Here is a 57,671-nt window from a genome sequence, read left to right as displayed (position 1 = left end):
ATTGATACTTGAGTGAATGATGCTTTACCAAAAGTTTTCGACTAACATTGGTATTATCAAAAAATCTATAAAAGCTGTAAATTTACAAAATTAATTGAGTAATTGAATAACAGAATAACAAGTGTTAATAAAATAATCATAATTGCTAATAGATAAATAAACATTAAACGTCTTAATAAGATTGAAACGTTTTTTACTTACTTTTTGATTTATCTCCAGGATTAGCCATTTTTCTTATCTATTTATTTATAGTTTATTGTATATTTAGAGAAAAATAGAAAGGGATTTAAGAATGTTTAAAGTTAATAAAGATGAAAAGCAGCTAGTTAAAGCAGTAGTTCAATTACTTAATATAGCTTCTGAAAATTTAGAATTTAACGAAGAAATATTCATTAGCTCAAACCAAATGCTAAGTGCGCCATTTATCACTAATAAAATAAGCATTGAAATAAAAGATGATTTCAAACATGTTATCAATCAATATGGCGCACACGCTGGTTCTGTCTTAATACTTAACCGATTATTCGACGCTTTATATAAATTTTTGAAATATAGTTACGATCAAGAAATGCTAGATGAACAATTCGAACAGGTAAAAGAAGAAATCGTATCATATTTTATTGATAAAGAAAGCGTTACTCGTTACTTATAATATTTCTTACTACAAGATAACTTAATTGATTTAATTGATAAAGAAATAAAAAATATAAAGATAGCCATTACTTTCGGTGGATCAAAGGAATCTTTAAACTATCGATTTCATTTAACTCCTATTGTAAATAATATTGAATCTGTTGTTGCAAGATTAAAACAACTCCCCCAATCTAATATGAAGAATGCAAAAACTTACAGCCAATATGAAAAGATTCGATTAAGCAAATTAACTAAATCCTTAGCTGATACCAGTGAATTCAATCCAAATGGCCATTTCTATAGCGGTATTCAGTTTAAAAGAAAAGATATTCAAATAAGCTATTATGCGACGATGAAAAGTTATATTAGCTCAACCTCATCAATAGAAATGCCTACTAAGAAAGACCTGGATAAGGATATTGATAATTTAATGAAGCATGTTGCTAAAGAACAAGATAATGACTTTACTAAAGCATTTTATACATTTAATGATACTTTACTAATAATAACCAATTGTACGGTCAATAGGTTATTACTGTCTAACACGTATTGGCAATTATTAAATCACAATAAAAAGCTTTTATCTAAGTATGAAAATTCTAAAGCAACACTCACTCATACTTTATCAGAGACATTTATTGACACATTACTTACTTCTAATAATTCTAAAGAACTACTCAATGAAGATTTTTCTAAAGTAGTTGAACTACTCTCAAATATAATACCTAAGCATTTAATTATTTTGAGAAATAGCACTACTTATAGTTTAGAGGACCTTTTAGATGCGGATTTTCTCGATAATTATAATTTAATATTTCATTTTAAAAAGAGGGCATCTTACTACCCTTTACATCAAGTGTTTAAAGATTTTTATATTTATTACTTTAAAGGTTTCAATGATTTAAGAACATTAGCAAATTACACTCGAATTTTAATAAAGGAGGAAATGTACAACAGTTATACTAGAAACAAGTGCTTTGATATATTTGAATTTAATGATTATTTACATACTAAAATTAACAACTTTAATTTCAAAGATATAAAGTCTAATAGTAGTAAAGATAATACTTCTCAATCTCTAAGTATTTATCAGGATAAGCTATTTACGAGTTTAAATCATATACATTCTAAGAGCACATTTTCATTATTTGATGACGTTAATTTCTTAAACATCTATAAATCAAAACTAATAAGTAGTCGTAAATAAAAAATTTATATATTTTTTATTAATAGGCTGATAACTGATTTATTAGTAAACATTCATTAAAGTTGCACATTAATCAATTAGTGATTCTAAAGCGCAAACACTCATTCAACACTGTGTTTGTGCTGTTTTTTTAGGTTATTTACTAAAATTTCGAATGTGAAAAATTAAATAGGAAGATCAGTACTTTCTTTATATACTCTGAACATAAACAACAAGAACTAGTCATAGAAATAAAGGGCATATTAAGAAAGGATGTTTAATCAATGAAAGAAAAAAGAAACGAACAAGAATTACTATATGAAGGTGTAAAGATAGTTACTAAGAAGTTATCTCCAAATACAGATTATTCTTTTAATGAGTTAAAAAATATGGCAATAAAAATGCCACAATTTAATAATATGGATCTTTCAATTAATGAACAAAGAGAGGTTGGACGTCGTTATAGTTCATGGGTAAAAAATGTCCTCAAGCAAACGTTATTATAATCAACCGTAAATCAAATCGTAATTTAATTTACCGTAAGGTCAGTACAAATAATATTAGCAACCCTTCGAAAGGGGGTGTTCGCTAATGAGTCATCATGACTTTTTTAAACGATTTCCATACCATATAGATTCAATGGGATGTCATAAAACTATTCTACCTAAAAAAGATGGAGATGAGAAAAAAGTGGTGACTATGTCTAGTTGTATCACTGTTGAAGCTAAATTTTGGCATACCTCAGAAAATACAGAAAAGATAATTATTTCTAACGGTAAAGATAAAGAACATACATTTGAATCTGATATTTTAACAACTCGAAAGTTACCTTCCTTGGTTAAATATGGTCACAGTATCAATGAAAATTATATAAGAGATTTGAGCTATGCACTACAATTAATGCGCGATGAACTGCCCACTTCTGATTTATATGATGGCTCGGGCATCATAGAAACACCCCACGGTTATATTGTAATGATAAATACAATTTATACATCTAAACAATATGATCAATTATCATCTTTAGATCCTATTGTCGATAGTGCTTATCTATTAGAGTCTAAAGGTACATTTAAAGATTGGTTAAATAGGTATATTAACGAAGTCAAAGGTCATCTTCTTCTAGATTTAGCGGTCGTATTTGGAATTTCTGCCTTAGTGACAAGCTTTCTGAAGTACAAACGTGAAATCGAATTTGCAGGAATTATTTTTAGTTTTACAGGCCAGTCATCAACTGGTAAATCAACAGCGGCAGCTTTAGCAGTATCCGTCGCTGGAAATCCAACTAAAGGTAATCAAATACTTTTTCAAAGTTGGAATGCCACACGTAATGCACTTGAAGGTTACTTGAGTAACAATTTTGGTGTACCTATTGTATTTGATGAACTCTCATCAGCAACTTTTAAAGATACAACAGGGTTATTGTACTCTATCACTGAAGGTCAAGGGCGTCAAAGTTCCAATGTACATGGAGAAGTTAAAACGCCTAAGAATTGGGGCACTTCTATGATTTCAACCTCTGAATACAGTATCTTTACTGATTCTGCCCAAAATGATGGTTTACGCGTGAGAACTATTGAAATTAATGAACGGTTTACTAAAGATGCAACAAATTCTGATAATATTAAAAATCTGTGGCACTAAACTATGGTTATCTTTTACCGTTAGTAGCTAAATATCTTATAAACCGTGAAGATGAAGTCATTCAATGGTTTCAAGAGGAGCATCATTGGTTTAATGAAACATTGAAAGATGAAACAAATAATACTGGTGTTCGTATGTTTAAGCGATATGCGACTATCACTACTTCTGCCAAGATTCTAAGTCGTGTTTTAGCTACTGATATTGATATTGCTAAAATAAGAGACTACTTTATTGATTATCATGCTCATACAGTATCTGAACGATCACTGGCAGATAAAGCGATTGAAGTCATTACGTAATCTGTAGCTCAAAACCGTGGTAAATTTTCTGATGACAAAGCGTTAAAGAATATGACTGAGAACCATGGACTAATTGCCTTAAAAGATGAGTATATCGAAGTCAAAATCATTGCGTTTGTATTTAAAAATATGTTGGCAGAACATCACTTCCAAGATGTCAACAATGTCGTGAATGCACTAAGGGATAAAAGATTTATCGAATCTGACCATGATCGAATTATAACAAAAAGAACAGTCAAAGATGACAATGGCAAAAAACAGTCACTTGTCTTTTACCATTTAAAGCTAGATTCAAAATATGCGTCTATTTTTGATCTAACTAAAGATGCTGAACCTATTAAAGCTGAAATTAACTTGGATAACAAAAAGATGCTTGAATCATTGAAAAAACAGAATGATGATTTAATTGATTTTTAATAACTTAAAGATGAAATTGTGCAGGAGTGAATAAAATGGATGAGTTAATTGAAGTATTAGCTGACTTAGTCGTTGAAAAGTTACAGAACGATAACTAATCATGACGGGGCTGGGACATAATTCCTAGCCCCTTTATATTCTTGTATTCTACTTCCGATTTCATCTCTAACACGTTGAAATTCTGACCATTCTTTTCCTGCTGGATCATCAAAGCCCCAGTGTTCTTTTTTGACGTTAGGTGGTATGATGGTACAATTATCATCTGCATTGCTACATAATGTTATGACTAAATCTGATTGTCTTAAGATATCATTATCAATCAAGTCTGATGTATAATTTGAGATATCAATACCTACTTCTTTCATAGCTTCTACTGCTTTTGGATTAAAACCATGTGTTTCAATTCCAGCAGAATAGACATAAAAACTGTCACCTAAAATTTTCTTTTCCCAACCTTCTGCCATTTGGCTACGACAAGAGTTGCCAGTACATAAAAAATAAATTGTTTTCTTATCCATAGTTAAAGCCTCTTTTCTTAAAATATAATTAGTGTGAGATATAAACCTAAGAGTGTGACAAATAGTACCGGAATAGTAATAATGATTCCAGTTTTAAAATATATTCTCCACGAAATCTTTACACCTTTTTGTGTTAACACATGTAGCCACAATAATGTTGCTAAAGACCCAATCGGTGTGATTTTCGGTCCTAAATCAGAACCTATTATATTGGCATAAACCATACCTTCTTTAATGGTTCCTACTACATTAGATTGTCCAATCGCTATAGCATCGATTAAGACAGTAGGCATATTATTCATAATGGATGATAAAAATGCTGATATAAAGCCCATGCCCATAACACTACTGAATAATCCATGACTTGAAATATTAGATAATACTTCAGCTAAAATTGATGTGATGCCAACGTTTTTTAATCCAAATACAACTAAGTACATACCTATAGAAAATAGAACAATATTCCATGGTGCACCTTTAATCACTTGTTTAGTATGAACTGAAGGAGAATTACGAGCTAAGATCACAAAGATAAGTGCAATCGTACAAGCAATGATCGATACAGGGATTTGAATAAACTCACTAACAAGATAGCCTACAAGTAATATTGCTAATACTAGCCAAGAAATCTTAAATAATTTTAAGTCTTTAATTGCATCATTTGGGTTCATAAGATTCTTTTATCGAAAGTTTTTGGTATAGACGTTCTGAAATAAAGCCATAATACAAATATGCTAGCGATCAGAGAGAATATATTTGGAATAATCATTCGACTAAGGTACTCAATAAATCCAATATTGAAGTAATCAGCAGAAACGACATTTACTAAATTCCTCACAATTAATGGAAGTGATGTAGTATCAGCAATAAATCCACATGCAATAATAAAAGGGAATAACGTTTTTTTACTGAAACCCAAATTTCTTACCATCGCTAATACAATTGGCGTTAAGATTAAAGCTGCACCATCATTTGCGAAAAATGCAGCTACTATTGATCCTAATAGCATAATATATACAAACATTTTTAAGACGTTACCGTTTGAAGCTTTGACCATATGTATTGCAGACCATTCAAAAAATCCAATCTCGTCTAATATTAATGAAATAAGAATAACAGCTACAAATGTTAAAGTGGCATTCCAAACGATACTTGTTACCTCTAGTACATCAGAAAAGCTAACAACGCCTGTAATAATAGAGATGACCGCCCCAATTAAAGCTGTAATACCAATATCTAAACCTTTAGGTTGCCATATCACAAAGATTAAAGTTAAAAGAAAAATTACAATTCCTAAAGTCATCATCATCAACATTCACCTGATTTTATATTTTTACATACACAACGTTGGTTAGATGTGTCAATAATGTTTATATTTTGATTGATATCATCTAAAATAACATGATTAAGTTGGTACATATGTTTGTTACCATCTTTACGTGTATAAACTAATTCGTTATCTACTAATAACTTCATATGATGACTGAGTGTTGGTTGTGAGAATTGAAAGTGCTCCAACAAATCACAAGCACATAATTCACCACAAGAAAGCAAGTCTAATATTTCCAATATACTTGGATCTGATAACACTTTTAATATTGTTGAGAGTTCTTTATAAGACACATATCTACCTCCTAGATATTAAATAGATTAACAACTATATAGTTGTTTAACTGTATTATAATTACAAGTATTAAAATCGGGATGAAGAGTAGTTAATGTCGTTTCAATAAAAAAAGGCACATCCACATTATTGAACAATTCGTCAATATGTGTTGTGCCTTTATTACATTTATATATAATTAAATATTAAATAAATCATTAAATGATTCTATCATAGTAGGATGTGTATATATATTGTCACGTAAAACTGTATAGTCAATATTTTGGTCAATTGTCAGTTTTACTAAATTTATGATTTCCTCGGATTGTAAACCATATAAAGTAGCCCCAAGTACTTTATTTGTTGTTGCGTCTATCACAACTTTAAACAAACCTCTAGGATCATTATTAATTTTGTGACGAGGTATATTACTTACTGGTAGTTTACCTTCTTTAATTTCATACCCTTGTTCTTTTGCTTCTTTAGCAGTCAATCCCACACGAGATAATGGAGGATCTATAAATACCGTATAAGGTACCGCACCTCTATTTTCTGTAGTGCGAGCAACTGAACCGAATAATTTGTCTTTAACAATTCTAAAGTCATCTAAAGAAATATAAGTGAATTGCATGCCACCTTTTACATCACCTATTGCATAGATATGTTTTACAGCTGTTTCCAACTGATTATTGACTTCTATTTCGCCACGTTCACCTAGTTTAATATCAGTGTTTTCTAAATTTAAGTCAGTATTTGGCTTTCTACCAATTGCGAGTAATACCGCTTCTGCTTCAAAATCACCTTTATTCGTTTTAGCGATTGTATATCCATCTTTATCTTCAAATTCTGAAGTTTGAGCACCTAACTCGAATTTTACACCTTTATCTTCTAAATCTTTAATCGCATGTGAAACGATTTCTTCATCTTCTCTTGCCATTAATTTATCATTCGCTTCTAATACAGTCACTTGTGTACCAAAGTTTGAAAACATAGATGCGAATTCTAAAGAAATATATCCTCCGCCAACAATAACTAACCGTTTAGGTTGTTCGCTTAAATTCATTATTCCTGTAGAATCATATAAATGTTTAGATTCTTTAATGCCTTTGATATCAGGAATAACAGGTGTTGCACCAGTATTTATCACAATGTCATCTGCTGTTAAAGTATCTACAACTTTGCCTTGTTCATCTAATAAGTCTACTTCCGTATTGGATTTAAAGCTAGCCTTGTAATCTAATACTGTTATATTTTCATCGTCTGCTAAGTTATGATAATTCTTTTTATTAAGGGCCGTTACGACTTCTTCTTTACGCTCAAATGCTTGATTGAACGATCCACTTTCTAATCCTTCGTGCACTAATGTTTTAGATGGAATACAGCCGATATTGATACATGTACCACCATACATTTTTTTGGATTGTTCAACAACTGCTACTTGTTTCCCTTGAGCTGAAGCTGTTTTTGCTAGTGTTTTTCCACCTTTACCAAACCCTAAAATTAATAAATCATACTTTTTCATTGTAACCCTCCATTAATATATCGTTTAATATATCTCCAATAGAAATATTTTGATAATATTTTTCAATTATTTCAAATTCTTTTCGATGATAGTTGGACATTACTCGACTCATTTCATTTGAGATTTTACAGTCACTTTCTTTTGTACCTGTATAAATTCTGCCAAATGATTGACTAGAAGCGAATAATTTAAATAAATTGGATAATGGCGTATCTAACACATTACCATTTATACGATACCCTCCATATTTGCCCTTTTGTGTTGTAATGTAACCTTCTTCTAATAGTTTGCTCATAACTCTTCTTAATTGCACAGGATTAACACAAACTTTTCATGACAATTCGACACTACTAAATCTTTCAGATGAATGTTTACTTAAGAAAGTTAATACGTGAACCGCGATATTAAATTCTAAATTCAATGAATCATCTCCTTTTAAATGTAACTATAATAATTACATTTAAACATATCTACTTCTTAAGTTCAAATAAAAAAATCACGCCTATAATAAGACGTGATTTTTTCTTATAAAATTATTGATTGTTGTTGATATAAGAATCTGGATTAACTGAATATTCATTACCTACGCCACCTTGCATACGTTGGAAATGTAAATGTGGTGCCGTTGAATTACCAGTATTACCTGATTGTCCAATTTGTTGACCTGCTTTCACTTCGTCACCTTTATTTACATTTAATTTATTCATATGCATGTACCATTGATAATAATCACTATTTTTCTCTTTTATTGTTACTTGGTTACCACCACCGTAGTTACTCCAACCACTTTGAATCACAGTTCCATCTGCTAAAGCGTATACAGGGGTATTTTCTTCCATAGCATAATCTACACCGTAATGTGCACCTCCGCCGTGATATTGACCATATTCTTGTAACTTTTTATTTTTAGTAAGCCAATTTGATGAAGCTTCTGCATTACCTTTCGCTTCCTTAGTGCTAGTTGCATCGTTGTTATGAGTAGATTGTTCTTTAGAAGCAGTATTGTTATATTGAGCTGTTTCTTGATTATCATTTGTTTCATTAGAAATCGCTACATGTCCATTACTTCCTGTTTCATTATGCTTAGCTGTTTGATTATCATTTGCTATCGTTTCTTTATTTGTTTCAGATGTTTGATTCTCTTCTCCATTATTTACTTGATAACCTTTATCCTTAATTGATTGATTTGATTGAGATGGTGAATAATCATTATCATCTTTTTCAAAATAGTAATAATGCGTAACACCATTTTGATCTACTTCATACGATTTATATTCTTTATGTTCAAACATAGATTGATTCCAATTGCCATCTAATGTGTGATGATAATTCCCTTTACTATCTATTGTATAATAAACATCATTTTCAATTCCCGTATAGTTGTGAGTATTTTGCGTAGATACACTACTTTGTTCTTCAGCTTGTGCGTCTTGTTGAGCAATACTCATAGTTAGAATTCCAATAGTCGCTATTGAAGTTGTTAGTATTTTTTTCATTTTAATAAACCTTCCTTTTCTTAAACTATAGAACTCAATCTATCACGTGCTTAAATGAAAATAAATACTTGTAATCGATTTGTGTATAGTAAATAAAAAGTTGTAATATTTTCAAAATAATATTACTGATTTCTGAATTTTTGATATTAGTGTCATTCCTTATTACACATAGGATGTATACATTCAATGGGCTATTTTCAAAAAATTCATTACGCAAATTTCAAGTTTAAGTTAGCCACCTTTTCCGACTACATAACTTAGGTGTGTTCCTTTATGATTTGTCATGTTAGAATAAGTATGCGTCATGTAAATTCATTCCTTTATTGTTTGTGTGGTAACTTCAATAATAACATGAAATTCACGTGGCGTTTTTTGTCTAAAGGTAGCTAAGTTGATTATAAAATCCACCATTATTTAAAATAAAATCTTTTTGCAATTTAATTATAAAAAAATTGCAAATTATAAACTAATACTTTTACTAAAATAATAGTTTGGTTTAGAATGAATGTTTGTAAACAATTGTTGGTGATTGTTTTAAGGGGAGAAAAACAAATAGAGAGAGAGTGAGTAAAAGTATGGATTTATTAATTGCTTTATTACCCGCGTTATTCTGGGGTAGTGTAGTTTTAATTAATGTTCTTGTAGGTGGAGGTCCTTATAATCAAATTAGAGGGACAACTTTTGGTGCGTTAATCATCGGTATTATCTTATTACTTACAGGTAATGCTAAATTTGATGACCTTACGATTATTATCGTTGGTTTAATTTCTGGTGCTTTCTGGGCATTAGGACAAGGTTATCAATTAAAATCTGTCAGCCTTATAGGTGTTTCAAAAACAATGCCTATTTCTACAGGTTTACAATTAGTTGGTACAACGTTATTTAGTGCTATTTTCTTAGGTGAATGGAGTACTGGTGTGCAAGTTACATTAGGACTTGTTGCTATGGTATTACTTGTTATCGGTATTGCTTTAACATCTATTAAAGGTAAAAATGAAGAATCAGAAAGTACCAAAAACTTTGGTAAAGCGATGCCTATCCTTTTAATTTCTACTGTTGGTTATGTTGTCTACGTAGTAGTAGCACAAATATTCGGCGTAGATGGAATGAATGCTTTATTCTTCCAATCTATAGGTATGGCTATTGGTGGTTTAATACTATCAGCTAAACATGAAACATCAGTTAAAAGTACACTATGGAATTTAATCCCAGGTGTTGTGTGGGGTATCGGTAACTTATTTATGTTCTACTCACAACCAAAAGTTGGTGTAGCAACTAGTTTCTCATTTTCACAGTTATTAGTTATTGTATCTACACTCGGCGGTATTTTCCTATTAGGCGAGAAAAAAGACAAACGTCAAATGATTGGTATTTGGGCTGGTATTGTACTTATCGTTATTGCAGCCTTTGTACTCGGATATATTAAAGCATAATTATAATTAAGAGATATGACCATGCTTTAGATTGTTACTAATTAAGGAGGAGTTTGAATATGTTCAAAGATTTAGAAGGCAAAGTAGTAGTTATCACAGGTGGTAGTAGCGGCATTGGTAAAGCAATGGTAGAACAATTTGGTAAAGAAAAAGCTAAAGTTGTTATTAACTATCTTTCAGAAAGTTCATTAGACGATGTTGCTGAATCTATCAAATTAATTGAAGATGCAGGCGGACAAGCAATTAAAGTACATGCAGATGTATCAAAAGAAGAAGATGTAAACAATTTAATTAAAGCAGCAGTTGATACATTCGGTACATTAGATATTCTTATTAATAATGCTGGTTTCGAAAAACCAATTCCAACTCATGAAATGCCTCTAGAAGAATGGCAAAAAGTTATTGATATCAACTTAACTGGTGCATTTATCGGTTCAAAAGCCGCTGTTAATCAATTTCTTAAAGAAGATAAAAAAGGTATTATTCTTAATACATCAAGTGTTCACGATAGAATTCCTTGGCCAAACTATGTAAACTACGCTGCTAGTAAAGGTGGTTTGAAATTAATGATGGAAACAATGTCTATGGAATATGCTCAACACGGCATCCGCATTAACAATATCTCACCTGGGGCTATCGTAACAGAACATACAAGAGAAAAATTCTCTGACCCAGAAACACGCGCTGAAACATTAGAAATGATTCCAGCCAAAGAAATTGGTGAAGCTGATCAAGTTGCAAATGTTGCACGTTTCTTATGTTCAGATCTAGCTGACTACATTCATGGTACTACAATCTATGTAGATGGTGGTATGACAAACTACCCAGCATTTAAGGGCGGTAAAGGCTAACTTATATTTGTCAATTAGACTTAATCTTGTCTAGCGACAAATCGTTTGCTAAGACCATTTAAACTGAAATGTCTTATTATTCTTGTTTTTCAATTAATAAAGCTAATAAATAGAGGAGAGTTTAAGCTACTGCCCATATAACGATTAAGGTTGCGGCAATTAATTGCCGCAACCTTAACATGTGTTTGATAAATAAAGTATTCATTAAAAACGTTTTATACAAATAAAGCTTGATAAATATATAAAATGACAATGCTAATGACAATCGTTAAATTAGTGACCATACCTACCAGTGGTAAAGTTTTATATTTAAATTGTATGGAGTAAGGTATGATAGCTACGCCAACTGGTAATAACCAGGCAACTTGTAGAGTTGTTTTGATCATCTCATCATCAACTGGTAAAAAGAAATGTACTAATAAGCCAGCAATAATACCTAAGCCATAGTGTATAGCTAAATATTTAAGAGCAATTGGTAAGAATCTCTTATCAATACTGAAGTTTAACATCAGACCTAGTAAAATCATTGATAATGGCATATTCGCACCTGATAGCACAGAGAAGAAATCAATTACTGGCTCTGGAAAATGAATATCAAGCATATTTAAGATAAACATTATAATATATGTCATAAGTGGCACCGATTTAAGCAAGTTTTTCCCTAAATATTTAAAGTCGAAACTATCCCCTTCACTACTAAAATAGCTACCGACAAAGTAAGTTACACCAAACATGATAATAGCCCCACCTATATCAGCCATACCAAAGTATATCATCCCTGTTTGTGGCCATATCGCTTCAACGAGTGGATACGCAAATAACCCTATATTTAACGAAGCTATCATCATGCCAGTGGCACCACGAATCTGATTATCATAATTTATAAATAACCAGACCACAATAATTTTGGCAAGAATACCATAAATAATCATCATTATTGGTAAAATTGAAAGTGATAAATCTAATTCTGCACCGTTCAAATTAACTATTACTAGCGAAGGCAATGTGACATTTAATACTAAGGTAGAGAATACTTGACTATCATTCGCCTTAAAGTAATTAATCCTCTTTAATGTATAACCCAATGCAATCAGTATAATAATTATGATAAATTGTTGAGTCACAACAATCCTTCTTTCATTACATTTTTTCGTTTTCAATCCATTTTCATACTTTAACATAAATGTTGGTTATTTTAGAAGCTTTCGATTTCATGTTATAATTCTAGTCAAACTCGTGTAGTCCAATGTCCTTGTCTATACCTATAAAGTTACGTCCTTCTAATAGTGCAGAAACTAAAAATGAACCACTACCACAAGTATTATCTAAAATGGTATCACCCAAATTAGAATAAGTTTTTACTAAATATCTGCCTAAATCTATGGGTTTTTGAGTCGGATGGTAAACTTTACCTTCAGATTCTGCCGTTTTAAAATAAGTTAAATCAATTGGATATCTCGTTCCCTCGCTTTTTACTTCACTAGGGGAAAATAGTCCATAACTACCTGTTAACTGATTTTTACGTGTACCCTTATTATAAGGATTACCTTCTGACAGGTTCTGTTGCAAAGTTGAATTTATAGTATAATTTTAACAAAAAGGAGTCTTCTGTATGAACTATTTCAGATATAAACAATTTAACAAGGACGTCATCACTTTAGCCGTTGGCTACTATCTAAGATATGCATTGAGTTATCGTGATATATCTGAAATATTAAGGGAACGTGGTGTAAATGTTCATCATTCAACGGTCTACCGTTGGGTTCAAGAATATGCCCCGATTTTATATCAAATTTGGAAGAAAAAGCATAAAAAAGCTTATTACAAATGGCGTATTGATGAGACGTACATCAAAATAAAAGGAAAATGGAACTATTTATATCGTGCCATTGATGCAGAGGGACATACATTAGATATTTGGTTGCGTAAGCAACGTGATAATCATGCAGCATATGCGTTTATCAAACGTCTCATTAAACAATTTGGTAAACCTCAAAAAGTGATTACAGATCAGGCACCTTCAACGAAGGTAGCCATGACTAAAGTTATTAAAACGTTTAAACTGAATCCCGACTGTCATTGTACATCGAAATATCTGAATAATCTCATTGAGCAAGATCACCGTCATATTAAAGTAAGAAAGACAAGATATCAAAGTATCAATACGGCAAAGAATACTTTAAAAGGTATTCAATATATTTACGCTCTATATAAAAAGAACCGCAGGTCTCTTCAGATCTGCGGATTTTCGCCATGCCACGAAATTAGCATCATGCTAGCAAGTTAAACGAACACTGACATGACATATTAGTGGTTAGCTATATTTTTTTACTTTGCAACAGAACCTTACATATAATAAAAAAAGAGATGATTATAATCCTCATTTTCATGTGTTAATTGCAGTAAATAAATCGTATTTCACAGATAAAAGATATTATATTAGCCAACAAGAATGGTTAGATTTATGGCGTGATGTAACGGGCATTTCAGAAATCACACAAGTTCAAGTTCAAAAAATAAGACAAAATAACAATAAAGAGTTATATGAAATGGCTAAGTATTCTGGTAAAGATAGTGATTATTTAATAAATCAAAAAGTATTTGATGCATTCTATAAATCACTTAAAGGTAAACAGGTTTTAGTTTATTCAGGATTATTTAAAGAGGCTAAAAAGAAATTAAAAAATGGGGATTTAGATTATTTAAAAGAAATTGATCCAACCGAATATATCTATCAAATTTTTTATATTTGGAAACAAAAAGAGTATTTGGCTAGTGAACTTTATGATTTAACAGAACAAGAAAAAAGAGAAATTAATCATAAAATGATAGACGAAATCGAGGAAGAACAATAACAAAATATAAGTGTTAACAGCTGACCTCCCGATAACATCATGTAGTTATTGGGAGGTCAGCTGTTGAATTATGCACGAGTATTTTAAAAGTTATTGTGATGACGGCGATAAACGATTATCAAAAGTATAATGTTAAAATGTTTTATTATACTAACGTTATATAAACATTATACTTTTGTTATACAAATTTTAACCCTGTTAGGAACTATAAAAAATCATGAAAATTTTAATTTGCATGTAACTGGGCAGTGTTTTAAAAAATCGACACTGGATTTTTTAAAAATTGATATCTGGATTATCTGCAAAATAAACGAGAATTTCAAGTTTAAGTTAGCCACCTATAATGACTGAGGTGTACACAAGGGTTAACCGTATTCGAACCTGTTGAGGATTGATTGGTTTTAATCAATTAATACTCAACAGGTAACCAAAGCTAAGACTTTAGCTTTGGAAAGATCCATACAGATTGAGGTGCTTTAAACATTCTGTCATTTGATGATGAGCTGTGTTGTAATTTAAAGTCTTTCTAGGATAGTCATTCATATATTGTTGTATGGCTTTTATGAAGCGTTTTTGAACATTGGATAAATCATGTACTTTTGGAATAAAACGACGAATCATTTTATGTTGGTTTTCACTTGTCCCACGTTCATATGATGAGAATGGATGTGTGAAGTATATTTCTATCATATGGCCAAATTCTTCATACAGCAATGCAAATTCTGAACCATTGTCAGATGTGATAGATTTAAAGATTTTTGGTGCTTTTTCGCCTAAGGAGTCAAATAAGTTTTTCAATGCGTGAGACACCGCATCAGCACTTTTACTTTCTATTATTTCTAGTATTTCAAAACGCGTTTGTCTCTCAACAAGTGTTAAGATAACTGGCTTTGACTTGTCTTTAGTTCCTATTACGGTATCTATTTCCCAGTGACCAAAAGACTGACGTGATTCAATTTCACTAGGACGTGTCTCAATACTTGGACCGAGCACTCGACTGTGTGGATGATTATGGTAGCTATTCTGAGTAGAGTGACGTCTTTTTAATTTTTCTAGTAGATCAATATTCTTAGTTTCCATGATTTGTTGATCTATCCAAGCATATACTGTCGTTGTTGAAGGGATTTCTTCTCTTTCAAAACATTGTTCCTTGTGAGCATATGCCACGACTGCTTCAGGTGACCAGCGTTTCTTTTTCATGAGGTGATCTGCCCATGGCATAAATAATGGGTTCTTCTTCCATAAGGGCTGAGCACCACATTGTTGTCTGTTTTGTCGATAACGTTGTTGACCTAGTGAAGAAAAATAAATTTGCGTCTCATATTCATAGACTTTATGTTGTTGTTTTTGTCGTTTAATTTGACGTGTTGTTCCTCGATGAATTTCGTTATTGATTGTTTGAGGTGCACGTCCTAATTCACGCGCTATTGCACGATTTGAAAAACCTAAATTTTTAAGTGTTTCTATTTGAACACGTTCTTCATAACTTAAGTGTGTTCCTTTATGGTTTGTCATGTTAGAATAAGTATGCGTCATGTGAATTCATTCCTTTATTGATTTGGTCTGGTAGCCTCAATAATAACATGAAATTCACCTGGCGTTTTTTTGTCTAAAGGTGGCTAAGTTGATTATAAAATCCACCTTCCAATTTCCTTTTGGTGTGAACCAACAGCGAAACAAAAAATAAAAAAGCTGTCAAATGGCAAAATTGATACCTAACGGTATCCAGCCATTCGGCTTTTTAGTATGTTTCCGTTTCGCTTTTCCCACCAAAAATTTTCTCGGCATAAATGCGTCAACTCTTTTATTCTTCAGAAATACTTTTAGTTAATAAAGTTGCTCCACCAATTAACATTCCAATGCCCAAAATAAAGAAACCACTAAAGGTTGCAAAAAGACTTCCTAAAGATAAGAAAATAGAAAATAAATTACGTTCTGTTTTTTTTCAACTTCAAAACTCCTTTTTAGCAAACTTTATCACAATAGTTATTGTTTTGCAGGTCTATTTTTCATGGTTTTTTCTTATCTTGAATTTAAGTGAAAAAAAGCGGTTCTGTTGCAAAGTAAAAAAATATAGCTAACCACTAATATGTCAGTGTTCGTTTAACTTGCTAGCATGATGCTAATTTCGTGGCATGGCGAAAATCCGTAGATCTGAAGAGACCTGCGGTTCTTTTTATATAGAGCGTAAATACATTCAATACCTTTTAAAGTATTCTTTGCCGTATTCATACTTTGATATCTTGTCTTTCTTACTTTAATATGACGGTGATCTTGCTCAATGAGATTATTCAGATATTTCGATGTACAATAACAGTCGGGATTCAGTTTAAACGTTTTAATAACTTTAGCCATGGCTACCTTCGTTGAAGGTACCTGATCTGTAATCACTTTTTGAGGTTTACCAAATTGTTTAATGAGACGTTTGATAAACGCATATGCTGCATGATTATCACGTTGCTTACGCAACCAAATATCTAATGTATGCCCCTCTGCATCAATAGCACGATATAAATAGCTCCATTTCCCTTTTATTTTGACGTACGTCTCATCAATACGCCATTTGTAATAGGCTTTTTTATGTTTTTTCTTCCAAATTTGATACAAAATCGGAGCATATTCTTGAACCCAACGGTAGACCGTTGAATGATGAACGTTGACACCACGTTCTCTTAGAATTTCAGATATATCACGATAACTCAGTGCGTATCTTAGATAGTAGCCAACGGCTACAGTGATGACGTCCTTGTTAAATTGTTTATATCTGAAATAGTTCATATAGCATACTCCTTTTTGTTAAAATTATACTATAAACTCAACTTTGCAACAGAACCTTCTAATTCATCACTCATTACATTAGGTGTAGTCAAAGTTAAAAAGATAAACTCCTTTTTCTCTTGCTGCTTAATATATTTCATCATCAAAGATAAACCCAACGCATCTTTTCTAGCTTTTCTCCAAGCACAGACAGGACAAAATCGATTTTTACAAGAATTAGCTTTATATAATTTCTGTTTTTCTAAAGTTTTATCAGCTACAAAAGACAGAAATGTATTGCAATCTTCAACTAAATCCATTTGATTCTCTCCAATATGACGTTTAATAAATTTTTGAAATACTTGATTTCTTTGTTTTTTCTCAGTATACTTTTCCATGTTATAATCGTCAAATTTTGTTTTCCACCTAGAAAATCAACAAAAACGTTGATATATCAACGTTAAACGCACATTCTTAAAAAGAACGTTATTTCTATATAGTATCAAGACAAGAAGAAACTCGTTTTCAACTCGTTTCAAAACCTCTAATAAAGTTTTATCAATTTTACTTGGGGTAAAATTTAATAAAGGAGGATATCATGATGAAAAAATTATATTTAACAAAAGTTTTTTATTAACTTTAAGTCTTATTATTACTTTTTTCGGTATATTCAATAATCCAACCCAAGCAGAAAGTAGTTCAATCAGTGAAAAAGAAATCAATACAATACAAAAGTCTCTAAAATACGATATTCAAAATAAAAAATATGTTTTCAATACAGAATACGCTACAAATAATGGATTGACACAAAAACAAGCAGAAAATCTTAAAACATATTTCGAAAGTATGAATAAAGACCAAATAGAGAAATTTAACCAAAAAATAGGGTTCAAACCCGATCTAGATTCAAATAATAATGAAGGTACATCTACACGTATAGCCCCAGCATTAGCAGCAGTACTCGGTGTAATAGGATGAGCAGTAGCAACTAAATTGCTTGATGAAATAATGAATTATGGAATTAAAAAAACTTGTCAGTCTAACAAAGGAAAATGGGCAGCTTTTGATGATTATTGCTCTACTAATGGTCATTTATAAAAAATAACTCTAGTAAGGTGATTTTATGAAAATAACAGAAATAGTAACTAGTTATTGGTTTAGTTTATTTGTAGCTTTAATGTTTGCAACGTTTAGCACTTCTACTGCATCATTTACTAACATACAAAGTATCGGCGAAGTAATAATATTTGCAATTATATTTATAGTTAAAGTAAGTATTTTATTTTTAGCTTATAAAATCATCTCAACCCTCATTGTAAAAGTATTAAGTTAATCTTTATTGCTTTATTCCAATTGCTTTATTGACAATGAGCCTCGGAACCCTTAACAAACCCAAAACTTGTCGAATGGTCGGCTTAATAGCTCACGCTATGCCGACATTCGTCTACAAGTTTAGTTAAGGGTTCTTCTCATTGATCAATAAATTTTCTCGGCATAAATGCGTGCTTATTTTATGTGCTTTTTTACCCCTACATTATGTATTAGTTTATACGTTGATTCATGGGTTAATTTAACGTCATACCATAAACCACCCCATAAATCAGGTACATCTGAAGAAACTCAGAATTAAAGGCTATTCAATTCCTCGTGACTATCTTAGTTAAACTCTGTTTAATTAAGAGTTTTATTTTTCCATTGTCCAAGGGCGCACTTACACACCTGAAAAGGTGTCGTGCTAAAAACAAAATTTGCGTGTGATAATCCAATACCCTTATTTTGCATTTTAAGGGGGTATTTAGAGCAAACTTTAAAAATATATAGTTTTCACCTGTATAATTATATTTGTTTCTTAAAACGCAAATATGAGCCAAATAAGAGGTGTTCTTTATGACAATAAACTTTGAATTTACATTTTCCGTATTTGATAAAACATCAAAAGAAATTTCTGAACTATGTAATATCCCTAACGACCAACGAATTCAAAATGTAATTAAAATCATGAAAGAACAAAACATATCAGATACTGATTTTGAATTTCTTAAGATTTATGATTTTTATTTTTCAGATAATCCAGACATCAATTTTTAACAATTCCAGTGTCGATTTTTTAAGACACTGCCCAGTTACATGCAAATTTAAAAATTAGCATACAAACTGGTCAACCATGCCGGTTGAACACTATAGTTCCTACGGAGGTAAAAAAGCATAAAAAAACGCTAGCTTTTAAGCTAACGCTACAAATTTTTCAAAAAATAATTTTGTTTTTCAAAATTCCAGATTGCCGTAATTGAATGTGCTTTTTCTTCTTCATCTGTCGTTTGTTCTTCATCACTTGTATTAATTAAATTACCGTCCTCTGAGTCATCTAAATTTAAAATTTTATGCTTTTGTTTAAGCAAACCACCATAACTCAACATACGTTTTCGATACAAGCCGTATTCTAAATCTCTCACAATTTCTTGATTTCTTTCATCATCATCAGTTAAATAATCTGATGATTTAACCGAATATTTTGAGGTCTCTTTGATTGCTGCTTGAATATCTTTATCCCCCTTTTTATTCGGTTTGATCGCTTTGATATTTGCAACTGGACGATAATCAACTTGTAATGCTTTTTGCCACAAATCAATCCATTCTTCTTGAGTTATATAATTAGCTTTATTCTTAAAATAACTATTTTCGACACACATCAACACATGCATATGTTGATTATAACTACCGTCATTTTTATTAACTGTCACTTCTGTTGACCTAATAAAACCAATTAAATTTTTACTAATTTTTTTATACTTAAACAATCTTCTAAATGATTCTGTTAAATGTTTTAAACTTTGATCTAACGTATCCCCATCTATCGCATTTCGTGTCGAAAGTGTTAAAAATAACCAACGCCCTTTCGGTTTTTCTTTTATCACCTCTTCAATCACTTTTCGAGCGTGATAACTATTTTTCATCGCACGCCTCCAATTACAAACCGGACATAACTTCGATTTACAAAACCACGTTTTATATAATTTCAAATAACCTTCATCGGTCGGTTTGAATTCTAAGACATTGCCGCATTGTTTAACATTATGCGCTTTTTTGATTTTTAAAATTTCCAGAATATCCGCGTAACTCACATTGTCTATTTTTTGGTTCTGTTGCAAAGTAAAAAAATATAGCTAACCACTAATATGTCATGTCAGTGTTCGTTTAACTTGCTAGCATGATGCTAATTTCGTGGCATGGCGAAAATCCGTAGATCTGAAGAGACCTGCGGTTCTTTTTATATAGAGCGTAAATACATTCAATACCTTTTAAAGTATTCTTTGCCGTATTCATACTTTGATATCTTGTCTTTCTTACTTTAATATGACGGTGATCTTGCTCAATGAGATTATTCAGATATTTCGATGTACAATGACAGTCGGGATTCAGTTTAAACGTTTTAATAACTTTAGCCATGGCTACCTTCGTTGAAGGTACCTGATCTGTAATCACTTTTTGAGGTTTACCAAATTGTTTAATAAGACGTTTGATAAACGCATATGCTGCATGATTATCACGTTGCTTACGCAACCAAATATCTAATGTATGCCCCTCTGCATCAATAGCACGATATAAATAGCTCCATTTCCCTTTTATTTTGACGTACGTCTCATCAATACGCCATTTGTAATAGGCTTTTTTATGTTTTTTCTTCCAAATTTGATACAAAATCGGAGCATATTCTTGAACCCAACGGTAGACCGTTGAATGATGAACGTTGACACCACGTTCTCTTAGAATTTCAGATATATCACGATAACTCAGTGCGTATCTTAGATAGTAGCCAACGGCTACAGTGATGACGTCCTTGTTAAATTGTTTATATCTGAAATAGTTCATATAGCATACTCCTTTTTGTTAAAATTATACTATAAACTCAACTTTGCAACAGAACCATAAAGCGTTTTGCAATATGTCTGATAGGTATATATCTTTATATATAATAAATCCACCTATAAAAAATGTCACAAAAACAACAACAGACTTCACTTTTTTTATATAATCATTCTTATTTTTTCCTATGAATTTTTTATAATAGTACAAGTAAATAAAGGTAACAACACCAGACAATAAAAATGCCAAGCTGTATCGTAAAAGTAAACCTAATTGTCCAATTCCAATATGAAATAGCCCGAAAAAATCTTCACTATAACCAGTGAAACCTGCTACTTGAATAAGTATAAAAACAACAAATATAAGAGCCAAAAACCATGGCTTTAAAAATTGAACTATATCTTTAGGTTTAATCAATTTAATTTCTCCTCCTAAGATTTACTCAAAAAATTCATAATGAATATTATTGTTCAACCTCGTTTTTTTAGTTTTATTTGTGATATGCTTCTGAGTATCGGTTAATGATGCGGTTTTTAATTATATAATTTCAATTAATAAGGTAATGAATAGTTTTTTTTATAAATTTTATTCTTCTAAAATTCTTTTTAATTTACACGCTAAAAAATATCCTCCTTAAAAATAATAAGTTATTTAAATTATTGATCAAGTGGGATATTTTTATATCTATTTATTTCTCAATTTAGAACTAGATTTTTATCGTGCTTTCAGCTCATTTCCTGTCATCCATTTATGATTTTTAATGATTTTACCATTATCTTTGGATTTGTAATCAACTACGTAAACAGTAGTCTTTTTCACGTTATCTATATTGGCTGTAGCACCTTTCATACCAGACATATGACTTGCTTCTAATTTAACAGTATCGCCCTTACTAAATCCATCTTTAGGTGCATCTTTAATCTCTTCGTTTACGACCCATTTATGATTGTTTACTTTTTCATTTCCATTTGTGGGTTTATAACTTACAACATAGGCATATGTTTTATACGCACCTTTTACAGTAGCTTCTGCACCTTTCATACCTGGCATATGCCCTGCTGTAATCGTTACTTTATCTCCCACTTTAAATTCACCCTCATTAGTCGATTTCATATCTTCTGGAACTTTACTTTCATCATTATGTTTCATATGGCTCTCACTTTTTTGGTCATTAGTGTCTTTATCTTTTTCATCATTATTGGAGCAAGCTGATAATATTAGTAATGATCCTAATATCATAAAAAATAATTTTTTAATCATAATAAAACTCCTATCTTTTATTTTAATTTTAATGTAAAGGCATTAATTGCAACAATAACCGTACTTAGTGACATTAAAATAGCACCTATTGCAGGTGATAAAATCAAGCCGATAAATGCTAAAATACCAGCTGCTAAAGGTACAGCAACAATATTATAACCTGCACCCCACCATAAGTTTTGCACCATTTTTCTCATAGTATTATTTGAAAGGGTCAAGAAATGAATAATATCTGATGGATTACTTTTAACAAGTATGATATCACCTGAATCCACTGCAACATCTGTGCCTGCACCAATTGCTATACCAATATCGGCTCTTATAAGACTCGGCGCATCGTTGATACCGTCTCCGACCATCATGACTTTATTACCGTTACTTTGATAATCTTTTATAATGCTTTCCTTATCTTCTGGCATGAGTTGTGCGTGGACATCACTAATACCTAATTCTTTTGCGACAGCGTGTGCCACTTCATTATTGTCACCTGTAAGCATGACTGGTGTAATATTTCTTGATAGTAACTCAGCTACCATTTGTTTTGAGCTTTCTTTAATTTGATCTCCTTGAGCAATCATGCCAATGACTTGTTGTTCCTCAATTAAATAGCTGATTGAATTACCTTGTTGAGCTAATTTAGTAAACAAGTCATCGTCATAATTAAGTTTATGTTTATCAAGATAAGAGACATTTGTTATTTTATATGTTTTATTATCAATTAGACCTTCTAATCCGACACCTGGAATATTATTAACGTCTTGTGGATTAGTAAATGAAACATTTTTACTTTTCGCAAAATCAACAATACTTATAGCTAATGGGTGATTAGATTGACTTTCTAATGAGGCGAAAAGGCTTAATATTGTATCATTACTCAAATCATTTTTAAAGCTCTCATAATGATTCACAGAAAAGTTACCCTCAGTTAAAGTACCAGTTTTATCCATCATTACATAATCGATATGTTGAGCTATTTCTACAGACTCTCTATTTTTAATAATTAAACCATTATGTGCACCAATTGAAGTAGAACGTGCAGTGACTAAAGGTATTGCCAAGCCTAAAGCATGTGGACAAGCAATGACTAATACAGTTACGAGACGTTCTAATGCAAAATCAACATCATTTTGAATGAGCATCCAGACAATAAACGAAATCACGCCGACACTTACAGCAAAGTAGAATAAATAACCCGCTACTTTATCAGATAACAATTCAGCACTAGATTTATCATTTTGTGCTTGATTAACAAGTCCCATAACTTGAGAAAGATATCCATCTTCTCCAACAGCTGTAACCTTGACTTGTATTGTTCCAGATCCATTAATAGAACCCCCAATAACGTTGTCATTTTGATTTTTTTGTACTTTTTTTGATTCTCCAGTGACTAGGGATTCATCTATGGATGTTTGTCCTTGAACAATAATACCATCTGTTGGAATGCTTTCTCCGGCTTTTACTTCGACGATATCATCAGTCATGATCTCTGATATTTTAACTTCTTCGCGTTGACCATTGTCCATAACTTTAATAGCACTATTAGGTAAAAGTTCTGCCATTTTCTTTAAGGCATCTCCAGCATTTCCGACAGCATTCATTTCTATCCAATGTCCTAATAACATAATTAAAATTAAGGTAGCTAATTCCCAAAAAAAGTCCATTGTATGACCAGTTGCACTACTAAAGTTATTCATATAAAAAGCATACAAGCTATAAATATAAGCTACCGAAATGCCTAGGGCAACTAAGGTCATCATGCCTGGTTTTTTTGCAGCAATTTCATCTTTACCACCAGACAAGAACGGTTTACCACCATAAAAGAATAAAATTGTACTTAATATTAACACTACCCATTCAGAACCTGGAAATGTGAATTGAAAAGGTAAGTTAACACCCATCAGTGGCGATAAAAGAATGATAGGTATTGCAAAAATTAATGAAACAAAAAACTTAGCTTTAAAATTCCCATGATGATGTGCATGGCCACTATGATGATTATGTGATTCATGGTTATCATGATGCATTTGATTGGAATGATTCATGTGATTTTGATGATTATGCGCTTCACCATTATTCTTCAAATTAACTCCTCCTATTTATGAAAATATTATATTAGCTATACTTATACTATAACACATACCCATTAGGGGTATAAAGGATTTCGATTTATCTACTTTTATGAATTTATATAATTCCGAAACTTATGTCTACACGTCCTACATTAGACCTTGTCATCGATATTTAAAACAATGTTTTAATTAAAAGATCTAATCTTAACTATCGCATGACAATACACTCTGACCAAGGTTATCATTACCAAAACAAGTCATATATTAATATCCTTAAAGAAAATAACGCATTTCAGAGTATGTCTAGAAAAGCAAATTGTCTAGATAATTATTTAAAGAAGCCAGTAAATGAATTTATAATAAACTCATTTACTGGCCATTTTTCTAGTATTTATGCTCAGTCTCTTCAAACTATATTAATCCTTTTTTGATTCTCAAATTCTACGCCACAATAGCTGCATTTTATTAAAGATACTATATATTCAATCAATTTCAAAGTGAGTTACATACAACTTATTTTTTAGTTTTATTTGTGATACGCTTCGCCACGCATGATCTTAAACGCACGATACACTTGCTCCAGTAAAATCACACGCATCATTTGATGAGGGAAAGTCATTTTACTGAATGATAGTGCATAGTCACTACGGTTCAATACATCCTGATGTAAACCATTAGACCCACCAATGACAAAGATAAAGTCACTTGTCCCACGTGTCATACGCTGTTGAATTTCCTGTGCTAATGCTTCTGAACTTAACATCTTACCTTGTATTTCTAGTGTGATGACTGTAGATTGTGGTTTGATTTTAGCAAGAATACGTTGTCCTTCTTTATATTTCACTTGTTCTACTTCTTTATCACTCATTGTTTCAGGTGCTTTTTCATCAGGGACTTCAATGATCTCAATTTTCGTATAGGCACCGAGTCGTTTTTCATATTCTGATATGGCTTGTTTCCAATATTTTTCTTTTAATTTCCCAACTGCAATGACTGTAATTTTCATATAATGCTCCTTATGTGTATATTTTAATAAGTTATCCACATGTTATTAACTTATTCACATAAGAGTCTTTGATTATACAACTTATGTATATAAAAAATAATAGAAATACCAATGAAAACACAAATTTTTGTGCATAACTCTGTGGATATGTGTATAACCTTATTGATAAACCGTTTATTAACATGTGGATATTAACAATTGTTGATTAATTTGTGCACAGTTATGGGGATAAATGACTGTATATCCTGTGCATTTATTCATTTTATACTATACAACAAAAAAGGCCATGACGTACACATGCTTCAATAACAGCATTGTATCTCATGACCTTTCTTCATTATATCGTTTTATAGTGTATAAATTGGTGTTGCCTGTTCTTTATCCGTATCACACAATTTCACTTCATTATTCGTATCAATATCGTGTTCTTGTAATATTTGTCCAACACTCATTCGTGCCAGGTCTTTCATATTGTTGTCTTGAGACAGATGCGACAAATAGATACGTTTCGTCTGACCTGTGATGACATCTCTCATCGCATAAGCAGCATCTTCATTAGATACATGCCCCATATCACTTAAAATACGTTGTTTCGTCTTCCATGGGTAACGACCCATACGCAACATGTCTACATCGTGATTGCTTTCAAATACAAAGGCATCACTACCACGGATCATACCTTTCATACGATCGGACACATATCCTGTATCTGTAATCAGCGTCAATTTTTTATAATCGTTATGGAAAATATAAAATTGTGGATCAATCGCATCATGTGAGACGTTGAATGATTCAATATCAAATCCTGCAATTGATTTCGTTTCATATGGATTAAAAATAAATTTCTGATCAGTGGGAATTTTGCTGTCTTTCTTATCGATACATGACCATGTTTTTTCATTCGCATAAATAGGCAATCCATATTTACGCGCGATAACGCCTAGTCCTTTAATATGATCGACATGTTCATGTGTCACAAGAATTCCGTTTAAATTTTCAATTTTGCGGTCTATTTGTTCAAATAAACCTTCCATCTTTTTACCTGTCAGACCGACATCCACAAGTAGACTACCCTTATCATTCTCTATATAAGTGGCATTTCCCGTACTACCACTTGCAAGTACACTCATACGTATCAAGTGACCACCCTTTCTACTGTTCTATAATTTTCGGATTCGATGAGACAGCTTCTACATAATACGTTTTTGTCTCTTTACCATGTTTCACACGAATCTCCCAGTTTGCTTGAAGCACTTGAAGATTTGTTTCTTTAACCACTGTATAATAACCTAATCGTAAGTTTATCACTTCATCGCCATCTTGAAGGTACTGATTGTAATACAGAGCCTCTAATGCTTTATGAGCACTGATAACTTGATGACGTTTATTATTTGTCCCTTTAGACGGACGGATGTCTTCCATCGCTGCTTGTTTATATGATTTCACCCGATCATTTTCTGTCATAAATGTTAACGCTGCACGCTGATTATTCATGATCGGGAATCCTTCATATGTCTGCTCATAGCTAATAGATCCATCTTCTGTATCATGGAATTGATACTCATTCCCTTTATAGACATGATCGTTAATATATGGTTTTAAATGGGAGATTGGGTCTAATTTGACATTAACCGTCTCATTGACTTGTTTCGTTAAAACATAGCCTTCATCACTTTGACTCTCATCACTCTGTTCTTCTGCATTGCTTTCAAATTGATGTGAGCGTGCTGTAATCAATTGCATCTTAACTTTGCTTACTTCTGGTATATTTTTTGGTAATTTAATATTTTCTTGTGTGAAGTTCACACCATTGTCGCCATCAGACGGATTTACTTTTGACTTGTTATACTTATCAACATACATGATGCCTAAACTGATATTGATGAGAAAGAAGACGATAATGAATAATGTTTTGGTACGTTTCCAATTCATTGTTCAATCAACTCCCCATCATCAAATTTATACCATTTTCCTTCGTATTTCACAAACCACGTCGGTACAAACTGACTATTTTCTTGAATTTCCATTCGATCGTCAGGACCTTTTTGAGATACCATTTTGTAACCAACAACTAATTGCTCGACCTTTCTGAAGTCGACTTGATTACTGCTTGCCAATTTACCTCTAACATCTTCAAGCGTCGGTAACGCCTTAGGTTTTTTACCATTATCAATTGTCACATTCGTTTTCAATAAGCCTCTACTATATTCAAAAATACCACGTTCTCCCCAACTAACTAGAATTTGATTCAGTTGGTTCTGATAAAAGATAGGGCGCCCATTCAAGAACATTTGATACGTAATTAAGCCTTGATCTTTATTTGCATCAAAGAGACGAAAATCATCTGTAAAACCACCATGTTCATTAATATAATCAAAAGTTCTTGGAATACTGATATTCATATCACGCGTACTATATTCATCTTCTGACAAGTTCGTATAATGATATGTTTTCTTATCCGGATCATAGTTCACTACACCCGTATTATTGTTATAAATCGTATTTCCACTCTCCGTCGTACGTACAATAGGTGTGTCATCAAATAAAATACTGTTCAAATCTTCAGCACTAATGTGATTAAAAATAGTACGATACGTTTTTAAATTTTCAGGGGCTTTCGGCGCATAAAGATATGTTGCCTTATTAATTGTATCTTCATTCATTGATAAATTCGTATAAGGGCGCAATGCCACTTTAAGCTCTGATAAATGATTTTTAATAGCACTTGTCTTAATAGATGTTGTCATTTTAACTGCGCGATGACGTGTACTATCAATTGCGTACACAACTAAGTTATCTGTTGGATCAATATCATAAATCAGACGATCAAACTTAAATTGATTCGGTACTTTGGCCTGCAAATCTAGGACTTCACTCAAATACATAGAGAGCGGGACGTCTGTCGGGTAGTCTAAAACAAGAAAATGATCACTCAGTTCTCTCAATAAAAGTGATTGGTCATTCTCAATATAGACGACCTTATGAATATGTTGTTTCGTAAATGCATTTGCCAGTTCATTGACTTCGCTTGTTGCTGGCATTCCTTCAACATGCACACCATTAACATGTACCAATTGAAAAGGAGACACCACTTGGTTGATATCTGCATTGAATCGGGGACCAATCGCTTTTGTATTTTCTTTTGTTGGTTCGTTGTCCACATCTGCCGTATCAGGAGAAAAGTTCCAAATTAATAATGTGAGTACCATGCTCGATATGACTAGTATGATGAGTGTAATGGACTTTATGAGTTCCTTAACTTGCATCCCAATCACCATCTTCTATGATTTCACAAGGTAGTGTAATGAAGATCGATGTCCCTTGACCCTCTACACTATTGGCCCATATACGTCCTTTATGTGCTTCTACAATCTCCTTAGAAATCGCTAAGCCGAGACCTGTACCACCCATTTTTCGCGTACGTGCCTTATCTACACGGAAAAAGCGATCAAATATTTTATCGACTTTATTCACAGGAATACCAATCCCATTATCTTTAATACGCACTGTGAGACGTCGATGTGACGGATTATGTTTCACATGAAACTCTACCCGCTTCTGACCACGCGAATATTTCAATGCATTGGTAATGACATTATCAAATACTTGTGTCATCTTATCTGGATCAATTTCTGTGAAAATCGTCTGACTTGGTATATCTCGTACAAATGTCGTATCTTTCGCTGACATTTCATGGCGATTAATAACCTTATTGATAAACAGATTAAAATCGACAATCTCTTTCGTAATTTCTTCTGTCTCATTATCCATTTTAGAGAGATGTAAGAGATCATTCACCAGTCGAATCATTCGTTCTGTTTCTTCACGTGTAACTGACAAGAATTGTGGTGCAATCTGTTCATCTTTCCACGCACCTTGTTCTAATGCTTCAATATAGCTATTCATAGATGTGAGTGGTGTACGCAATTCATGTGATACGTTAGCAACGAATTCTCGACGTTCACGCTCGATTTGTTGTTGTTCTGTTACATCATGCAACATCGCGATATAACCATTGACAAATCCCGTATTTTGAACAATGGTACTAAAGTTCAGACGTACGATAATACCATCTTCCTCGTTAATATCTATCAATAAACTCTCATTATTCTCATTCAACTCGTCTAAGCTAAGCTCATCATTCAAGTCAAGAACATCTAAAATAAATGCACCTTCAATATCTTCTTTTGATTCACCCAGCATTTTCAACGCCATATCATTAATAATTTTAATACGTCCACGTCTGTCTGTCGCAATAACACCATCACTCATATGACGGATAACCGAGTCCAGACGTCGCTTCTCACTCTCCGTATTGGCCTGTGCTTCTTGTACACGTTTAGAGAGATTATTAAATGCGAGGGCAAGTTCACCAATCTCGTCATTCCCATAGATTTTCACACGTTGCGTATAATTACCTTTTGACATTTCAACAGTTTGGTTACGCATGTCCGTAATTGGTTTTGTAATCGTGCGTGCAATAAAGAAACCGAGGATAATCGTAATAATCAGTGAAATACCTGTCCCAACGATAAAGGTTTGGTTAATATCACTCAATTGGTCATATACTTGGTTAATGTTTGATTCAATATAAATATTACCGATGAGCCCTTTGCTCGTTGTCACCGGCATATTTTTAACCCATACACGTTGTTTACCTTCACCATAATCTTTTAAGACCACTTCAGAATTTGATTGACGGAGTGATAATGCCTTTTGAATTGCACTGTCATTCGCTTTCTGATTGATGAGATGACGGTTCGATTGTTTCGATGTTGCAACAATGATTTGATCAGTATCGATGAAACGAATTTCAATCATTTCATTGCGGTTGGCATATTCATTCAGTAGGTTCTGGATTTCTTTCTGTGTATTTGTTGTATTGTTGCCTTCTGCATATATTCTTTCAATGCTCAACTCAATCTGCTTGGCATTTTGTGAGATATTGGTTTTAAATGTCTCAGTCATTTCTTTTTCAAGACTATTGGTGAAGTACAAACCGATAATTTGCATCCCAATAATAATCAGCAAGACATAGACAATGACAAGTTTTGTGTGAAGAGATTGAAATTGTTTTAACCACTTCATAAACACAACTTCCTTCTACTCATGATGTTGTAGGAAGTATCCCACACCTCGACGTGTCACAATATAATCTGGATGTGATGGGTCATCTTCAATTTTTTCACGTAAACGACGGATCGTTACATCAACTGTACGTACATCACCGAAATAATCATAGCCCCATACTGTTTGTAGTAAATGTTCACGTGTCATCACTTGACCCATATGTTTAGAAAGATAATGGAACAACTCAAATTCACGATGTGTCAGATCGATAGACTCACCACGTTTTTTAATAGAATAAGCATCTGGATATACGACAATATCTTTAATCGCAATCTCGTTAGACTGTTTGTTATTCTCAACACTTGGTTGTGCATGATGACGGCGTAAGTTCGCTTTAACACGTGCGATTAATTCACGTGTACTAAATGGTTTTGTTACATAGTCATCCGCCCCTAATTCAAGGCCTAGTACTTTGTCGATTTCTGAGTCTTTCGCAGTCAACATAATGATGGGCATATCATATTTTTTACGTACTTCACGGCAGACTTCCATACCGTCTCGACCCGGCAACATAATATCCAGTAAAACAATGTCCGGTTCTTGCGTATAGATCAATTCAACCGCATCATCACCATCATAAGCAACGAATACATCATAGCCTTCTTTTTTTAAGTTAAATTCAAGTATATCTGCAATTGGTTTTTCATCGTCTACTACAACTACTTTTTTCGCCATCTACATGACCTCATTTCTTCATTAATCAACGCTATGCGCTGAGAGATTTTTTATGTGTACTTGGTACCGATTATCTGTTTATAAGTGGTGCATTTTCCCTGACATGATGTTTCTATGGTGTCCAAATTCACACTCCTATACCTTATAATGTATCACTTCTATAGTGTGAATTCTATCCTTTTACGTTTCTAAAGTTCATATGTCTGATGAAAATGATAGCTATAAGAAAAACTGGATAACATGCTCATTTCAGCATGCATCCAGTTTTATTTTATGTTTTATAGTGTATCTTCCGTATCAAATTGAATTAATACCTTTCCATTCGTACGTTGGTTGAATGTATAGTCTAATGCTTCGTCAACTTCATCTACTGTAAAAATACGTGAGTCTACAGCTGGAATGATATTTTCACGCTCTACCATGTCTGTGATGGCTTTCAATTGCTGTCCATCTGCACGTACGAAGATGAAGCGGTATTCAACACCTTGTGCTTTTGCTTTACGATCGAATTTTTGACCAGCGAGTGTAAATAATAATGTCTTAAATTTAGAGAAACCTTGCTTCTCAGCAAATGCTTTGTTCGGAGCATTAATCAAGCTAACAATTTTTCCACCTGACTTCATAATAGACAATTCTTTTTCAAATTCTTTCGGTCCTAATGTATCGATGACATAGTCGACATCCGATAAGACTTCCCAATAATTTTCTTGTGTATAGTCGATGTATTGGTCAACACCTTTGGCTAAGAACGTTTCTTTTGATCGTGCATTTCCTGAAATGATCACTTTAAGTCCCATTGACTTTGCGAGTGGAACGGCCATTTGACCAAAGCTACCAGAACCACCTGAGATAAAGAGTGTTTTTCCTGCTTCTACTTCAAGTTCTTCAGTTAGCGCTTGATATGCAGTTAGGCCTGTTAGCGGTGCAGCTGTTGCTGTTTTCATATCTAAATTACTAGGAATAGGTACCACATATTCAGCCTTTACAACTACATACTCAGCAAATGCACCGATACGTGTAATAGGCAGGCGTGTATAAACGACATCACCAGCTTTTAAATTTTTAACAGTTTGACCAGCTTCAACAATTGTTCCTGTCAATTCATTACCAAGTGTGACTGGCTTAGGGTAGTCTTGAATTAACTTTATAGCACCTGTTATCGTTAATTTTTCTAAAGGATTAATCGCTGCATACGCAACCTTGATTAACACCTCATCTGCTTGAATAGATGGAACAGGAATATCATTTATTTTTACTTTTAAATCTTTGTTATATTTCTCTAATTGTACGGCTTTCATTAAATCAGCCCCTCTTTATATTTTAGTTGATTGTGATAAGATAAAGCTTATGGAAAAGCAAAAAATAACAAAATCATTAATTATTACAACGGCTCAAACAATCATTCAAGAAACACAGCAGACAGAGATTTCAATCTCTAAAATTGCGATAGCACTTGATGTGACACATGCAGCTATTTATAAACATTTTGAGAATAAACAGGCTTTGTGGACGGCTGTCTGTAAAGATTGGTTTATGTCGCGTATTATCCAACGAATCGATATCAATGATGCAGCCTATACGAATAAAATAGAATGGCTTCATGATTATCTTTGGGCGTTTGTGAATGCGAAAAGAGATACATATCATTCAAACAAAGTGATGTTTGAATTGAATACACGTTATATCGATAAAGATCCCTTCATGCTACGAGAGGTCTTAACGCCTTGTTACATTCGCATTCAACAGCAAATGGGCTATGATGAGCATCAGCTTGAGAGGGCTGAAGTGATTCTTTCTGCATTTTCAGCCTTTACACTACCAATGTTCAAAGATACGTGGGATTTACCAGACTACGCACATCGTTTTGAGATGACATTCGACCTAATCAAACATAGTGTTTAATTTGCTTGAGGCTGATGCATAATGAATTTGTATACTTGGAAACCGTTTATCAATTTCCTTGTCACACAAATTTATGATGTTTCAGTCTTCTTTTTATTATTGTAATGATTCTGATAAACGTTGACTTGATTTTTTTATATTTACTAGTTACAAATTTATATTTTTGTAACCTAACGATAGCATAATTCTTTTAAAAGTACTATTCTTTTGTCTATATTTTTATTTAACAAGACTTTATATTCTCATGAATCTATATCTAGATTTATATTTAAAAAATAAATTTCCTACTAAAGACCAAAAAAGGCAAGATCACATCAACGTGTCATCTCGCCTTTTCTCTATATAAGAACAAATAAAAAAGCTCATCCTCTTGGATGAGCAATTAGCGGTCCCGACGGGAATCGAACCCGCGATCTCCTGCGTGACAGGCAGGCGTGTTAAACCGCTCCACTACGGGACCATAAATGGTGACTCCTACGGGACTCGAACCCGTGTTACCGCCGTGAAAGGGCGGTGTCTTAACCGCTTGACCAAGGAGCCGTTCTTTAACACAAAAATTATTATAGCATCGTCTTTTCTCGTTGACAAGATTTTTTTCATATTTTTTTGTATAATTTTTTATAGATGATTAAAAGGGGGACAATATATGGAAATTACAGAGCAAGAACCTGTATCTTACAAGAGGGAAAAACCACGTCGTGCGACGTACTTTATCAAACGTTTTTTCTTCATCACACTGGGTGCCGTACTGATGGGTGTCGCATTAGAACTCTTTCTCGTTCCAAATCAATTACTTGATGGTGGCATTGTCGGTATCTCAATTATTTTATCCCACTTATCTGGGATTAAGCTGGGGGCTTTTATCTTTATTCTAAACCTACCGTTTTTCTTTTTAGGTTATAAACAAATCGGTAAGACCTTTGCGATTTCTACAATTTATGCCATTACAGTATTATCTCTTTCAACGATTTTACTTCATCCAATTGATCCACTCATTGAAGATAAGTTTCTAGTAACCATTTTTGGTGGTGCTGTGCTTGGGATTGGTGTCGGAATCGTCCTAAGATATGGCGGATCATTAGACGGTACAGAAATACTATCCATTCTCGTACAAAACAAAGTCCCATTTTCAGTTGGAGAAATCGTGATGATTATTAACTTCTTCATCTTTGGTGCAGCTGGCTTTGTCTTCACATGGGAGAATGCACTTTTTAGTGTTGTCGCATACTTTATCGCATCAAAAATGATTGATACGGTATTACTTGGCTTTGACGAATCGAAATCTGTTTGGGTGATCAGTGATGCTTATAAAGACATTGGTGAAGCAATTAACTCTCGTCTCGGTCGTGGTGTCACTTATTTAAAAGGTGAAGGTGCTTATACTGGCGAAGATAAACGTGTTATCTTCTGTGTTATCACACGTTTAGAAGAAGCAAAGCTCAAAGATATTGTAATGGAAATTGATGAGCGTGCGTTTCTTTCTATTGGTAATGTATCCGAAGTACGTGGTGGTAATCACAAAAAACGTGATATTCACTAAATGTGCAATCTATTTACATATTTATCACTTAAGTCGCTTAAGTCCTAAATATGTAAATAGATTTTTTTAATATAAAAAGCCTAAGACAAGTGGTGTCTTAGGCTTTTTATGAAGAGTTAGTCTACCCGGAAGTGTTACCGGCAGTCTACCCTTTTTATTTAATTATACCCATAATTGTTCTACAACATTTGTTTGGTTACGGTCTGGACCTACTGAGAAGATAGAAATGTGTACGTTACATAATTCAGAAATACGTTCTAAGTAACGTCGTGCATTATCAGGTAATTCATCTAATGTACGTACATTTGTGATATCTTCTTTCCAACCTGGTAACTCTTCAAAGATTGGCTTACAACGTTTTAAATCATTTAAGTTTGCTGGGTACTCTGTGATCTCTTTGCCATCTAACTCGTATGCTGTACAGATTTTCACTGTATCTAAACCAGTTAAGACGTCGATTGAGTTGATTGATAAATCTGTAATACCACTCACACGACGAGAGTGACGTAATACAACTGAGTCGAACCAACCTACACGACGTGGACGTCCTGTTGTTGTACCGTATTCACGGCCAACTTCACGAATGTGGTGACCATCTTCATCAAATAATTCTGTTGGGAATGGACCATCACCTACACGAGATGTGTACGCTTTACATACACCCACAACTTTTGAAACATTTGTTGGACCCACACCAGCACCCACTGTTACGTTACCTGCGATAGGGTTACTTGATGTAACAAATGGATATGTTCCGTGGTCGATGTCTAACATGACACCTTGTGCGCCTTCAAATAGGACACGCTCATCCGCAACAAATGCATCATCCAATACTTTGGCTGTATCTGTTACGTATGGTGCAAGGCGTTGACCTGCTGCGTAGTATTCTTCAAAAATTTCTTCAAATGCAGGTGCTTCTGCATTGAACATACCTTTGAAATAATCGTTTTTATAAGCTAAGTTTTCTTTTAAACGTGCTTCAAATACTTCTTTGTCTAAAAGATCAGCCATACGGATACCAATACGTTGTGCTTTGTCTACGTATGCTGGGCCAATACCTTTTTTCGTTGTACCGATTTTGTTATCACCACGACGTGCTTCTTCAAGCTCATCTTGCATTAGGTGATATGGTAAAATCACATGCGCACGGTTTGAAATGCGCAAGTTATCTGTCGCGATACCACGTTCGTTCAAAGCGTCTAATTCTTTTAAAATTGCAACTGGATCTACTACCACACCGTTACCAATCACTGATAATTTATCTTTATAGAAAATACCAGATGGTACTAAGTGCAATTTGTATGTTTCACCGTCAAACTTGATTGTATGACCTGCGTTATTTCCACCTGAAAAACGTGTGATCACATCTGCTTGTTCCGCTAAAAAGTCTGTAATTTTACCTTTACCTTCGTCTCCCCATTGTGTCCCAACTACTACGATTGATGACATAAGAGCACCTCCAAGTTTTCTCAATTAACCAAATGTATTCTACCAATAACTTCACACGAATGCAAATGAAAAAACGAACATTCATTTTAGGTGATCATGCACTTTGATATCTGATGATATGACTCCTCTCAACACTATCAATCACGCATATTACAAGGGGTTTTTGCAATTTTTAGATCCATCCAAAATCCTAACTTAATTTAAAAATAGTGTGTAAATACAATACAAAAACCGTACTTAAAATTTTAAAAAGGTTTTAAAGTACGGTTTTAAGGACGTTAATTTTTTTATGCCATTTCTGCATGCGCATAATCAATATCTGTAAATTTATTGTATTGTTTCATAAAGTGTAGCTTCACAGTACCTGTTGGGCCGTTACGCTGCTTGGCGATAATAATTTCAATTTCACCATTTTCATCATTCGTTTGTGGTTCAAAACTCGTATCGTCATCATCATCTTCACCATCACCGCGATTATAATAATCATCACGATATAAGAAGGCTACGATATCCGCATCTTGCTCGATAGACCCTGATTCACGAATATCACTCATCATTGGTCGCTTATCTTGTCGTTGCTCTACGCCACGTGAGAGCTGACTAAGTGCAATGACAGGACATTCGAGTTCACGCGCGATGGCTTTTAACATACGTGAGATTTCAGAGACTTCTTGTTGACGGTTGTCTGAAGCTCTAGAACCGCTTCCTTGTATCAATTGTAAGTAGTCAATCACAATCATATCAAGTCCGTGCTCTTGCTTTAAGCGTCGACATTTTGAGCGAATATCTGTAATACGAATACCCGGCGTATCATCAATAAAGATTTTAGTACGAGAAAGCTTACCGACTGCTACGGTAAAACGATTCCAGTCTTCTTCCGTCATCGTCCCCGTTCTCAAGCGGTTAGAATCCACATTCCCTGAACTACAGATCATACGTGTGGCTAACTGATCAGCACCCATCTCGAGCGAGAAGATACCCACTGTATAATTGTCTTCATGTGTCGCAACTTTTTGTGCAATGTTAAGTGCGAAGGCAGTCTTACCGACTGATGGACGGGCTGCTAGAATAATTAAGTCGTTGCGGTTAAAACCTGCTGTCATCTGATCGAGATCACGATATCCAGTTGGAATACCTGGTGTTTGTCCGCTATTTTGATCGAGTTCTTCCGCATTCTCATACACTTGTCCTAAGACATCACGGATATCTTTAAAGCCATCACTTTCACGTACATTTGAAAGTTCTAAGATACGTCGTTCTGCATCGTTTAGGATCGTGTCCAAATCTAACTCATCATTGTACCCATCACTTGCGATACTATCTGCTGTATGGATTAATTTACGCTTCATTGCGTGTTTAAAAACGACATTTGTATAATATTCAATATTTCGCGTTGTCGGAACGCTAGATGTAATCTCAGCTAAATATTGTACACCTCCCGCTTCATTCACAACACCATCTTGGGTCAGGCGATCCAATACTGTCACGATATCGATATCATTGCCGTCTTCATTTAAGTGCATCATAGCACGGAAAATATGTTGATGCGGCGCACGATAAAAAGATTCAGGCACTAATATCTCTTGTGTCGTTGAGATCAGTTCAGGATCTAAAAATATCGCACCTAGTACAGATTGTTCCGCTTCATGACTATGTGGCATTTGATTATGGTCAAACATACCATCCATGCCATCCGCCTCCTTTAACTTTATTGGGCATACTTTTACTCATATTTTAAGGCTGGAACATGTCTCTGATGCCCCAGCCTTTAAACACGCTCCATCACGCTTTTTTTATTGTTCTACTGTATGAACACGAATTGTACCCTCTACATCTTTGTGTAACTTCACAGGTACGTTCGTATAACCTAACGCATGGATGCCGTTTGCTAAGTCCATTTTACGTTTATCAAGTTTAATACCGTGTTGTTTATTTAGGGATTCAGCAATTTGTTTTGTACTGATTGAACCGAACAACTTACCGCCCTCACCTGACTTCGCTTTTACTTCTACTTCAAGTGTTTCTAACTTTTCTTTTAACGCTTTAGCATCTTCAAATTCTTGTTGCTTTTCTTTTTCGATACGCTTATTTTTTTGTTCTAATTGTTTTAAGTTACCAGGTGTCGCTTCAACAGCATAACCATTTTTGATTAAGAAGTTATTCGCATAACCTACTGGTACATTTTTAATTTCGCCTTTTTTACCTTTACCTTTTACGTCTTGTGTAAAAATTACTTTCATGATTCGTCACTCCTATCTATTTGTTCCGCAATTGCAACTTTCAATTGTTCAATCGCTTCTTCTACTGTTACATCTTTAATCTGTGTCGCTGCATTTGTCAGATGACCACCACCACCAAGTGCTTCCATTGTTAATTGAACATTAAAGCCACCAAGTGATCGGGCAGACATACCTACAAGGTCATCTTCGCGTCTTGCAACAACATAAGAGGCATCTACACCATCTAAACTTAATAATTCATCAGCTGCTTGTGCCACTGTAACAGGGTGATATTTTTTGTCATCTGCGCCGTGGGCAATTGCAATACCGTTATCTTGTAAATCTACTGTACGAATTAATTCTGAACGATTGATGTAAGTTTCAATATCATCTTTTAAGAAATGCTGTGTAAGAATTGTATCTGCACCATGGGCACGCAAGTAGCTTGCCGCATCAAATGTACGAGAACCTGTACGCAATGTAAAGTTACGCGTATCCACAATAATACCTGCGTACATCACAGTTGATTCAAGTCGTGTAAGTCGCTGTTCTGTTGGTTGGTATTCAAGCAACTCTGTTACGAGCTCTGCAGTTGAGCTTGCATACGGCTCCATATACACGAGAAGTGGATTTGAAATAAAACTTTCTCCTCGACGATGGTGGTCGATCACTACTTTACGGTTTGCTTTATTTAAAATATTTTCATCAATCACCATTTCTGGTTTATGTGTATCGACAACGACTAATGTTGTTTTAGACGTCATCATATTCCATGCATCATCTGATGTGATGAAGCGTTCTTTCAGCTCTGGCTTTTCGTTGATTTCATCCATCACACGTTGTAACGTTGGATCAATATCTGACTCATTTAATACAACATACGCATCCAAGTTATTCATCATCGCAAAGCGTGTGACACCAATCGCTGCGCCAATCGCATCTAGGTCTGGTCGCTTATGCCCCATCACAATCACTTTATCGCCTTCAAGTAAGATATCCTTCAACGCATGTGAAATAACACGTGCACGTACACGGGTACGTTTTTCCATCGGGTCAGTCTTACCGCCATAGAAACGCACATTACCATTGATATTTTTAATCGCAACTTGGTCTCCACCACGTCCTAACGCTAAGTCTAAACCTGACTGTGATAGTTCACCAAGGTCAATTAAGTTTTCTGAGCCTTCCCCGACGCCAATACTGAACGTCAGCTGTGCACGATAACCACTACTCTTCTCACGCAATTCACTCAAAATATCAAATTTACTTTCTTCAATTTCACGTAAAATTCGTCTATTCAAATATGCGACAAATTGGTCTGAGCTATAACGCTTGAAGTAAACGTTATGTCTCTGAGCCCAACGACTAATCACACGCGTCACCATCGCATTGATTTCAGAACGTTGTGTGTCATTCATATTTTGTGTAATTTCATCATAGTTATCCAAGAATAATGTGGCAATAATCGGTTGTTGGTCTTCATATTCTTGTCGTATTTCCGTTTCTTCTGTCATATCTAGGAAATAAAGAATTTTTTCTTCTTCTGAATATTTCACACGATATGCATACGGACCGTCTTGATATTCAATTTCTTTTGCTTTTTCTAATTGCTTTAAAATATTTGGGTACACTTCATTGATCGGATCTGATATTACATTGCGCTCAATACGCTCAGTCATAAATGGATTGACCCATTCAATTTGCTCTGCTTCGTCTAATACGATCAGTCCCATCGGCATCGTCTTGACTGCTCTATCACTTCCAGCTGAAATCTTACCGCTCAGTTGGTCAATGTAACCATCAAAATGTTGATATACACGTCTCAGAAGTATGGCACAAATGATAAGTACAACGAATAACCCCAATCCTGCAATAAGTGCAAACATCTTGTTAAAGATTACTAAGACACCCACACTTATCAAGGCAGCAAGTGTCATCAATACAAATGGAATGATCAATGCTTTCTTTATAGCATGACGATTCATTTTGTCACCTCTTATCGTTTATTTATCATACCTTTTAAATTTAAACCTATATCTAGCAATCCAAGTATACGTGTTAAAGGATAAAACATTACACCTAACATGACAAATACAATCGTCAAACTAATATGTAGTCGGTTTACCACACATATATAATGGATAAAGCTCAAACCTTGAATTACAAGTAAAAATCCGAGGACAATTTGAAAGTTCACGCTGATACTGTTCATTGTTGTCGCAGGTTCTGTTGTCATACCTACTAACAATGCAATCGCATAAATAAAGAAGACTGAACGATTCATTTGCCATAGATACAGCGGTCTAAAAACCGGTGTCGCAATCTTAAACTTGCGTAAAATAGGACAAATAATCACTAACGTTAAAAACATGAACAATGCCAATGCGATGACAATAAGACCTGGCATCTGAATGGCAAGTTGTTGTACAGATGCGTTTAGCACCTCTTGTGATGCTTCATCTAAATCTTGTAGAGCAATGGCTTGATCAACCACTGCTTGATATGGTTCTAACAATTCATGTGCATAAGGTAATTGTTGAATACTTTGTAAAATCATCATTAAACCTAACGTCAATATGCTTGATACGATTGTTGTTAGGTATAGGATGCGCTCTTTTGAGGCACGTTCCTGTAACAGGCGACCAATCAATGCACTGATTACGAAAACAATCATCATAAAACTCATGATCATGACGCTGCCTGTTAATGTCGCAATAATAAATGTAATGAAGACACTGAATCCGAATGAATATAAGGAACGGTGCCATAATATAATCCCTGGGAGTGTTGCAAACAATGCGACAATCAATCCCAATGCGGGCATGAAGTATATCGCTAAGATGACCAATAGCCATGCAAGTGTACATAGCAACATTGGTTTAAACTGTATTTTTGAAAACAATAACGCCACTTCCAAACTAATTTATTTCTTTATCGATTATTTTACAAACTTTGCAGTACGAATACAATGACTTGAGATTGCACTGCTAAAGTTGTTGTGGAAAAGAGCGTCTTTGTCTTGTTAATTATATATATCCCCCAAAACCTTAACCCTTCTTTTCTCATTCCTTTGATTATAACAAAATGTGCGATATCCGTCTAAATTTAGCGACGAAAACGAGAGACTTTTAAGAAATGGTAGAGATAAGGTGCCCAATCATTAAAATTAAGAAGGAAGCCATCATGTCCGACATTATCAGGTACAAAGAAATGACGATGGTAACGGAAATGTTGGCCTACCGCTTCCACTTGATCATCTGGATATAAAAGGTCATCAACAAAACCAATCGTTAATACTTTCGTGTCTAGCATACGAAATACAGCACTCACATCATCTCGCCCACGATAAATATCATGACTATCTAAGACGTCCAGCAGTGTTAAATAGCTCTCTAAATGGAATGTTGACTTAAACTTATCCCCTTGATATTTCTGATATGAAACAACCTCATCAGGTGTAAATCTTGACTCATAACTTTTAGATGATCGGTACGTAAGGAAACCAAGTTGTCGCGCAATACTCAGACCCTCTGTTCCACCTAAATGAATCACCTGACGTGCAATTTCATTAAATGCACGGCTGTATGAAGACGTCTTAGCTGTTGCGGCTAAAATGACAGCTTTCTTCACATGAAATTGTCGATTGTACAGCAACTCCATGACTTGCATACCACCGAGTGACGCTCCGATTAGAATATCAATTTCTGAATAACCCAATGCTTTCACACCCAATTCAATAGCTCTCACAATATCACGCATTGTCAGATGTTCTGGAAAATGTGGGTCATTTGCACGTGAACTTGAACCAAACGGACTACCGATGACATTGAATGTTAAAAACTGATAATCATGAAATGGCATATAGCCACCATCAATAATTTCTCGCCACCACCCCGGTTGCTCATCTGTTCCATACGTTAAATGATTTCCAGTGAGTGCATGACAAACAAGCACAAGCGGCTGTCCTTTGTAGCCAACATATTCATATCGCAGCTGTAAATCTTGAATCGTTTCACCAGATTCTGTTGTAAATGCACCTAAATGCAACGTGTCTACTATATAGTTACTCATTGTTCGCCCTCCTATAAAATTAAAAACTGCATCATTGAGCCAACAACGATACAGTCTAGATTTATAGGATGACTTATCATTCGACTTCAATCGTTGGTTGTAGCACCGTTCTCATATATAAGTGGTTGCTGAAGCGTCAACGGGCCAAATCCCTCAGCTTCTCTCAATAAGTTTTTATATGTTTTAAATTAAGTGTTATGATACACCATTTTATCCAATCAGACAACATCAAGCCCCTATCATGACTCTTAATATTGCGACTGTTATCATCCCTATGATGACAGTCATTGTTAAACTACGTGTACGTAAGGCAACCAAGATAGTAGGTGCCAACGCAATGAGAAACGTCCAATTGATGGTATATCCAAACTGGCCATCTTGTTGCTGTATCAAACCGTCAACAACAAGTGCTGTAAATAATGTGATTGGGATGAAAGAAAGCCATTTAATAAACTTCTCTGATAGCTCGAGTCTCGAGATCATGATTAGCGGTAAGATGCGTACTAACAATGTCACAAGACCTGATAACACAACCGCGCTCAAAAAATAAAATGTTGTCATTGTTCAATCACCATCCCTAATGTTGCGGTTAATATCGATGCAATCATAATAGCAAGGTAAGAAGGCATAAATAGACTTAACACCAACATTAAGACAATCACAACCAAGATAAGTAATAAGTACAGACGTATCTTTGATTTATGTACGCCCTCTAATTGTGCAGCAGCTAAGAAAACAAACATTGCTATGATTGCGTAGTCTAAACCAAACATTTCTGGTTGACTGACAAAGTCACCTAATGCCGCACCAAGGATGGTCGTCAATATCCAAAAGAGATACGCTGTGATGTTTAAGCCATACATCCAGTTACGCCCAATTATCTCCCCTCTCGAGTAGGGGGTGATAGCCACACCAAATGTCTCATCTGTCAGCAATGTTCCAATACCAATACGATGGCCTAACGTTTCATGCTTGAAAGAGGGCGCTAATGTCATACTCAATAAGAACATTCGGCTATTCACAATTAGTGCCGTCAATACAATTACCCACACAGGTGTATGGACAACCATTAATGCAATGACGATAAATTGTGCAGCACCGGCATAGATTAAAATAGATAATAAGGCAATCTCAAATATATTAAATCCAGACGTAATACCTACCACACCGAATGAAAAACCAATTCCAGCATAGCCTAGCAAAGTAGGAATACAATCTTTTACACCTTGTTTAAATGTCTGATATGACATGCCGTTAACCCCCTTCATAAAAATTAAATTTATTGTATTACAAAATACGAATGAATTCTATAGAGTTAGACTTACGTCATAGTGACTTCACACACACCGAAGTCTATAAACGTTGTCATATCAACGTTAAATTATAACAAAATATTCTGATAACAAAACTATGAAAGACGTCTTAAAAGTAGTGTTTTGCTCTGTAAAATTCTAAAAAAGGTGCTATATCGTGAGAAAATATTCCCACTTTATAGCACCTTTATTTAATAATCTATTATTTTGGTTCGATAACTGTTTGTCCACCCATAAATGGTACAAGTGCTTCTGGAATTGTAATAGAACCATCTTCGTTTTGATAGTTTTCAACAATTGCAGCAAATGTACGTCCTACTGCTAAACCAGAACCATTTAATGTGTGTACATATTCTGGTTTTGAATCTTTGTCGCGTTTGAAGCGGATGTTCGCACGACGCGCTTGGAAGTCCATGCAGTTTGAGCAAGAGCTGATTTCTTTATAGTCATTATAGCTTGGTAACCATACTTCTAAGTCGTATGTTTTTGTTGAACCGAATCCGATATCACCTGTACATAAAATAACGCGACGATATGGTAAACCTAATTCTTCAAGAATTGCTTCTGCATTGCCAGTCATTTCTTCTAATGCATTCCAAGAGTCTTCTGGTTTTTCAATGCGAACCATTTCTACTTTATTGAATTGGTGAAGACGAATTAAGCCACGTGTGTCACGTCCAGCAGATCCCGCTTCACTTCTAAAGCATGCAGATTGGCCTGTGAATTTTTCCGGTAATACGCCTGGTTGAATGACTTCATCACGGTAATAGTTTGTTAATGGCACTTCTGCTGTTGGAATTGTGTAAAGACCTTCTTTTTCAACTTTGAATAAGTCTTCTTCAAACTTAGGAAGTTGTCCTGTCCCATACATTGTTTGACGGTTTACTAATTGTGGCACCATCATTTCTGTATAACCGTGTTGTGTCGTATGTTTCGTAATCATATAGTTCATTAATGCACGCTCTAACTTCGCACCTTCGTTTGTTAAGAATACAAAACGGGCACCTGATACACGTGCTGCACGTTCAAAGTCTGCCATACCTAAATCTTCTACGATATCCCAGTGCGCTTTTGCTTCAAAGTCAAATTCACGTGGTGTGCCCCATTTTTTAAGTTCAACATTTTCAGTATCGTCTTTACCTTGAGGCACATCGTCATGAATTAAGTTCGGAATACGTGATAACTTATCGTTTAATGCTGTATCTACTTCTTTCAATTCAGCATCAATGGCTTTTACTTTTTCTCCTGCTTTACGTTGCAATTGGATTGCTTCGTCTGCATCTTCTTTATTACGTTTCTTTTGTGCAATTAATTCAGAAGCTTTATTACGCTCTGCTTTTAATTCTTCTGTTTGTTGAATCAATTCACGACGCTTTTGATCAAGTGCTAATACTTCATCAACAACAGCTGGATCATCTCCACGTAATTGAATCTTTTCTTTTACCATTTCAGGTTCATTTCTGAATAATTTAATGTCTAACATATTGCGACACCCTTTCATTATGAATATACGATTTATTTTGCGGATGACTGAAAAAAACCACGTCCCCTATAACAAGGGACGTGGTTTCTACGTGTTGCCACCCTATTTAACAAGCCAATTAAAAATAGCTTGCACTTTACAAAAGTTAACGGTTTTACCCGAATTGTTCTTCATGCGTGGGTAGATTTCATATCATCATTACCTGTTTGTTCACACCAACCACAAACTCTCTGAAAAGCATCCGATACTACTTAGTCCACAAACAATTAAATATCTAAATTTAAATTTAATATATCAGAGTCTTTTCCTTTTTGCAAGACTAGTCATGGTACGCTGTACTTTGTAGATAATTAGCGACACGTTCAATATCTTTATGAAATTGTCTGTCTTCTGTGATAGACGGCACAATCTTACGCAACGCTTCATATTGTTGACGCGTTTTTGGCGATAAGCCTTCGATCCCTCTTAATTCTACTGCTTGCAATGCAATAATGGCTTCTATTGCAATCACACGTCGTACGTTGTCTAATATTTGATAACCATGTCTTGCTGCAATTGTCCCCATCGATACGTGATCTTCTTGATTGGCTGATGATGGAATGGAGTCCACACTTGCTGGATGTGCTAATGTTTTATTTTCTGAAACCAGACTGGCCGCCGCATACTGCATAATCATAGCACCACTTTGTAATCCTGGTTCTGGACTTAAGAATGCTGGTAGTCCACCATTCAATTGTGGATTTACAAGGCGTTCAAGACGTCTTTCAGATACATTTCCTAACTCACTTAAGCCAATTTTTAAAAAGTCTAACGCAAAGGCAATAGGTTGTCCATGGAAGTTGCCACCAGAGATAACTAACGTCTCATCTCCCTCATCAAAAATCAATGGGTTATCGTTCGCCGCATTCATTTCACATTCTAGTTTCTCACGTACATAGTTGATCACTTGGAAACTCGCACCGTGAATTTGTGGAATACAACGTAAAGTATAAGGGTCTTGTACACGTATCTCTCCTTGGCGTGTTGTCAGTGTTGAACCTTCAAGCCAGTCTAACATCCGTCTAGCTACAGCCGTTTGCTCATCAAAGTTACGTACTGTATGCACAGAAGCATGATAAGCATCTGTAATCCCTCTAAGTGCTTGATGTGTTAATGATGCAATCCACTCAACTTCATATGCTAAATGTTCCGCTTCAATCATTGTGATGACACCTTGTGCCGTCATCGCCTGTGTACCATTAATCAATGCTAATCCTTCTTTAGCTTGTAATGTTAATGGCGCTTTATCTAAACGTTTTAAGACGTCCGAGCTGTCTAACACCTCACCTTGATACTGTACTTTCCCCTCCCCTATCAATGCTAAAGCTAAATGAGAGAGTGGTGCTAAATCACCTGATGCGCCTAATGACCCTTGTTGTGGAATAACTGGAATGATTCTTTGATTAATAAAAAATTGTAGCTGTCTGACAAGATCAACCGTTGCACCAGAATGTCCTTTAAGCAATGTGTTTAATCGTAATATCATCATAACTAATGATACATTTTGATCAAATGGGTCCCCTACCCCACATGCATGTGAGCGTATCAAATTTACTTGTAATTGATTATATTGCTGTGGATCAATTAACACGTCACTGAATAATCCAAATCCAGTCGTAATACCATAGATTGTTTCTTTATTTTCAATAATACCTTCTACAATCGCACGACTTTCTTTGACACGTGCTAATGCTTCTTCGGTAATTTCTACTGTTGTCTGATCATTTAAAAAGTTACGTATATCATTAATTCTTAATTCATCACCTGTTAAATATAAAACCATTATGATCCAACCCCTTTGTTATTTATTACCATCCTTGTTTCAGTATAAATTTAAGGGTTATGTTACACAATAGTTGTGACAATATTCGTTATCAGGTAGCGCGTTACCTATATACTACGCTAAATCGACTTATTTTATCTATTGACGAATAGCGTATACGCGTATATCATATCTTGTTGTAATATCGGAAATACCAGATAGGAGGTTCTTGCTCTATGGAAATATTGTCAGATGTTAGAATACCAAAACGTAAAGTAGATACACATAAAGGTGACTATGGGCGTATTCTTCTCATTGGTGGCAATGCAACGTTAGGCGGTGCAATTATGTTAGCTGCTCGTGCATGTGTATACAGTGGCAGTGATTTAATCACAGTGGCGACACATCCAACAAATCATGTCGCACTTCATTCACGCTGTCCAGAAGCAATGGTCATTGATATTAATGATACGAAGAAACTGACAAAAGTCATTGAGCAATCAGATTGTATCTTAATCGGTCCTGGACTTGGTCTAGACTTCAAAGGGAACAATGCGATGACTTTCTTACTACAAAATATTCAAGAACATCACACACTGATTGTTGATGGCGATGCAATCTCTATTATGAGTAAGCTTAAACCTGAAATTCCACCGTGCAAACTCATTTATACACCACATCAAAAGGAATGGGAACGTCTCAGCGGTATTCCAATTGAAGAACAAACGTATGAACGTAACCGTGCGGCTGTAGATGAAATAGGGGCAACGGTTGTCTTGAAGAAGCACGGAACAGAAATCTTCTTCAAAAATAATGAATATAAATTAGAAATTGGTACACCTGCTATGGCAACAGGTGGTATGGGTGATACACTCGCAGGTATGATCACAAGCTTCATTGGTCAATTTGATGATATGATTGATGCTGTAACAAGTGCAGCTTATACGCATAGTTACATTGGCGAAAAACTATCTAAGGATATGTATGTAGTACCACCTTCAAAAATCATTGATGAAATTCCATATGCTATGAAGCAGCTTGAACAATAAGATAGTAAAAAAGGTTCAGAACTCGAAAATGTTCTGAACCTTTTTTATCTTAATCTTTATTCGTCTGTCTCATCTTCATTGGCAATATCTTCTTCGACACGTGCCATGAAGTCTTCTCTTAATGTTTCTGGTAAATCAGTTGTTTCAGTCACTTCAGAAGTTGACGTTGTTTCAGTCTCTTTAGACACCCCGCCGTCTTCTTCCGCTTCTAAGTCTTCTGGTTCTTGTTTTACTTTCGCAACGGTTGATACGAATTGATCCTCATCAAGACGAATTAAACGTACACCTTGTGTATTACGGCCGTTAACAGAAATATCTTCTACTTCCATACGAATAATAACACCATGGTCTGTTACCACCATCACATCTTCATTACCTTCGACTGTTGCAATACATACAAGTTTACCATTACGCTCTGTAATATTTGCTGTCTTAATACCCATACCTGCACGACGTGACAAGCGGTATTCACTAATTGGTGTTCGCTTACCATAACCTTTCTCAGTTACAACAAGAATCTCTGCTTGATTATCCTCATCTGCCACACCGAGACCGATGACTTCATCATCTTCACGTAATGAAATTCCTTTAACACCTGAAGCAATTCGGCTCATTGCACGGATATCTGTTTCTTTAAAGCGAATAAGTGATGCTTGAGACGTACCGATTAGAATATGTTTATGACCATCTGTTAATCGAACGGCTACAAGTTCGTCATCGTCTCTAAACTTAATCGCAATTTTACCGTTTTTGTTGATACGGTTAAAGTTACTTAATGCTGAACGCTTAACAAGACCTTTTTTCGTTACAAAGACTAAGAAGTTATCTTCAGAATCCAAATCCTTCACAGCAATCATCGTACTGATGACTTCATCACTCTCAAGTGCAATCGCATTGACAACTGGAATGCCTTTAGACTGACGTGAGAGTTCCGGCACTTCATAACCACGCAGTTTATACACACGACCTTTGTTCGTAAAGAAGAGCACATCATCATGCGTACTTGTTGTAACGAGCTGGCTTACGAAGTCATCTTCAAGCGTATTCATACCTTGAACACCTCGGCCCCCTCTATTTTGAGCACGATATGTTGAAACAGGGAGTCGTTTAATATAATTGTTATGACTTAATGAAATAACGATTTGTTCTTCTGGAATTAAGTCTTCATCTTCTAGGTTATCAACGCCACCTAATTGAATTTCTGTGCGACGATCATCACCATAACGTTCTTTAATCTCTGTTAATTCTTCACGAACTAATGCTAATAACTTTTCTTCATCTGCTAGAATTTCTTCTAATTCAGCAATATAGGCAATCAGTTCGTTGTATTCATTCTCAATCTTGTCTCGCTCTAAACCAGTCAAACGACGTAAGCGCATGTCTAAAATGGCTTGTGCTTGACGGTCTGATAATGAGAAACGTGACTGTAAGCTGTCCATTGCTACTTTATCCGTTTCAGATTCACGGATAATTGTAATAATCTCATCAATATGATCAAGCGCAATACGAAGCCCTTCAAGAATATGGGCACGGTCTTTTGCTTTACGTAAGTTGTAGGCCGTACGACGGCGTACAACTTCTTTCTGATGCTCTAGGTAGTGATACAACGCTTCTTTCAACGTGATCAGCTGTGGACGACCATTCACTAATGCAATCATGTTGAAGCCAAATGATGATTGTAATGGCGTTTGCTTGTACAAGTTGTTCAAAATAACACTCGCATTCGCATCTTTACGAACGTCAATCACGATACGCACGCCTGTACGCAAGCTTGTTTCATCACGTAAGTCTGTAATACCTTCAATTTTCTTATCACGTACAAGGTCTGCAATTTTTTCAATCATACGTGCTTTGTTTACTTGGAATGGAATTTCAGTGACAACGATACGTTCACGACCACCACCACTAGATTCAATATCCGCCTTGGCACGCATCATAATAGATCCACGACCTGTTTCATACGCACGACGGATGCCACTCTTACCAAGGATTAAGCCTGCTGTTGGGAAGTCAGGTCCTTGAATGTCTTCCATAAGCTCAGCCGTTGAGATATCTGGATTGTGACTTAAACTTAAGACGCCATCAATCACTTCACGCATATTATGTGGCGGAATATTCGTTGCCATCCCAACCGCAATCCCTGATGCACCATTCACTAATAAGTTCGGGAAACGAGACGGTAACACACTCGGCTCACGTTCATTTCCATCATAGTTATCAATAAAGTCAATTGTATCTTTATTAATATCTCTCAAAAGTTCTAGCGCAATTTTCGTCATTCTTGCCTCTGTATAACGCATTGCGGCAGCGCCGTCACCATCCATCGAACCGAAGTTCCCTTGACCATCTACCAACGGATAACGGTAACTAAAATCTTGCGCCATACGTACCATCGCTTCATAAATTGAAGAGTCACCATGTGGGTGGTATTTACCCATAACATCCCCAACGATACGCGCTGATTTTTTATATGGTTTATCTGGCGTCATGCCTTGTTCATTCAAACCATAAAGTATACGGCGATGTACAGGCTTCAAACCATCTCTTACGTCTGGCAATGCACGAGATACGATAACACTCATGGCATAGTCCAAAAATGATTCTCGCATCTCTTTGCTGATATTCCGTTCATTGATTCTTGATTCAGGTGTTTCAGCCATCAAGATATCCTCCTTTTCATTTTCAAATGTTCACGTTAGAAATCCAGGTTGGCATAGACAGCGTTATCTTCAATGAACTGTCGACGATTTTCAACTACATCGCCCATTAACATCTCAAACGTCTGATCCGCTTCAATTGCATCGTCTAGCGTTACTTGTAACATCGCACGATTTTCTGGATTCATTGTCGTCTCCCACAACTGATCTGCATTCATCTCACCCAAACCTTTGTAACGTGCAATCGACCATTTTGGTGTTGGGTTGAGTTCTTCTTTTAGTTTGTCTAATTCACGGTCATTAAAGACATAATATTTTTGCTTTCCTTGCGTTAATTTATAAAGTGGCGGTTGTGCGATATACACATAGCCTGCCTCGATTAACGGACGCATAAAGCGATAGAAGAATGTCAATAACAACGTTCGAATATGTGCACCATCGACATCGGCATCGGTCATAATGACAATCTTATGATATCGTGCTTTTGAAATATCAAATTCGCCACCAATACCTGTTCCGAATGCCGTTACCATTTGACGGATTTCATTGTTATTCAAAATCTTGTCTAAGCGTGCTTTTTCAACGTTTAAAATTTTTCCTCGTAAAGGCAAGATCGCTTGAATACGTGAATCACGTCCTGATTTTGTAGACCCCCCGGCAGAGTCACCCTCTACTAAGAAAATTTCACTTTCTGATGGGTCCTTACTTGAACAGTCTGCCAACTTACCTGGTAAACTTGAAATATCTAAGGCTGTTTTACGACGTGTTACTTCACGTGCTTTCTTAGCGGCAATACGTGCACGTGATGCCATAATCCCTTTCTCAACGATTGTGCGTCCTACTTGTGGATTCTCAAGTAAGAAACGTTCGAATAACTCTGAGAATGTACGGTCTACAATTTGACGTACTTCTGAGTTTCCTAATTTCGTTTTCGTTTGACCTTCGAATTGTGGGTCTCCGTGCTTAATAGAAATTACCGCAGTCAAACCTTCACGTGTATCTTCACCAGAGAGGCGGTCCTTGTCTTCTTTAATAACTTTGGACTGTAACCCATAACTATTAAGAACACGCGTCAACGCCCGTTTAAAGCCGTCCTCGTGTGTCCCACCTTCATACGTGTGAATGTTATTCGCATATGTTAGCAAGTTTGTCGCATAACCGCTGTTATACTGCAACGCGATTTCCACTTCAACATCATCACGTTGTTCATGTACGTAGATTGGCTCTGGATGTATCGGCTCTTTCTTCTCATTGATCAACTCAACGTATGATTTAATACCACCTTCGTAGAGGTAACTATCCTCTCTTGGCGCTTCATCATCACGTTCATCACGCAATGTAATTTGAATGCCTTTATTCAAAAAGGCAAGTTCACGAATACGTTTTTGTAATGTTTCATAGTTGTAAACTGTTGTCTCTTGGAATATATCCGCATCTGCTTTAAAGCGGATAACTGTTCCTGTTTGATCTGTGTCATCAATCTGTTTCAAATCAAATTCTGGTACCCCACGCTTGTATGATTGGTGGTGTACACGACCATCTCGGTGTACGTATACTTCTAGTGTTTCACTCAGTGCGTTTACAACTGATGAACCTACACCATGTAAACCACCTGACACTTTATAACCGCCACCGCCAAACTTACCACCGGCATGAAGCACTGTAAGGATAACTTCAACAGCTGGGCGTCCCATCTTCTCTTGAATATCGACTGGAATACCACGACCGTTATCCGTTACTTTGATCCAATCGTCTTTTTCAATAACGACTTCGATCGTATCTGCATAGCCTGCAAGTGCCTCATCAATACTGTTATCTACAATTTCCCATACAAGATGGTGTAGACCACGTTCTGAAGTCGAACCAATATACATCCCTGGTCGCTTACGAACCGCTTCGAGACCTTCTAATACTTGAATCTGACTCGCACCATAGTTTTCTGTGTTGTTCACATCAGCCAATGCTTCCACCTTCACTTTCTGCTATTTCTTAATATTTCCTTCTGCAATTCGATATACTTTAGCATCTTTCATTATTTCATGGTCGATACCATCCACGGATGTCGTCGTTACAAATGTCTGTACTTTATGTTGTATCGTACTCAACAAATGCGTTTGTCGAGAATCATCTAATTCGCTTAATACGTCATCAAGCAACAAAATGGGGTATTCCCCCACTTCTTGATGCATTAATTCTATTTCGGCTAATTTGATAGAGAGTGCCGTTGTACGTTGTTGTCCTTGAGAACCAAATGTCTGGGCATCCATGCCGTTCACTTGAAATCCAAGGTCATCTCGATGTGGCCCTTGCATGCTGACACCACGCTCAATTTCCTTGGCAAGTGATGCCTGTAATGATTCGAATACCTCGTTGATTAAGACGTCCTCATCTTGCGGGGCGTCTTCCATTTTGATACTCGGCATATATTGCAATGTCAGTTGTTCTTTGCCATTCGTGATTCCCGAATGAATCGGTGCTGCAAGTGTTTCAAGTTCTGCAATAAACTTCTGGCGTCTTAATGTCACCTTCACTGCATACGTTGCAAATTGCTGATTCAGCACTTCTAGCATCGTCGTGTCTTTCTGTTGTTTCAATTGCAGTTGTTTTAAGTAATGATTACGTTGTTTGAGTATGCGTTGATATTGTGACAAATCACTCAAATATAAGCTCGATATCTGCCCTAGCTCCATATCAACAAAGCGACGTCTCACTTGTGGCGCTCCTTTTACAATATTGAGATCTTCTGGCGCAAATAACACGACGTTAAGATGTCCGATATATTGTGTCAGGCGACTTTGTTCCAAGTGATTCACTTTCGCTTTTTTGCCCTTTTTAGTGATGAACATCGTGAGTGGCATATTGCCATGTCTAAAGCTCAGTTCACCTTCTATTTTAGCATACTCCGCATCAAACCGAATTAGCTCTCTATCGTTCGTTGTTCTGTGACTTTTAGCTAAGGCCAATGTGTAAATGGACTCAAGTAGGTTTGTCTTACCTTGTGCATTTTCTCCAATGAGTATATTGACTTCCGGATGGCATTCTAAAAGCACATGCGCGTAGTTCCGGTAGTTTTCCAACTGGAGCGTCGTTAACTTCATTGTTCACCAATTTTGATTACGTAAGACCCTACTTCAGGAATCCCAATCACATCACCATCGCTCAATTTTTTACCGCGACGTGTTTCGTGTTCACCGTTTAAGAACACATCATATTCTTGTAAAAACCATTTTGCTTGGCCACCTGACTCGATAATGCCTTCATAGTTCAAAAACTGACCTAATGTCAAAACGCTATCAACTATAATTTCCTCAGCCAAAATTATCACTCCATTCGTTATTGCTCACCTAGTCTATTATACCTTTTTATGCGCTAAATTTCATGTAGAAATACGTATTTATTTAAGGTGCATGGCTAAAAGTTTCATGTGAAACAAATGAACCATGCACCTTATGATTTAAAGCGATATTTAGTGTCTTAAAAATTAAAAATTTGCTTACTTTTCCGTTTGTTGTTTGAGTGCTTCATCAATGGCCTCTTTGACTACTTTATAGTCTGAGACATCTTCTACACGTTGACCATTCACATAAAGTGACGGCACTTTTGATACTTTATATTGTTTCGCTAGTTGATCTTCGTGTTTTGCTTGTTGATGAAATGTTTTGTCATTGTAAGTATTCAAAATTTGTTTTTTTTGTTCAGGCTTGATTTTCAATGCATTGATTTCTTTTTCAACAAGTTGCGCTGTTAACCATTCCTCATCCGATACAGCTTCTTTTGATTTTGGTTGCGCATGATATAACGCTTCGTGGAATGACCAATAAGCTTCGGGTGCATACTTGTTCACTGCTAAAGACGCACGTGTTGCACGTTTAGACTCTTCTCCATGAATCAGAACATTAACGTAACGCAATTCTACTTTGTCTGTATCAATATAGTCTTTTTTGATTTTCGGTAAGATTTGACGTTCAAAATCACCACAGTACGGGCACTTAAAGTCACCAAAAAGAATGAGTTTTACTTGACTGTCTTTCGGACCAAGTTGCGGTTGTAATGCTGTATCTTTATGTAATGCTTTGCTGTCTAATTTATCTTTTGAATCATTTGAGAAAGAAAGTGTGCCTAGAATAGCAAGTGCAAATAGACAAACAACAATGACAATAATCCATGTTCTTTTAATTTTCATATTTCGTTCCTCCAACTTCACATATAGTTTTATTATACTCGATTCACATGATTTTGACTCTATATGAATACACGTAAATGCGTATGCAATTACTTTTGTATAATGAAAAAAGCTAAGGCGTCTGCCTTAGCTTTTTCTCTAGTATGTTCGAATTGGTAGGATCAATTGAGTGACTGTATCGTCGTCTTTAGGTTTTAAAATAAATGGTTTCATCGTACCAAAGAATGCTACCTCTACTTCGTCATGGTCAATTGCTTTCAATGCATCCATCATGTACTTCGAGTTAAATGAAATCTTCAAGTTGCCACCTTCTACATCATTTGCAGTGATTTCTTCTTTTACCGTTCCAATTTCTGGTGATGTTGATGACAATTCAATTTGCTCTTCACCTGTGCTCAGTTTGATGACATTATTACCACCTTCACGCGCTAGTAATGAGGCACGATCAATTGCATGATAAAATTCACTGTTATCTAATCCTAACTTGATCTCATAGTTTTCTGGGAACAAGCGTGATGTATCAGGATAATGTCCTTCTAACAAGCGTGAAATAAAGTTAACATGTCCTACGCGGAATAACACTTGGTTCGCAGCAAAGTAAATATCAATATGATCATCACTATCTGTCATAATTTTGTTTAATTCGGCAAGAGCTTTACCAGGAATGATGACATTTTTATCACTGATATCTTCGTCTTCCAACTTCAACTTTCTTACAGCCAAGCGGTGTGAGTCAGTCGCTGTGCATATTAATTCATTTTCTTGTATAAGCCAGTTTACACCTGTAAGTACTGGACGTGTTTCTGACGTGGACACTGCGAAATTTGTTTGTGCGATTATGTTTTTCAAGACTTTGATTGGTAATTGGAGCGCATCTTCGCTTGAAATTTGAGGTAATAATGGGTATTGATCAGGTTCTAAACCGCTTAAATTAAACTCTGAATGGCCAGATGTAATCAATGTTTGAAATTGTTCGTTTGCAATTAACTTAACTTCTTTACCAGGTAGTTTTTTGATGATATCGACAAAGAAGCGGCCAGGTAGTACAACAGATCCTGGTTCTGTCACGGTAACAATCTCTTCACCATCAATCAAATTTGGAATCGTAATCTCGATTGAAATCTCTGAATCTGACCCTGTTAATACAACACTTTCATTTGTTGCATGGATTTTAATCCCTGTCAGTATTGGTAAAGTTGTTCTAGGTGAAATTGCTTTTAATGTATCGTTTAATTGTGTAATAAAATAATCACGTTTAATTGTGAACTCCATAAATTATAAACTCCTTTCAGTCGTTTATATAAGTTATAGTTATTATTAAAAATCGTAATAATAGTAGTAGGGCTTGTGGATTAGTGGATAACCCTATTGAATAAAGATAAATAAAGGTTATTTACATGTGGATAACTTGTGTATCGTGTGTACAACTTTTGCACATTATCCACAAATCAACTTTTAATATCTTTTTCTAATTGTCGTATTTCTCGCATCAATCCCGAGTCTGTTTCAAGCTCTTTTTTGATTTTATCGTGTGCATGAATAACTGTTGTATGATCTCGACCCCCAAATTCTTCACCAATTTTAGGTAATGAAAAATCAGTGAGTTCACGAGATAAATACATAGCAATTTGACGTGGGTACGCGATTGATTTTGTACGTTTTTTGGCTGCAAAGTCTTCAATACGCACGCCATAGTAAGCACCAACTACTTTTTGAATATCTTGAATTGTAATTTTTTTAGTAGGGGCGACTTGAATAATATCTTTTAGTGCTTCGGCCGTCAGTTCAGTTGTAATTGGCTTACCTTGTAGGTTTGAAAAGGCATTGACACGATTCAATGCACCTTCTAACTCACGGATATTTGTCTGAATCTGATTGGCAATATAAGTAAGTGCCTCCAACGGTACATCAAGATTTTCTTCTTCTGTTTTTTTCTGCAGAATCGCCATACGTGTCTCAAAGTCAGGTGGTGTGATATCCACGATTAACCCCCATTGGAAGCGGGATTTCAAGCGTTCTTCTAAAGTTGAAATCTCTTTTGGTGGGCGGTCACTAGAGATAACAATTTGCTTATTATTTTGATGCAAATCATTAAAAGTATGGAAAAACTCCTCTTGTGTTTGTTCCTTTTTCTGAATAAATTGAATGTCATCAATTAGTAAAACATCGATGTTACGGTACTTCTCACGGAATGCTTCAGTGTCGTTGTTACGAATGGATTGAATGAATTCATTCGTAAATTTCTCACTAGAAGTATAAAGTACTTTCGCATCTTTATTATTTTCTGTCACATAATGCCCGATTGCATGCATTAAGTGTGTTTTACCAAGGCCTACACCACCATAGATAAATAGCGGATTGTAAGCTTTTGCCGGCGATTCAGCAACGGCAAGGCTTGCAGCATGTGGGAAACGGTTGCCCGGTCCGATAACGAACGTATCAAACGTATTATTCGTATTGAATTGTTCGCCTTGAACAGGTTGTACGGGTTTGACTTCATTCTGAGGAGGTGTGAATTTTGCTTGTAATTCATCTAAGTCATCTTCAGTGAACACGTCTAAATCAGTAATGTTTTTACCAGAAATAGCACTCACATATCCAGTAATCTCACTTTTATAGTTTTGTAATAACCAATTTGCAGTAAATGGATTATTGGCAACTAAAACAATTTTGTCATCAGTAAGAGAATGGATTTTTGTATCTTTGAACCATGTGTTATATGAAGACTCAGTTACACTTTCACGAACCAATTCCAGAACGCTGTCCCAAGTTTCTTGTTCTGTCAT

49 protein-coding genes, 2 tRNA genes, 4 pseudogenes, 1 riboswitch and 1 other annotated feature are annotated in these 57,671 nt (G+C 35.0%); of the genes and pseudogenes, 13 read left to right on the top strand and 42 right to left on the bottom strand.

The annotated features are described in order from the left end of the window. Positions 1–292: 292 nt before the first annotated feature. From MUA88_RS00275 to cch1, 4 genes and pseudogenes are all read left to right on the top strand, one after another. Entirely contained in the window at positions 293–652 is a 360-nt protein-coding gene (locus tag MUA88_RS00275; protein WP_262559959.1) for a hypothetical protein, read from the top strand. Positions 653–829: 177 nt separating this feature from the next. After that, positions 830–1,840: a hypothetical protein gene (locus MUA88_RS00270; RefSeq protein WP_262559956.1), complete on the top strand. Its 1,011-nt coding sequence runs from the start codon at positions 830–832 to the stop codon at positions 1,838–1,840. A 263-nt stretch (positions 1,841–2,103) separates the two neighbouring features. Next, positions 2,104–2,325, top strand: a complete 222-nt coding sequence (locus tag MUA88_RS00265) for a hypothetical protein (protein ID WP_262559955.1) — start codon at positions 2,104–2,106, stop codon at positions 2,323–2,325. A gap of 85 nt (positions 2,326–2,410) precedes the next feature. After that, positions 2,411–4,179: pseudogene (gene cch1, locus MUA88_RS00260) on the top strand (cassette chromosome replicative helicase). Between the two features lie 98 nt (positions 4,180–4,277). Here the strand turns inward: cch1 and arsC are convergent. The 6 genes and pseudogenes from arsC to MUA88_RS00230 all read right to left on the bottom strand — a co-directional run bounded on the left by arsC (position 4,278) and on the right by MUA88_RS00230 (position 9,318). Beyond that, complete coding sequence (gene arsC, locus MUA88_RS00255) at positions 4,278–4,697, bottom strand: arsenate reductase (thioredoxin) (protein ID WP_262559953.1); 420 nt, start codon at positions 4,695–4,697, stop codon at positions 4,278–4,280. Positions 4,698–4,714: 17 nt separating this feature from the next. After that, positions 4,715–6,006 (bottom strand): annotated as a pseudogene (gene arsB, locus MUA88_RS00250) (arsenite efflux transporter membrane subunit ArsB). Further along, positions 6,006–6,320: an ArsR/SmtB family transcription factor gene (locus tag MUA88_RS00245; protein ID WP_262559952.1), complete on the bottom strand. Its 315-nt coding sequence runs from the start codon at positions 6,318–6,320 to the stop codon at positions 6,006–6,008. Before MUA88_RS00245 ends, arsB begins: the two are co-directional and overlap by 1 nt. Positions 6,321–6,499: 179 nt before the next feature. Beyond that, positions 6,500–7,822, bottom strand: a complete 1,323-nt coding sequence (gene merA, locus MUA88_RS00240; RefSeq protein WP_262559951.1) for a hypothiocyanous acid reductase MerA — start codon at positions 7,820–7,822, stop codon at positions 6,500–6,502. Further along, the gene (locus MUA88_RS00235) at positions 7,809–8,135 is read right to left on the bottom strand and encodes an Rrf2 family transcriptional regulator (protein ID WP_316957940.1); all 327 of its coding nucleotides are present in this window, start codon (positions 8,133–8,135) and stop codon (positions 7,809–7,811) included. Before MUA88_RS00235 ends, merA begins: the two co-directional genes overlap by 14 nt. A gap of 220 nt (positions 8,136–8,355) precedes the next feature. Continuing rightward, positions 8,356–9,318 carry a M23 family metallopeptidase gene (locus MUA88_RS00230; protein WP_262559949.1) on the bottom strand — a complete coding sequence of 321 codons (963 nt, stop codon included), beginning with the start codon at positions 9,316–9,318 and terminating at the stop codon, positions 8,356–8,358. Positions 9,319–9,893: 575 nt separating this feature from the next. Here MUA88_RS00230 and MUA88_RS00225 point away from each other — a divergent pair. After that, complete coding sequence (locus MUA88_RS00225; protein WP_142019173.1) at positions 9,894–10,751, top strand: RhaT/GlcU family sugar-proton symporter; 858 nt, start codon at positions 9,894–9,896, stop codon at positions 10,749–10,751. A 59-nt stretch (positions 10,752–10,810) separates the two neighbouring features. Beyond that, on the top strand, positions 10,811–11,602 hold the full coding sequence (locus tag MUA88_RS00220; protein ID WP_107504575.1) for a glucose 1-dehydrogenase: 792 nt from the start codon (positions 10,811–10,813) through the stop codon (positions 11,600–11,602). Between the two features lie 215 nt (positions 11,603–11,817). On the opposite strand, the gene MUA88_RS00215 is transcribed toward MUA88_RS00220, so the two are convergent. Together MUA88_RS00215 and MUA88_RS00210 are read right to left on the bottom strand one after the other, a co-directional pair. Beyond that, complete coding sequence (locus MUA88_RS00215; protein WP_262605927.1) at positions 11,818–12,726, bottom strand: AEC family transporter; 909 nt, start codon at positions 12,724–12,726, stop codon at positions 11,818–11,820. 100 nt (positions 12,727–12,826) lie between these two features. After that, positions 12,827–13,171 carry a DNA methyltransferase gene (locus MUA88_RS00210; protein WP_262559944.1) on the bottom strand — a complete coding sequence of 115 codons (345 nt, stop codon included), beginning with the start codon at positions 13,169–13,171 and terminating at the stop codon, positions 12,827–12,829. A 43-nt stretch (positions 13,172–13,214) separates the two neighbouring features. Here MUA88_RS00210 and MUA88_RS00205 point away from each other — a divergent pair, with 43 nt between their 5' ends. After that, the gene (locus tag MUA88_RS00205) at positions 13,215–13,889 is read left to right on the top strand and encodes an IS6 family transposase (protein WP_262605589.1); all 675 of its coding nucleotides are present in this window, start codon (positions 13,215–13,217) and stop codon (positions 13,887–13,889) included. Between the two features lie 58 nt (positions 13,890–13,947). Next, positions 13,948–14,457: pseudogene (locus MUA88_RS00200) on the top strand (protein rep); the annotation flags it as partial. Between the two features lie 441 nt (positions 14,458–14,898). Here the strand turns inward: MUA88_RS00200 and MUA88_RS00195 are convergent. The 3 genes and pseudogenes from MUA88_RS00195 to MUA88_RS00185 all read right to left on the bottom strand — a co-directional run. Next, positions 14,899–15,993, bottom strand: a complete 1,095-nt coding sequence (locus MUA88_RS00195; protein WP_481906603.1) for an IS30 family transposase — start codon at positions 15,991–15,993, stop codon at positions 14,899–14,901. Between the two features lie 567 nt (positions 15,994–16,560). After that, on the bottom strand, positions 16,561–17,235 hold the full coding sequence (locus MUA88_RS00190) for an IS6 family transposase (RefSeq protein ID WP_262605587.1): 675 nt from the start codon (positions 17,233–17,235) through the stop codon (positions 16,561–16,563). Between the two features lie 47 nt (positions 17,236–17,282). Then, positions 17,283–17,612: pseudogene (locus MUA88_RS00185) on the bottom strand (protein rep); the annotation flags it as partial. A 403-nt stretch (positions 17,613–18,015) separates the two neighbouring features. On the opposite strand from MUA88_RS00185, the gene MUA88_RS00180 reads away from it, so the two are divergent. Both MUA88_RS00180 and MUA88_RS00175 read left to right on the top strand, forming a co-directional pair. Next, on the top strand, positions 18,016–18,192 hold the full coding sequence (locus MUA88_RS00180; protein ID WP_262605586.1) for a hypothetical protein: 177 nt from the start codon (positions 18,016–18,018) through the stop codon (positions 18,190–18,192). A 909-nt stretch (positions 18,193–19,101) separates the two neighbouring features. Next, positions 19,102–19,302 (top strand): hypothetical protein, encoded by a 201-nt coding sequence (locus MUA88_RS00175; protein ID WP_262604231.1) that lies wholly within the window; start codon positions 19,102–19,104, stop codon positions 19,300–19,302. Between the two features lie 146 nt (positions 19,303–19,448). Here the strand turns inward: MUA88_RS00175 and MUA88_RS00170 are convergent, their stop codons facing one another. From MUA88_RS00170 to MUA88_RS00115, 12 genes are all read right to left on the bottom strand, one after another. After that, positions 19,449–20,363 carry a protein rep gene (locus tag MUA88_RS00170; protein ID WP_262604230.1) on the bottom strand — a complete coding sequence of 305 codons (915 nt, stop codon included), beginning with the start codon at positions 20,361–20,363 and terminating at the stop codon, positions 19,449–19,451. Between the two features lie 46 nt (positions 20,364–20,409). After that, positions 20,410–21,084, bottom strand: a complete 675-nt coding sequence (locus MUA88_RS00165; protein WP_262604229.1) for an IS6 family transposase — start codon at positions 21,082–21,084, stop codon at positions 20,410–20,412. A 24-nt stretch (positions 21,085–21,108) separates the two neighbouring features. Further along, positions 21,109–21,495, bottom strand: coding sequence for a hypothetical protein (locus tag MUA88_RS00160; RefSeq protein ID WP_262559937.1), 387 nt, complete (start codon positions 21,493–21,495; stop codon positions 21,109–21,111). Between the two features lie 297 nt (positions 21,496–21,792). Then, positions 21,793–22,338 carry a YdhK family protein gene (locus MUA88_RS00155; RefSeq protein WP_000592150.1) on the bottom strand — a complete coding sequence of 182 codons (546 nt, stop codon included), beginning with the start codon at positions 22,336–22,338 and terminating at the stop codon, positions 21,793–21,795. A gap of 17 nt (positions 22,339–22,355) precedes the next feature. Continuing rightward, complete coding sequence (locus MUA88_RS00150; RefSeq protein ID WP_262604228.1) at positions 22,356–24,419, bottom strand: heavy metal translocating P-type ATPase; 2,064 nt, start codon at positions 24,417–24,419, stop codon at positions 22,356–22,358. Between the two features lie 514 nt (positions 24,420–24,933). Next, a complete protein-coding gene (gene rlmH / locus MUA88_RS00145) occupies positions 24,934–25,413 on the bottom strand; it encodes a 23S rRNA (pseudouridine(1915)-N(3))-methyltransferase RlmH (RefSeq protein WP_262604189.1) in 480 nt (159 codons plus the stop codon). 347 nt (positions 25,414–25,760) lie between these two features. Beyond that, complete coding sequence (locus MUA88_RS00140) at positions 25,761–26,543, bottom strand: MBL fold metallo-hydrolase (protein ID WP_262605074.1); 783 nt, start codon at positions 26,541–26,543, stop codon at positions 25,761–25,763. Between the two features lie 22 nt (positions 26,544–26,565). Continuing rightward, the gene (locus MUA88_RS00135) at positions 26,566–27,345 is read right to left on the bottom strand and encodes a two-component system regulatory protein YycI (protein ID WP_262604188.1); all 780 of its coding nucleotides are present in this window, start codon (positions 27,343–27,345) and stop codon (positions 26,566–26,568) included. Continuing rightward, a complete protein-coding gene (locus MUA88_RS00130; RefSeq protein ID WP_262604187.1) occupies positions 27,342–28,679 on the bottom strand; it encodes a YycH family regulatory protein in 1,338 nt (445 codons plus the stop codon). Before MUA88_RS00130 ends, MUA88_RS00135 begins: the two co-directional genes overlap by 4 nt. Further along, positions 28,669–30,501 carry a cell wall metabolism sensor histidine kinase WalK gene (gene walK, locus MUA88_RS00125; RefSeq protein ID WP_262604186.1) on the bottom strand — a complete coding sequence of 611 codons (1,833 nt, stop codon included), beginning with the start codon at positions 30,499–30,501 and terminating at the stop codon, positions 28,669–28,671. Before walK ends, MUA88_RS00130 begins: the two co-directional genes overlap by 11 nt. A 15-nt stretch (positions 30,502–30,516) precedes the next feature. Then, the gene (gene yycF / locus MUA88_RS00120) at positions 30,517–31,218 is read right to left on the bottom strand and encodes a response regulator YycF (protein ID WP_262604185.1); all 702 of its coding nucleotides are present in this window, start codon (positions 31,216–31,218) and stop codon (positions 30,517–30,519) included. A 278-nt stretch (positions 31,219–31,496) separates the two neighbouring features. Continuing rightward, on the bottom strand, positions 31,497–32,516 hold the full coding sequence (locus MUA88_RS00115) for an NADP-dependent oxidoreductase (RefSeq protein ID WP_262605585.1): 1,020 nt from the start codon (positions 32,514–32,516) through the stop codon (positions 31,497–31,499). Between the two features lie 49 nt (positions 32,517–32,565). On the opposite strand from MUA88_RS00115, the gene MUA88_RS00110 reads away from it, so the two are divergent. Next, positions 32,566–33,120, top strand: coding sequence for a TetR/AcrR family transcriptional regulator (locus tag MUA88_RS00110; protein WP_262604183.1), 555 nt, complete (start codon positions 32,566–32,568; stop codon positions 33,118–33,120). A gap of 386 nt (positions 33,121–33,506) precedes the next feature. On the opposite strand, the gene MUA88_RS00105 is transcribed toward MUA88_RS00110, so the two are convergent. Continuing rightward, positions 33,507–33,580 (bottom strand) — tRNA-Asp (locus MUA88_RS00105). Between the two features lie 5 nt (positions 33,581–33,585). After that, positions 33,586–33,660: transfer RNA gene (locus tag MUA88_RS00100), tRNA-Glu, on the bottom strand. A 106-nt stretch (positions 33,661–33,766) separates the two neighbouring features. On the opposite strand from MUA88_RS00100, the gene MUA88_RS00095 reads away from it, so the two are divergent. Continuing rightward, entirely contained in the window at positions 33,767–34,660 is an 894-nt protein-coding gene (locus MUA88_RS00095) for a YitT family protein (RefSeq protein ID WP_262604182.1), read from the top strand. A gap of 162 nt (positions 34,661–34,822) precedes the next feature. Here the strand turns inward: MUA88_RS00095 and MUA88_RS00090 are convergent, their stop codons facing one another. The 10 genes from MUA88_RS00090 to hutH all read right to left on the bottom strand — a co-directional run bounded on the left by MUA88_RS00090 (position 34,823) and on the right by hutH (position 47,017). Beyond that, complete coding sequence (locus MUA88_RS00090; RefSeq protein WP_262605583.1) at positions 34,823–36,109, bottom strand: adenylosuccinate synthase; 1,287 nt, start codon at positions 36,107–36,109, stop codon at positions 34,823–34,825. Positions 36,110–36,396: 287 nt separating this feature from the next. Then, positions 36,397–37,797, bottom strand: a complete 1,401-nt coding sequence (gene dnaB / locus MUA88_RS00085) for a replicative DNA helicase (RefSeq protein ID WP_262604180.1) — start codon at positions 37,795–37,797, stop codon at positions 36,397–36,399. Positions 37,798–37,902: 105 nt separating this feature from the next. Then, the gene (rplI, locus tag MUA88_RS00080; RefSeq protein WP_262604179.1) at positions 37,903–38,349 is read right to left on the bottom strand and encodes a 50S ribosomal protein L9; all 447 of its coding nucleotides are present in this window, start codon (positions 38,347–38,349) and stop codon (positions 37,903–37,905) included. After that, positions 38,346–40,313 (bottom strand): DHH family phosphoesterase, encoded by a 1,968-nt coding sequence (locus MUA88_RS00075; RefSeq protein ID WP_262604178.1) that lies wholly within the window; start codon positions 40,311–40,313, stop codon positions 38,346–38,348. Before MUA88_RS00075 ends, rplI begins: the two co-directional genes overlap by 4 nt. A gap of 11 nt (positions 40,314–40,324) precedes the next feature. After that, positions 40,325–41,203, bottom strand: a complete 879-nt coding sequence (locus MUA88_RS00070) for a DUF2232 domain-containing protein (RefSeq protein ID WP_262605582.1) — start codon at positions 41,201–41,203, stop codon at positions 40,325–40,327. Positions 41,204–41,433: 230 nt separating this feature from the next. Further along, entirely contained in the window at positions 41,434–42,399 is a 966-nt protein-coding gene (metX, locus tag MUA88_RS00065) for a homoserine O-acetyltransferase MetX (protein ID WP_262605581.1), read from the bottom strand. A 70-nt stretch (positions 42,400–42,469) separates the two neighbouring features. After that, a riboswitch (SAM riboswitch) is annotated at positions 42,470–42,572 on the bottom strand. Between the two features lie 55 nt (positions 42,573–42,627). Continuing rightward, a complete protein-coding gene (locus MUA88_RS00060; RefSeq protein ID WP_262605580.1) occupies positions 42,628–42,960 on the bottom strand; it encodes an AzlD domain-containing protein in 333 nt (110 codons plus the stop codon). Continuing rightward, on the bottom strand, positions 42,957–43,649 hold the full coding sequence (locus tag MUA88_RS00055) for an AzlC family ABC transporter permease (RefSeq protein ID WP_262604175.1): 693 nt from the start codon (positions 43,647–43,649) through the stop codon (positions 42,957–42,959). Before MUA88_RS00055 ends, MUA88_RS00060 begins: the two co-directional genes overlap by 4 nt. A gap of 265 nt (positions 43,650–43,914) precedes the next feature. After that, complete coding sequence (gene serS, locus MUA88_RS00050) at positions 43,915–45,195, bottom strand: serine--tRNA ligase (protein ID WP_262604174.1); 1,281 nt, start codon at positions 45,193–45,195, stop codon at positions 43,915–43,917. A 71-nt stretch (positions 45,196–45,266) separates the two neighbouring features. Beyond that, positions 45,267–45,468, bottom strand: a binding site (T-box leader). 46 nt (positions 45,469–45,514) lie between these two features. After that, positions 45,515–47,017, bottom strand: a complete 1,503-nt coding sequence (hutH, locus tag MUA88_RS00045; protein ID WP_262605579.1) for a histidine ammonia-lyase — start codon at positions 47,015–47,017, stop codon at positions 45,515–45,517. Between the two features lie 215 nt (positions 47,018–47,232). Between hutH and MUA88_RS00040 the strand changes: the two genes are divergently transcribed. After that, the gene (locus tag MUA88_RS00040) at positions 47,233–48,045 is read left to right on the top strand and encodes an NAD(P)H-hydrate dehydratase (protein ID WP_262604172.1); all 813 of its coding nucleotides are present in this window, start codon (positions 47,233–47,235) and stop codon (positions 48,043–48,045) included. Positions 48,046–48,101: 56 nt separating this feature from the next. Here MUA88_RS00040 and gyrA read toward each other — a convergent pair whose 3' ends face one another. From gyrA to dnaA, 7 genes are all read right to left on the bottom strand, one after another. Further along, positions 48,102–50,705 (bottom strand): DNA gyrase subunit A, encoded by a 2,604-nt coding sequence (gyrA, locus tag MUA88_RS00035; RefSeq protein ID WP_262604171.1) that lies wholly within the window; start codon positions 50,703–50,705, stop codon positions 48,102–48,104. A 35-nt stretch (positions 50,706–50,740) separates the two neighbouring features. Continuing rightward, complete coding sequence (gene gyrB, locus MUA88_RS00030) at positions 50,741–52,672, bottom strand: DNA topoisomerase (ATP-hydrolyzing) subunit B (RefSeq protein ID WP_262605173.1); 1,932 nt, start codon at positions 52,670–52,672, stop codon at positions 50,741–50,743. 12 nt (positions 52,673–52,684) lie between these two features. Further along, complete coding sequence (recF, locus tag MUA88_RS00025) at positions 52,685–53,800, bottom strand: DNA replication/repair protein RecF (protein WP_262604170.1); 1,116 nt, start codon at positions 53,798–53,800, stop codon at positions 52,685–52,687. Continuing rightward, positions 53,797–54,027, bottom strand: coding sequence for an RNA-binding S4 domain-containing protein (locus tag MUA88_RS00020; protein WP_262604169.1), 231 nt, complete (start codon positions 54,025–54,027; stop codon positions 53,797–53,799). The genes recF and MUA88_RS00020 overlap by 4 nt, the downstream gene beginning before the upstream one ends. Positions 54,028–54,195: 168 nt before the next feature. Beyond that, positions 54,196–54,885, bottom strand: coding sequence for a DsbA family protein (locus tag MUA88_RS00015; protein WP_262605578.1), 690 nt, complete (start codon positions 54,883–54,885; stop codon positions 54,196–54,198). Between the two features lie 138 nt (positions 54,886–55,023). Continuing rightward, positions 55,024–56,157 carry a DNA polymerase III subunit beta gene (gene dnaN, locus MUA88_RS00010; RefSeq protein ID WP_262605577.1) on the bottom strand — a complete coding sequence of 378 codons (1,134 nt, stop codon included), beginning with the start codon at positions 56,155–56,157 and terminating at the stop codon, positions 55,024–55,026. A 176-nt stretch (positions 56,158–56,333) separates the two neighbouring features. Further along, positions 56,334–57,671, bottom strand: a complete 1,338-nt coding sequence (dnaA, locus tag MUA88_RS00005; RefSeq protein WP_262604166.1) for a chromosomal replication initiator protein DnaA — start codon at positions 57,669–57,671, stop codon at positions 56,334–56,336.

It is taken from the genome of Staphylococcus sp. IVB6240 (assembly GCF_025558425.1).
Lineage (GTDB): Bacteria > Bacillota > Bacilli > Staphylococcales > Staphylococcaceae > Staphylococcus.
This window is presented reverse-complemented; position numbering and strand designations above follow the sequence as displayed.

What these genes read in the sequence shown, in the direction of transcription:
- MUA88_RS00220 (WP_107504575.1), top strand. Translation starts at nt 10,811, where the DNA reads ATGTTCAAAGATTTAGAAGGCAAAGTAGTAGTTATCACAGGTGGTAGT.
- MUA88_RS00070 (WP_262605582.1), bottom strand. Translation starts at nt 41,203, where the DNA reads ATGTTGCTATGTACACTTGCATGGCTATTGGTCATCTTAGCGATATAC.
- MUA88_RS00130 (WP_262604187.1), bottom strand. Translation starts at nt 28,679, where the DNA reads ATGCAAGTTAAGGAACTCATAAAGTCCATTACACTCATCATACTAGTC.
- rlmH (WP_262604189.1), bottom strand. Translation starts at nt 25,413, where the DNA reads ATGAAAATTACAGTCATTGCAGTTGGGAAATTAAAAGAAAAATATTGG.
- yycF (WP_262604185.1), bottom strand. Translation starts at nt 31,218, where the DNA reads ATGGCGAAAAAAGTAGTTGTAGTAGACGATGAAAAACCAATTGCAGAT.
- MUA88_RS00040 (WP_262604172.1), top strand. Translation starts at nt 47,233, where the DNA reads ATGGAAATATTGTCAGATGTTAGAATACCAAAACGTAAAGTAGATACA.
- gyrA (WP_262604171.1), bottom strand. Translation starts at nt 50,705, where the DNA reads ATGGCTGAAACACCTGAATCAAGAATCAATGAACGGAATATCAGCAAA.
- dnaN (WP_262605577.1), bottom strand. Translation starts at nt 56,157, where the DNA reads ATGGAGTTCACAATTAAACGTGATTATTTTATTACACAATTAAACGAT.
- rplI (WP_262604179.1), bottom strand. Translation starts at nt 38,349, where the DNA reads ATGAAAGTAATTTTTACACAAGACGTAAAAGGTAAAGGTAAAAAAGGC.
- MUA88_RS00115 (WP_262605585.1), bottom strand. Translation starts at nt 32,516, where the DNA reads ATGAAAGCCGTACAATTAGAGAAATATAACAAAGATTTAAAAGTAAAA.
- MUA88_RS00140 (WP_262605074.1), bottom strand. Translation starts at nt 26,543, where the DNA reads ATGAGTGTACTTGCAAGTGGTAGTACGGGAAATGCCACTTATATAGAG.
- MUA88_RS00135 (WP_262604188.1), bottom strand. Translation starts at nt 27,345, where the DNA reads ATGAATTGGAAACGTACCAAAACATTATTCATTATCGTCTTCTTTCTC.
- MUA88_RS00175 (WP_262604231.1), top strand. Translation starts at nt 19,102, where the DNA reads ATGACAATAAACTTTGAATTTACATTTTCCGTATTTGATAAAACATCA.
- metX (WP_262605581.1), bottom strand. Translation starts at nt 42,399, where the DNA reads ATGAGTAACTATATAGTAGACACGTTGCATTTAGGTGCATTTACAACA.
- MUA88_RS00270 (WP_262559956.1), top strand. Translation starts at nt 830, where the DNA reads ATGAAGAATGCAAAAACTTACAGCCAATATGAAAAGATTCGATTAAGC.
- MUA88_RS00205 (WP_262605589.1), top strand. Translation starts at nt 13,215, where the DNA reads ATGAACTATTTCAGATATAAACAATTTAACAAGGACGTCATCACTTTA.
- MUA88_RS00275 (WP_262559959.1), top strand. Translation starts at nt 293, where the DNA reads ATGTTTAAAGTTAATAAAGATGAAAAGCAGCTAGTTAAAGCAGTAGTT.
- MUA88_RS00225 (WP_142019173.1), top strand. Translation starts at nt 9,894, where the DNA reads ATGGATTTATTAATTGCTTTATTACCCGCGTTATTCTGGGGTAGTGTA.
- MUA88_RS00155 (WP_000592150.1), bottom strand. Translation starts at nt 22,338, where the DNA reads ATGATTAAAAAATTATTTTTTATGATATTAGGATCATTACTAATATTA.
- merA (WP_262559951.1), bottom strand. Translation starts at nt 7,822, where the DNA reads ATGAAAAAGTATGATTTATTAATTTTAGGGTTTGGTAAAGGTGGAAAA.
- walK (WP_262604186.1), bottom strand. Translation starts at nt 30,501, where the DNA reads ATGAAGTGGTTAAAACAATTTCAATCTCTTCACACAAAACTTGTCATT.
- dnaA (WP_262604166.1), bottom strand. Translation starts at nt 57,671, where the DNA reads ATGACAGAACAAGAAACTTGGGACAGCGTTCTGGAATTGGTTCGTGAA.
- MUA88_RS00055 (WP_262604175.1), bottom strand. Translation starts at nt 43,649, where the DNA reads ATGTCATATCAGACATTTAAACAAGGTGTAAAAGATTGTATTCCTACT.
- dnaB (WP_262604180.1), bottom strand. Translation starts at nt 37,797, where the DNA reads ATGGATGGTATGTTTGACCATAATCAAATGCCACATAGTCATGAAGCG.
- MUA88_RS00165 (WP_262604229.1), bottom strand. Translation starts at nt 21,084, where the DNA reads ATGAACTATTTCAGATATAAACAATTTAACAAGGACGTCATCACTGTA.
- recF (WP_262604170.1), bottom strand. Translation starts at nt 53,800, where the DNA reads ATGAAGTTAACGACGCTCCAGTTGGAAAACTACCGGAACTACGCGCAT.
- MUA88_RS00095 (WP_262604182.1), top strand. Translation starts at nt 33,767, where the DNA reads ATGGAAATTACAGAGCAAGAACCTGTATCTTACAAGAGGGAAAAACCA.
- arsC (WP_262559953.1), bottom strand. Translation starts at nt 4,697, where the DNA reads ATGGATAAGAAAACAATTTATTTTTTATGTACTGGCAACTCTTGTCGT.
- MUA88_RS00060 (WP_262605580.1), bottom strand. Translation starts at nt 42,960, where the DNA reads ATGACAACATTTTATTTTTTGAGCGCGGTTGTGTTATCAGGTCTTGTG.
- MUA88_RS00195 (WP_481906603.1), bottom strand. Translation starts at nt 15,993, where the DNA reads ATGACGCATACTTATTCTAACATGACAAACCATAAAGGAACACACTTA.
- MUA88_RS00015 (WP_262605578.1), bottom strand. Translation starts at nt 54,885, where the DNA reads ATGAAAATTAAAAGAACATGGATTATTGTCATTGTTGTTTGTCTATTT.
- MUA88_RS00075 (WP_262604178.1), bottom strand. Translation starts at nt 40,313, where the DNA reads ATGAATCGTCATGCTATAAAGAAAGCATTGATCATTCCATTTGTATTG.
- MUA88_RS00110 (WP_262604183.1), top strand. Translation starts at nt 32,566, where the DNA reads ATGGAAAAGCAAAAAATAACAAAATCATTAATTATTACAACGGCTCAA.
- MUA88_RS00265 (WP_262559955.1), top strand. Translation starts at nt 2,104, where the DNA reads ATGAAAGAAAAAAGAAACGAACAAGAATTACTATATGAAGGTGTAAAG.
- MUA88_RS00190 (WP_262605587.1), bottom strand. Translation starts at nt 17,235, where the DNA reads ATGAACTATTTCAGATATAAACAATTTAACAAGGACGTCATCACTGTA.
- serS (WP_262604174.1), bottom strand. Translation starts at nt 45,195, where the DNA reads ATGTTAGACATTAAATTATTCAGAAATGAACCTGAAATGGTAAAAGAA.
- MUA88_RS00230 (WP_262559949.1), bottom strand. Translation starts at nt 9,318, where the DNA reads ATGAAAAAAATACTAACAACTTCAATAGCGACTATTGGAATTCTAACT.
- hutH (WP_262605579.1), bottom strand. Translation starts at nt 47,017, where the DNA reads ATGGTTTTATATTTAACAGGTGATGAATTAAGAATTAATGATATACGT.
- MUA88_RS00090 (WP_262605583.1), bottom strand. Translation starts at nt 36,109, where the DNA reads ATGTCATCAATCGTAGTAGTTGGGACACAATGGGGAGACGAAGGTAAA.